Below are 57671 nucleotides of genomic sequence, written 5' to 3' on the forward strand. Positions count from 1 at the left end.
TCAAATCGACTGATAAACTTCCTGAAATCGTGTGCCTTCATTGCGCCCTCCGCGTCTTCCCTCGGAGCGCCATATTGGCCGTTTTTGGCGAAAAGAAGGCTTACCAACACGAAATGCGGACACTACTTAACGAAAACGTCACCCTGACTTCGTATGTCGCCCCTAGATCCCACCCACAAGATATAGTGGGGGTCAGGGACATGCCGCTCATTCATGTCAATGCCGGAAGATACGGCCCCGACCTGCATGATCAGCCCGGCCGGCTTGATCAGGCATTACCGGGTCTGCTGGCGGGGGATGGCCCGGTCATCCTCATGCTGCATGGCTACAAATACGCCCCCGGCCATGCCCGGGAATGCCCGCACCGGCACATTCTCTCGGCATCACCGCAACGGGACTGTTTCAAGGTGGTCAGTTGGCCGCGCGGCTTGGGTTTCGGCGATAACCGGGCAGATGAGGGGCTCGGGATCGGCTTTGGCTGGAATGCGCGCGGCACGCTGTGGCAGGCCTATGCCGAGGCGGCGCACGCAGGAGAACGGCTGGCGCAGCTGGTTGGCCTGATCCGCAGGCATGCACCCCACCGCCCGATCCACGCCATTGCACATTCTCTTGGTGCCCGCGTTCTGCTATGCGCACTGCCGCACCTGCCCGAGGGGGCGCTCAGACGGCTCATCCTGCTGGCGGGAGCAGAGTTCGCGGGCCGCGCCGCCGAGGCGCTCGTCACGCCCGCCGGGCGCAGCGCCGAGGTGATCAATGTCACCAGCCGCGAGAACGATTTCTACGACTTTCTGCTCGAATGCCTGATCCCCGCGCCCGCACGCCGCGACCGGAGCCTCGGGCTGGCCCTGCCGGGCGGGCCCAAGGTGCTCAACCTGCAAATGGATCACCCCGAGACACTGGGCGTGCTGCGCCGCGCCGGGTTTGCCATCGCCGATCCCACGACGCGCATATGCCATTGGTCGCTCTATACCCGCCCCGGCGTGTTCCCGATGTATCGCAGGCTCTTGCGCGAGGCCGACGCGCTCCCGCTCGCGCAACTGCGCGCCACCCTGCCCGAACATCCCGCGCCGCGCTGGTCGCGCCTTTTGCCGCTGCCGGAGGTCCGTCTGCCCTTGTCATCCGGGCGAAAACTGTCATCCTGAGCGGCTGAAAGACCCGGCAGGAGGACACCATGCAGGCCCCGATCGACCTATATTACTGGCCCACACCGAACGGCTGGAAAGTTTCCATCGCGCTTGAGGAGATGGGCCTGCCTTATCGGTGCCACGTGATCAATATCGGTGCCGGCGAACAGCACGCCCCCGAATTTCTGGCTGTTTCGCCCAACAACCGCATTCCGGCGATCACCGACCCCGAGGGGCCGGACGGCGAACCGGTCAACATCTTCGAATCCGGCGCAATCCTGCAATATCTCGCGCGCAAGACCGGTCGCTTTTACGGCAAGACGGAGCGCGACCGCATCGCGGTCGAGGAGTGGCTCATGTGGCAGATGGGCGGGGTCGGGCCGATGGCCGGACAGGCGCATCATTTCCTGAAATTCGCCAAGGACGACATACCCTACGCCAAGGACCGTTACCGCGCCGAAGTGGCGCGGCTTTATGGCGTGCTGGATCGGCGACTGGCCGACACCGAGTATGTGGCGGGCGATTTCTATTCCATCGCCGACATGGCGCTCTGGGGGTGGTGTTCGCTCTGGGAAGGGCAGCAGCAGACGCTCGACGACAAGCCGAATTTCGCCCGCTGGCTGGAAACCGTGGGCGCGCGCGACGGCGTGCAAGCGGGCCGCGCGCTCCACGCCGACAAGCGGCGCGATCCGACAGAGAAAAAGTGAGGTGCAGGGATTGGCCTGATGCGGTCGTCGACCTCTCGCAGCGATTCGCGCGCACAAGGCGCGGCTTACCCGAACATCCGCAACACACCATCGCCCACGCTCAGAAAAGCTCGATCTCCGCTAGAAATCCGGGAATTCGCGTCTGCACCTTGAAGAACCCCGCCGTCGCTATGCCGCAAGATCGCGCGATCCCAATCGCGTTGCCATTCCGCCCGTTTGACCCCGCGCGTCTCCAATCAAGTTTGCGCCTCAATCAGCCAGTCGCGCAGCAGACCGACCGGCACGCCACAGCCGCCCGTCAATCGCCAGCAGCCCCACCCCGATCAGCACCATGCCCAGCACATGGCGCAGCATCAGCGCCTCACCGAGAAACAGCAGGCCAAGTAAAATCGCACTGACCGGAACCAGAAAGGTCACCAGCAGCAGATTTGTCACGCCCGCTGTGGCAAGGATGCGAAAATATAGCACATAGGCCAAGGCGGTCGACAGCGCGGCCACCCCGATCAAGGCACCGATCGCCGCCGGGCTTGGCATTGGCAGGGTCCAGGGCTGATCCACAACCATCACTACCGGCAGCAACAGCACGCTCGACGCCACGGCCTGACCGGTTGCCGTGTGCATCGGGCCCAGCCCCATCGCCCGGAACCTGCGCCCGTAAATGCCGGCACAGGCGTAAGAGACAGCACCGGCGAGACACATGAGTTGCGCGGTGACATGTACCCCGAGGTCACGCAGTGCCGTCGTGCCGATCATCGTGGCAACCCCGGCAAAGCCGATCACAACGCCAAAGAGCTTGCCGCCGGTCATGCGCTCATCGCGGGTCAGGACATGCGCGAGCAGAACCGTGAAGAGCGGTGTCGCGGCGTTCAGGATCGAGGCCACGCCCGACGCGATATGCTGCTGTCCCCAAACGATCAGCGAGAAGGGAATCGCGTTGTTCAGCAGCCCCATGACAAAGAACGCCGTCCAGACTTTCGGCGCGCGCGGCATGCGCTCGCCGCGCAATTGCAGGATGGCGAGCAGTATGATCGCCGCCAGCGCAACGCGGGATACGACCACGGTGAACACCGGCACTTCGCGCACCGCGACATCGTTGAAAAAGAACGACCCGCCCCACACGGCGGCAAGACCCAGCAACATGATCCATTCCGACAGGGTCATGGATCTCTTGGCAAAAGACGGGAGCGGCATCGACAATCCTCCGGGTCGCCCCTCGGGGCTGTTCCAGGCAGAGGTTTTTCATAGTCGCGCGCGGACACGCGACCCGTTTCCTGCGCTTTCGCGCGGGTCGCGGTCGCCCGGGGCCACCCGTCCCGGGTGCGATCAGCGATCTTGCAAGTCGCGCGCTATTTCGACGACCGCCCCGAGATATGCTTGCGCAGGCTCGACGGTCCCGGCTTTTTCTTCGCCTTGTAGGGGTTCTTGGCCGACTGGCTGCGCATATAGAGACGAATGGGCGTGCCCGGCATGTCGAAATCCTCGCGCAACCCGTTGATCAGATAGCGCGTATAGCTTTCCGGCAGCTTGTCGGGATGGCTGCACATGACCACGAACCCGGGGGGCCGGGTCTTGGCCTGCGTCATGTAGCGCAGCTTGATCCGCTTGCCGCCCGGCGCGGGGGGCGGGTGTTGCTCCAGCATGCCGACCAGCCAGCGATTGAGCTGCGCCGTAGTGATCCGCCGGTTCCAGACCTCATGCACCTTTTCCACCGCCGCGCGCAGCCGGTCTAGGCCACGCCCCGTCTTGGCCGAGACCGTCACCAGCGGTGCGCCGCGAAGCTGCGGCAAGAGCCGCTCGAACGCCTCGCGCAGATCGCGCAGTTTCTGCTGCTTCTCGGGCTCCACATCCCATTTGTTGACCGCCACCACCACCGCACGCCCCTCGCGCTCGGCCAGGTCGGCGATCCGCAGATCCTGCTGCTCGAAGGGAATGGCGGCATCGAGCAGAACCACTACAACCTCGGCGAATTTCACCGCCCGCAGCCCGTCCGAGACCGACAGCTTTTCCAGCTTGTCCTGCACCCGCGCCTTCTTGCGCATGCCCGCCGTGTCGAAAATCCGCACCGGCAGGCCGTCCCAGTCGAGCGCAAGCGAGATCGCATCGCGGGTAATCCCCGCCTCGGGACCGGTCAGCAGCCGCTCTTCGCCCAGTATGGTGTTGATCAGGGTGGATTTTCCGGCATTGGGGCGGCCCACGACGGCCACCTGCAAGGGCCGCGCCTTGGTCGGCGTATGGTCGTACTGCGCGGGCGTCTCGCCCTCTTCATTCACCTCGACATCGGTGACAGGGGCTTCGGCCTCGGCGCGTTCGTCATAGGCATCGGCCAACGGCTGCAACTGCGCATAAAGATCGTTCAGCCCCTCGCCGTGTTCCGCCGAGAGCCGAATGGGCTCGCCCAGCCCCAGCCCCCAGGCCTCGATCACCCCAGCATCGGCGGCCATGCCCTCGGCCTTGTTCGCGGCAAGGATCACGTGATCTGACCGCTTGCGCAGGATCTCGGCAAAGATTTCATCCACCGGGGTCACCCCGGTGCGCGCGTCGATCACGAAGAGGCAGACATCGGCCATCCCGACCGCGCGCTCGGTCAGCCGCCGCATGCGACCTTCAAGGCTGTCATCGGTGGCGTCCTCCAGCCCCGCCGTGTCGATCACGGTAAAGCGCAGGTCACCCAGCCGTGCCGCCCCCTCGCGCAGGTCTCGGGTCACGCCGGGCTGGTCATCGACCAGCGCAAGGCGCTTGCCCACAAGGCGGTTGAAGAGCGTGGACTTGCCCACATTGGGGCGGCCCACGATGGCGAGGGTGAAAGACATGGATCAGGCTCCGCTCCGGCGTCAAGCCGGTCTGATACAGGATCGCGCGGTCAACGGAAAGCCAGCAACTGACCCTTTTTCGACACGACATAAAGTGTGCCTCCCGCGACGACCGGGTTCGAGGTGGCACCGCCGGGCAGTGCGACGCTGCGGGTCATCTGCCCCGAGGCCGGATCGAAGAACCGCAACTGCCCGTCCCCCGAGGCAAGGATCAACTGCCCGCCCGCGATGACCGGGCCGAAATGCCCGACGATCTGCGCTTGCCGCTTGGGTTTGCGCGCCTCGAAGAGCGGCAGTTCATGGCCCCAGATCCGCGTGCCGTCCTGCGCCGAGAGCCGCACCAGCTCGTTGCGGTCGGTGACCATGAAGAGCGACTCACCCGCTGGCCAAACCGGGTTGAGCGGACCCTCGTTGGCGGTCCAGATGCGGTTGCCGCTGCCAAGCCGCAGCGCAACCATACGGCCCGCATGGCTACCGGCAAAGACGCGATCGCCGACCACCACCGGATCACCGGTGATGTCCAGAACCCGGGCGTTTGCCACGCCAAGCCGCTGCCCGGCGATCTGCGCATCCCAGAGCCGCAGACCGCCCTGGCGGAACGCTCCCTGCAACTCGCCCGCGCCAAAGGCGAAGACGGCGTATTTCTCGGTCAGCGCCGGGGCCGGGCCACCAAGCACGTTGTGAATGTCGGGCGTGGCGCTCAACTGCCAGTCGATCCGTCCGGTCGCGGTATCGAGCACCCAGGCCACATCATCGCCCGCCACCACGTAGACCCGCCCGTCATAGACCGTGGGGGCCGCCGTGGTCGGTGCGTCAAGATCCTGCTGCCAGATCTGCGTGCCGGTCTCGGGATCAAGGGCGGTCAGCAGGCCAAAGGCCGAGGACACGAAGAGCTTGCCATCGCCATAGGCGAGCCCGCCGCCGCTGGCCTGGTTGGAGTTGTCAGCCGGCGGGGTGAGATCCGCGCTCCACACCACCTCGCCCGAGGTCGAGACCGCCCTGACCAGCGCCTGCGCATCGAGCGTGAAGATGCGGCCGCCCGCCACCACCGGATCGGCGGTGATCCGCCTGCGCCGACTATCGCCCGCGCCGATATTGACCGACCAGGCCAGTTCCGGCGCGCCAGAGAGCGCCGGATGCGCGACCCGCGTCGCGGGTGTGCCGATGCGCTGCGTCCAGTCCGCATTCATCGTGGCAGGCGGCAAGGCCACCGGCACGACCTGGTTTTCCGGGGTTTCCGCCACCTGCGCGCGCCGCACCTCGCTCTGCAACACGTCGCGAATGCCCTCGCGTTCACCGCTCAGGATCGCCTCTTGCTTGGAACAGGCCGTCAGGGCAAGCATCGTCGCCACCCCCAGGATAACCGTTTTCGCCGTCACTGCATCGCCCTCATTCGTCGCCTCGTGCCTTCCGCCCCGGCGGGGCACCTATTGCAGCACGTCGGCCGCGTCGGGCGCGCGCATCGGCGTGTCCGGCGGCTCTTTTCCCAAAGCCACAATCACTTGTGTAACGCGCCGACGCAAGCCCGCCGTCGCCTCGGCATCCTGCGCGATGCGCGCGAGCGTCTCGAGCGCCGCCGCCCTGTCGCCCGTCTCGAGCGCGATCAGCGCCAGTTGCTCCTCGGCCAGAAGCCGCACGGCGCCGCCCGCCGCCACCAGCCCCTCGAGCCGCGCGCGGCGGGTCTCGGGGTCGAGCCCCCCGCCCGGCAGCGTCACCGCCTTGAGCGTGGCGATCTGGCGATAGACCGGCAGGGTGGCCTCACGATCGGCGATCTCAAGCAGCCGCTGCGCTGCGGCCTCCGGCTCCTGTTCCGCACCCTCGGCGGCGGCCAGCAGGTCAACCACCGCCGCGGCCTCCGGGTCGGGGGCATCGATTCCGGCCAGCGCCGCGGCGCGCGCCGCGCGCTCCTCCGCCGAGAGCGCCGCCAGGATGCTGTCGCCGAGGGCCTGTGCGGACTCGCGCGCCTGCGCCTTGCGCCATTCGTTCCACGTGGCCCCGCCGACCAGAAGCAGGATCGCCAGAATGGCAATCCAGCCATAGCGTCGCATCAGCCGGAACAGCCGGTCGCGCCGCACCTCTTCGGTGACTTCCTCGATGAAACTGTCGGTATCGCTCACGCCCTGCCCCCTTGCGGAATGTCCGCTCCTCTTAACCCGAAGCCCGCCCCCTGCCAAGGGGCGGCGGCATGCGGCCTTGGCGAGGCTTGCGGCGGGCCGCGTAAAAGATTAATCTGAACCGGTCAGTTCAGCGTATCATGCTCGTGATGGCGTGATGCGCCATGCGGCGTGTCGACCATTGTCAGAAGTATTGAAAGCTCACTCATGCGCCTGGTTCCCATTCTGATCGCCGTGCTGGTCTCCGCGCTGATTTATGCCCTTGTCTTCGAACGCGAGCGGCTGCTGGCGCTTTTGCCGCAAACCACACCAGAAACGGCCGCGGCGGACACCCCGCTAACAACGGCGACCGAATCGGCCCAGCCGGATCAGGCCGCGATGCGCGTGGTCGTGCAACGCTCCGAGGCGCGCGAGGTCGACAGCGCCGTGATCCTGCGCGGCCGCACCGAGGCCGACCGCATCGTCGAGCTGCGCTCCGAAACCTCCGGTCTGGTGATTTCCGAACCGCTGCGCAAGGGGGCCTTCGTGGATCGCGGCGACCTGCTCTGCCGTCTCGACCCCGCCGAGCGCGAGGCCGTGCTGCAAGAGGCGCGCGCCCGCCTTGCCGAGGCAAAAACCCGCGTGCCCGAGGCCGAGGCGCGCGTCGAAGAGGCCCGTGCACAGCTCGAAGAGGCCGAAATCAACTACAACGCCGCCGAGAACCTCGTGGGCGAAGGCTTTGCCTCTCAGACCCGCGTGGCCAATACCCGCGCCGCCGTCAGCTCGGCACAGGCGGCGGTGCAATCGGCCACATCCGGGCTCGAAGCCGCCCGCGCCGGCATCGACTCGGCGCGCGCCGCCGTGGCCCGCGCCGAGCAGGATATCAGGCGGCTCACCATCGAGGCCCCGTTCTCCGGCGTGCTGGAAACCGACACCGCCGAGTTGGGCAGCCTGCTGCAACCCGGCGCGCTTTGTGCGACGGTGCTGCAACTCGACCCGATAACGTTGGTGGGTTTCGTGTCGGAAATGCAGGTCGCGCGGGTAGAGCGTGGGGCCACGGCAACCGCGCGCACCGCCTCGGGCCAAGAGGTGGAGGGCGCGGTCAGCTTTCTGTCGCGCGCCGCCGACGACACCACCCGCACCTTCCGCGTCGAAATCGAGGTGCCCAATCCCGACCTCAGCCTGCGCGACGGCGAAACCGCCGAGATCAGCATCCGTGCCGAGGGCAAGGCCGCGCATCTGCTGCCGCAATCGGCGCTCACACTCAATGACGAAGGTACGCTTGGCCTGCGTGTCGTGGACGAAGACAGCCGCGCGCGCTTCGTGCCGGTCACGCTGCTGCGCGACACGCCCACCGGCGTCTGGCTGACCGGCCTGGCCGAGCGCGCCGAGGTGATCGTGATCGGCCAGGAATACGTCAGCGACGGCGTGCCGGTGCACCCCTCCTATCAGGAGCTTGGCCAATGACCGGCATCGTCGACTGGGCAGCCGCCCGGGCCCGGATGGTGCTGGCTTTCATCCTGCTGTCGATCCTTGCCGGCACGCTCTCCTACATGGGCCTGCCCAAGGAGGGCGAGCCCGATATCGAGGTGCCCGCGCTCTTCATCACCGTCCCGTTTCCCGGCATCTCCGCCGAGGACAGCGAGAAACTGCTCGTCAAGCCGATGGAGACCGAGCTCAGCGATCTCGACGGGCTCAAGGAGATGACCGGCACAGCCGCCGAGAATTTCGGCGGCGTCGCGCTCGAATTCGAATTCGGCTGGGACAAGACCAAGACACTTGCCGATGTGCGCGACGCGATGGACACCGCCGAGGCGGAATTTCCCGACGGGTTCGAGAAATACACCATCAACGAGGTGAATTTCAGCGAATTCCCGATCATCATCGTCAATCTCTCGGGCCCGGTGCCGGAACGCACCATGTCGCGGCTGGCGCGCGATCTGCAGGACACGCTCGAAGGGCTGGAGCCGGTTCTCGAGGCCGGCATCGCGGGCAACCGCGAAGAAATGGTCGAGGTGGTGATCGACCCGCTTCGGCTCGAGGCCTACAACGTCACCGCGCTCGAACTGATCAACGTGGTCCAGAACAACAACCAACTCATCGCGGCGGGCGAGGTCGAGACCGCGCAGGGCACCTTCGCGGTCAAGATCCCCTCGTCCTTCGAGGAAACCCGCGACATCTACGAGTTGCCGATCAAGACCAATGGCGACCGGGTTGTCACCCTCGGCGATCTGGCCACGATCAACCTCACCTTCGAGGACCGGCTCGGCACCGCGCGCTTCAACGGCGAGACAACCGTGGCCTTGCAGGTGGTCAAGCGCAAGGGCTTCAACATCATCGACACCGCCGATCTGGTGCGCGAGGTGGTGGCCGAGGCCGAAAGCCGCTGGCCCGAGGAATTGCAGGTCGCGGTCAACATGGGCACATCGAACGACCAATCGCGCACCGTGGCCTCGATGGTCAGCCAGCTCGAAGGCTCTGTGCTGACCGCCATCGCACTGGTGATGATCGTCACGCTGGCGGCCTTGGGCATCCGCCCGGCGCTGCTCGTCGGCTTCGCGATCCCGACATCGTTCCTGTTATGCTTTGCCCTGCTGGCGGTGATGGGCGTGGCAATCTCGAATATCGTGATGTTCGGCCTGATCCTTGCGGTGGGGATGCTGGTCGACGGGGCCATCGTGGTGGTCGAATATGCCGACAAGCGGATATCCGAGGGCGAAGGCCCGATGCACGCCTATGTGGGGGCGGCCAAGCGGATGTTCTGGCCGGTGGTCAGCTCCACCGCAACCACGCTCTGCGCCTTTCTGCCAATGCTGTTCTGGCCCGGTATTCCAGGCGAGTTCATGGGCATGCTGCCGGTCACGCTGATTTTCGTGCTCTCGGCCTCGCTTCTGGTGGCGCTTGTGTACCTGCCGGTGCTGGGCGGCGTCACCGGGCGGCTGGAGCGCTGGTTCAATGACCGGATGGACCAGATCGCGGGCGGCTTCTGGCTCTGGCATGTGCTGCTTTTTCCGCTGGCGCTCGGGGCCGTCTTTCTCGCCGGACAGGCCGCGCCGGTACTCTTCGAAGAGGTGACGGCGCAGTTCGCAGGCATGGATAGCGGCGACATCCTCGGCTCGGTGATGCCGGCGCTGGCGACGGTCTTCGGCCTGCTTCTGGGGATGATGGCGCTGATCGGGGTCGGGGTGGCCAGCGTGCTGACCACGCTTCTGGGTCTGATGGCGATCCCGCGCCGCTGCGGCAACCTGCTGCGCCGCATCTCCCGCGCTCTGCTGCCGCGCCGTCGCGCGCGGGTGCGCGCGGGCTATCGCCGCTCCGCCTTTGGCTGGGTGATCCACGCGATCACCGGCAACCCGGTCATGCCGCTCGTCGCCTTCGGCGCAATCTTCGTGCTCGTGGGCTCGGTGCTGATGTTCTACATGAACAACAACAACGGCACGGAATTTTTCGTCGATAGCGAACCCGAACAGGCCATCGTCTATGTACGCGGGCGTGGCAATCTGTCGATCGACCAGAAGGACCAGCTTGTCAAACAGGTCGAGGACATCGTGCGCGCCCATCCGGGGATCGAGACAGCCTTTGCCTTTGCCGGGGATGGCGGGCTCAACAACAATACCGGCGGCGCGCAGCCGCCGCGCGACACCATTGGTCAGGTACAACTGGAAACCATCCCGTGGGAGGATCGCCCGCAGGCCAAGGAAACATGGTTCACCATCCCGATCCTGGATGTCGCGGTCCAGCGCGACGTGGTCGCCCCCGCCTATGACGGCGATGCGGTCATCGACGATCTTACCGCGCAGCTCGAACAGATCCCCGGCATCAAGTTCGAGATCCTCGCACAGGCACGCGGCCCCGCCTCGGCCAAGCCCGTGCATCTGCGCCTCAAGGGCGATGACTGGGAGGAGTTGCAAGCCTTCACCCGCAAGGCCCGGGCGCAATTCGAAGAGACCCGCGGCTTGCGTCAGATCGAGGACACGCTGCCCCTGCCCGGCATCGACTGGCAGATCGACGTCGACGTCGAAAAGGCCGGCCGCTTCGGTGCCGATGTGGCCACCGTCGGCGCGATGGTGCAGCTTGTCACGCGCGGCATCCTGCTCGACACCATGCGCGTCGACAGCAGCGACGAGGAAATCGAGATCCGAGTGCGCCTGCCCGAACAGGACCGCGTGCTCTCGACCCTCGACAGCCTCAAGGTGCGTACCGAGGACGGGTTGGTGCCGCTGTCAAATTTCATCACCCGCGAACCCGTGCAGCAACTGGCGCAGATCGACCGCATCGACCAGACCCGATTTTTCGACGTCAAGGCGGCGGTGGCGGATGGGCTAACCCGCACGACAACCGCCGCCGACGGGTCCGAAACCGGCGTGCCGATCACCGCGAACGAACGCATCGGGCAACTGACCGACTGGCTCGAGTCGGGCGTGCTGCCGCCGGGCATCAGCTATGAATGGACCGGCGACGCCGAGGATCAGGAGGAATCGGGCGCCTTCCTGCAAAAGGCGTTTGTCGGTGCGCTCGGCCTGATGTTCATCATCCTGCTGGCACAGTTTAACAGCGTCTATAACGCGGTGCTGGTGCTTCTGGCGGTGATCCTCTCGACCACCGGCGTGCTGATCGGCATGCTGGTGATGAACCAGCCGTTTTCGATCATCATGACCGGCACCGGCATCGTCGCGCTTGCGGGCATCGTGGTGAACAACAACATCGTGCTGATCGACACCTATCAGGACTACGCCCGCTACATGCCGCGGATTTCCGCGATCACCCGCACGGCGCAGGACCGCATCCGCCCGGTGCTTCTGACCACGATCACCACGATGGCCGGTCTTGCGCCGATGATGTTCGGCCTCAGCCTCGACTTCTTCAACGGCGGCTATGCCTTCGACAGCCCGACCGCGCTGTGGTGGAAGCAACTGGCGACGGCGGTGGTGTTCGGCCTTGGTATCGCCACGGTGCTGACGCTGATCTTCACCCCGGCGATGCTGGCACTCCGGGTCTGGGCGACAACCTATGTGCTCTGGGCCGCGCGGCTGATGGCGATGCTGTCGATGGGCCGCTCCAGCCGCGCGGCCCGCGACTGGGCGCTGCAACGCGCCGCGCGGCGCGCGACCGGCACCGAACTCGTCTGGCCGGACGAGAGCGCGCCGCAGGCGGTTTATGTCGAGGAAGAGACCACTGAAGCACCGCATCTCGACGATCTCAGGCGCGTCCTGGGCGAGCGCGACCCCAAGCCGCCGCTGCGCGCGGCAGAGTGATTCTCCGCCGTCGCATCTCACAACGGCGTGATCTCGCAGGATTGCCCACATCTCAAGCCGTAGGATGGAAACAATCTGCCCGAACGCAGCTGTGTCGTTGACAATTCACGGTCAATCGCACCCGGCTCTTGAAAAATGGCGAAAAAACGGCGATTCTCAGGCATCAAGGTGCGTGGGTATTCAAGACACATCGATTCTGGGGAGACGACACAATGTGGAACTGGTTCTTTGACAGATACGGCAGTGGCTCGGGTCACAACGATGGCGGTGCAGCCTCGTCAGTGCCTGAAATGGACGCCGCAAGCGGCACTCTGGCGATTGCCGTTGTTCTGGCCGCGCTCGTACTGGCTTGGGAAATCAAGCGCCGCCAACGCGCGCGGATGCGGGCTGAAGGCTGAGGGTTCAGACCCTCAGATCAGCGCCCAATCGCCCCTCCAAAGGGCGACGGCGGCGATCATTGCATTGGCACTCGCATGGGCGGTAATGGCATCAGCCAGCCGCCCAGTGCGCATGTAGAGCAGCGAGAACACTACGCCAGCCAGCGCCGCCTCGATCCAACGACCATGCACAAGTGCGAACAATCCAGCCGAAACCGCGATCGCGGCCACCCGGCTGAGCGGCGTGCCCCGTTCGATGCGGGCCTGCACGTAACCGCGAAAGATCATCTCCTCGATCACCGGCACCAGTGCCACCGTGCCCAGGATGCGCAGCGCAGCCCATAGCGCGAAGGCCCTCACGCCAAGCCCCGCGAACGCCTCGGGCGTCGGTCCGGTCGGCGTAGCGGTGACGATCCACACCACCCCTACGCCCAATCCGGCCACAACCGACAGCGGCGACGGCCGGACCAGATAGCGCGCCACCGTCGCCCGCGCCCACCACAACGCCGCCAGCATCAACGCCACCTGAAGCGGATAACCAAGCGCGGGCTCGGCCCAGAACGCCTGCACGAGCATCCCCGAGAGGGCAAAGACGATGAACGGCACGATCCGCCCGGCCACGTCATCCTGCGCCAGCGGCGGCAGCGCGGGCCGGGCCTCGGGCCGGGCGTCATGCTGAAGCGCATAGCGGCTGCGATTGACCACGATCAGCACCCCCACGGCCAGCCCGGTGAACATGATCCAGCCCGCGAAACTGTGAAACCCGTTGACCGCCAGTTCCGGCGAGACATGCGCGCCAATCAGGATCAGCGCGGTGATCCGGACGGTATTGAACACCCAGCTTGCCAGCAATGCCAGCGGCCAGATCACCAGCCCGAATCGACGCAGCCGCAACTCATCGCGAAACAGCATGGCGTAAAGCGCGAGAAACGCGGTGATCAGCACCAGACCCTCGATCCCCGAACAGCTATCGGCCACTTCCACGAGAAACCCGTCCGTGCCGAGAATGTAGCGATCCGGATTGACCGTGACCGCATCCGAAAAGAGCCCCAACATCAGGTAGACAGCGATGGAGGTCACATCGGTCAGCGCCCGCACCGTCCAGATCGGACCGGCCAGCACCACGACCCCCGGAATCGCCGCCGCAAACCCGCAGATCGCCAGAATCGACGCCGCGCGTCCAGTCAGCCAACCGGCCCACGCGCCGGGCCGCGCCAGCCAGAACAGCCCGCCCGCCGTCGCCATCGCAGCTCCCGCGCAGAGCACAGGAAACACCCGGTGAAAGATCTGGTTCATTTCAGCGGCTGGGGCGGCAACAAGCGGGGCAAATGTCACCAAAAGCCCGACCCCGTGCAATAGCACCCAGCCCCGGCCACCGGGGGCCGTGGCAGTGATCCGGGCAAAGCCCGCCCGCGCCTCGGGTCGCGCCCAGAGATACACCCCCAAAAGCGAGGCCACACAGACCAGCCAGAGCGTCAGCCAGCGTAGACCGCGACACGCGGTCTCGATCCCGGTCGCGCGGCATTCGATATCGCTGAACACTTGAAAGGCGGCGACCAGTGCCGCCAATTCAACCACGAAAAGCGCACCCAGCCAGAGCGCGCGATGCGTTATGCCGTTATATGCCGAACTCTGATCCATCCCCCGCGCCTAGCCCGCGCGCATGATCGCAATATGGCACTTGCGGGGCATTTTGCAGCCCCGCCCTCAGAGGCCCAGCTTGTCGCGCATGAAGGCCAGCGCCACCGACAGCCCGTCAGGCGCGATGCCATGCGCGGTGCCCTTCATGATATGGGCATAGACGTCCTTCCAGCCGGCCCCCTGCAAGGCCTCGGCCGCCTCGGGCAGCGATTGCACCGGCACCACGTCATCGGCGTCGCCATGCACCAGCAGGACCGGCGGACGGCTGCGCGTCTCGTCGGCCAGCAGATCGGGTGACAGCAGACGGCCGGAAAAGGCCACGATCCCCGCTACCGCATCCTCGCGGCGCGGGGCCACATGAAGCGCCAACATCGTGCCCTGTGAAAAGCCGAACAGCACCACCTGCTCGGGCAGCAGGTCTTCATCCACCATCAACGCGTCGAGAAACGCATCGAGATCCTGCGCCGCCGACATCAATCCGCGCTCGGCCTCTTCCTCGCTGGAATTGTCGATCCACGGGATAGGGAACCATTGCAGCCCCATCGGCATGCCCGGAATGCTCTCCGGCGCGTCTGGCGCCACGAAGAGCGTATCGGGCAGATGCTCACCCAGCGGGTCGGCCAGCCCGAGCAAATCCGCGCCATTGGCGCCGTAGCCGTGCAGAAACACCACCGCTGAGCGGGTCTCACCCGACACGGGCTCCCTGCGGCCTGCCGTCAAAACCCGTGTCATCTGATCCCTTCCCTGTCCTTGACCACCCGGTAATAGGCCCACAAGAGCCTCGCCGCAACCGACCGCCACGGCGACCACGCAAGCGACATCTCGCGAAATGCCCGGGGTTTGGGCCGCTCCGGCAGATCGTAGAGAATGCGCGCCGCCTCCTGCAACGCCAGATCGCCCGGCGCGAACACATCCGCCCGTCCGAGGCTGAACATCGCGTAAATCTCCGCCGTCCAGACACCGATGCCGGGCACTTGCGTCAGTGTGGCGATCACCTCGTCATCAGGCGCATGGCGCAACGCGCCATAGTCGAGTTCGGCCTCCGCCAAGGCCCGTGCATAGCGCGCCTTCTGACGACTGAGGCCCACGGCGCGCAGATCGTCGTCGCTGACCGCGCGAATCGTCTGCGGATCGGCATAGCCTGCCGCCTCGACCCGACCCCAGATCGCATTGGCCGAGGCAACGCTCACCTGCTGGCTGACAATCGCACTCAACAGCCGGGTAAACCCGTCCTCGCTGCGCCGCAGCGGCAAGCTGCCGGTCTCTTCATAGGCCCGCGCCATGCGCGGGCAGACGCGCCCGAGATGCGCCGCCCCCTCGGCCACGTCCTGTTCAGTTTCGATGATCCGTCCCATCATGACGGCGAGCATACCCGCTTTGTCGTGAAACCCAAGGGGCACACCCTAATATGTGCCCGCCACGTATTTCGCGATCGCGCCACCGCGCGAATTCACATCGAGTTTCTGATAGATCGCCTTGAGGTAATATTTCACCGTATTCTCCGACAGCCCCAGGCGCGCGGAAATCTGGAAATTCGTCAGCCCGTCCACCAGCAGCCCCAGAATCTCGTGCTCGCGCCGGGTCAGACTATCGCCCTGCTCACCCATCAGCCGCTTGAGGATCTCCACCGGCAACAGGCTGTGCCCCTCCACCAGATTTCCCAGAATGCGCGGCAGGCTGGTCAGCACCTGCCCCATCATGCAGACCGAATGCGCCCCCGCCTTCACCGCCGTGCGGATAAAGGCGAACTCGCTCTCCTCGGCCACCACCACCACCATCACGCGCGGATGATCGCGGCGCAGCGTCTCCAGCACCCGGCCCAGATCGGCATCCGCGAGCCGCACGCCAAGCACCACGATCATCGGGCCGCGCCGCGCGCCGAGCGCCTTGCGCAGGCTTGCCAGGTCGGTCGCGAAAGAGCCCAATCGCACCTGCGCCATCTGCGCCACCAGCGACCCCAGCCCCTGACAGACGATCAATTGCCGGTCGGCCACGATCACCTCGGGCAGGCCCTGTTCCACGTCCTGAGCGGTCGCCTCTGTCATGTCGCGCACGGTCTCCTCCTCCGTAGATAACAAGTAAGGCGAATGAACACCCTGAAATCAAACGATTTTTCGGCATGCAACCGCATGCCGCGAATACCCCACCGGGTAGGGCACCCCTACCCGCCGGGGCACGCCACCCCCCGCATGGCCGCGCATTTCCATGCGCGCGGGCGTTACCGGATGGCCCCGCAGCGGCGATAAGGGGGCAACCCGAAAGGAGGACCCCATGAACGGCAACACCCATCTATTCATCCCCGGCCCCACCAACATCCCCGAGGCGGTGCGTCGCGCAATGAACGTGCCGATGGAGGACATGCGCGCCCCGGATTTCGGCGATTTCATCCTGCCGCTGCTGGCCGATCTGAAAAAGGTGTTCCGCACCGAGACCGGCCGCGTCTTCGTCTTTCCCGGCTCCGGCACTGGCGCGTGGGAATCCGCGATCACCAATACGCTCAACACCGGCGACCGGGTTCTGATGTCGCGTTTCGGCCAGTTTTCAATGCTTTGGGTGGATATGGCCGACCGTCTCGGCCTCGATGTCGACGTCATCGATACCGACTGGGGCAAGGGCGTGCCGGTTGAGGATTACGCCGCCCGCCTCGCCGCCGACACCGGCCATGCGATCAAGGCCGTCTTCGCCACCCATAACGAGACCGCCACCGGCGTCACCTCCAACATTGCTGCCGTGCGCGCCGCGCTCGATGCCACCGGTCATCCCGCGCTCCTCTTCGTCGATGGCGTCAGCTCCATCGGCTCCATCGAGTTCGAGATGCAGGATTGGGGCGTCGACCTCGCCGTTGCGGGCTCGCAAAAGGGCCTGATGCTGCCCGCCGGTCTCGGCCTGCTCGCGGTCAGCGAAAAGGCCCTCGCCGCCCATGAGCGCGCCAATATGCCGCGCTGCTATTTCAGCTTTGCCGACATGATCCGCCTAAACGACACCGGCTATTTCCCCTACACGCCGCCCACACAACTGCTGCGGGGCCTGCGCGTCTCGCTTGACATGCTGCTCGATGCGGGGTTGGAAAGCGTGTGGGATCGGCACCGCCGCCTCGCCTCCGGCGTGCGCGCCGCCGTGGCCGAATGGCAGGGCTGCCGCCTGGTGGCCGACGCGCCTGAATGGCACTCCGACACGGTCTCCGCGATCTACGCCCCCGACGGCATCGACGCCCGTCATGTGATCGCAACCGCCTATCACAAATACCAGACCTCACTCGGCTCCGGCCTCGCGAAACTCGCCGGTCGCGCCTTCCGCATCGGCCATCTTGGATCACTCAACCCGGTGATGCTCTGCGGCGCGCTCTCGGCGGCTGAAATGGCGCTCTGCGATGCAGGCGCGGCCATCACCCCCGGTCAGGGCGTCGCCGCCGCGCAAGAGGCGTTTCGCCAGACCACCCCCCCGGTGCAGTCCCGCACCGCCACCGCACGCGCCGCGTAAGAGGACGACCCCATGAGCTACACCCTGCACCCGCTGAAAAAGTCACGCCTGCAACGCTCGGAGCTTGCCGTACCCGGCTCCAACCCCTCGATGATCGACAAGGCGGCGGACACCGATGTCGATGTCATCTTCTTCGATCTCGAAGATGCCGTCGCCCCCCCAGACAAGATCCAGGCCCGCGCCAATATCATTCAGGCGCTCAACGATATCGACTGGAAGGCCAAAGGCAAGACAACCTCGATCCGCATCAACGGGCTCGACACCCATTACATGTATCGCGACGTGGTCGAGATCGTGGAACAGTCGGGCCAGAACCTTGATACCATTCTTGTGCCCAAGGTGGGCGTGCCCGCCGATCTCTATACCGTGGAGACGATGGTGAGCCAGATCGAGGAGGCCATGGGCCTCACCCACAAAATCGGGCTTGAGGCGCTGATCGAGACCGCGCTCGGCATGGCCAATGTCGAGGCCATCGCCGCCGCCCCCGGCCGCCTTGAGGCGCTGCATTTCGGCGTCGCCGATTACGCCGCCTCGAACCGCGCGCGCACCGTGGTGATCGGCGGGCTCAACCCCGATTACCCCGGTGACCAGTGGCATTTCGCGCTCAGCCGCATGACCGTCGCCTGCCGCGCCTACGGGCTGCGCGCCATCGACGGGCCGTTCGGCGATTTCTCCGATCCCGACGGCTACACGCTCAGCGCCAAACGCGCCGCGGCCCTCGGGATCGAGGGCAAATGGGCCATCCACCCCAGCCAGATCGCGCTTGCCAACGAGGTCTTCTCGCCCCCCGAGGCCGAGGTGACCCGCGCCCGCCGCATCATCGAGGAACTCAGGACGGCGGCGGCCCAGGGTAAGGGGGCCGCCAGCCTCGACGGCAAGATGATCGACGCGGCATCAGAGCGGATGGCCAACAACGTGCTCAGCGTCGCCGACGCTATAGCCGCCAAGGGATAAAGGGAGGGAAATCAAATGGATATCCACGAATTTCAGGCCAAGGACCTGCTCAAACGCTTCGGCGTGCAGGCGCCGCGCGGTGGCATTGCCTACAGCCCCGAACAGGCGGTCTATCGCGCCTCGGAACTCTCGGGCGATAAATGGGTGGTCAAGGCACAGATCCATTCCGGCGCACGCGGCAAGGCGGGCGGCGTCAAGATCTGCAAATCCGAAAAGGAAATCAGCGAGGCCGCATCCTGGATGCTGGGCCGCACGCTGGTGACCCATCAGACCGGCCCGCAGGGCAAGATGGTCAGCCGCCTCTATATCGAAGAGGCCACGGACATCGCGCAGGAAATCTACCTCGGCTTCGTGATGGACCGCAAGGAAGAGCGCGTCGTCGTCGTGGCCTCCGGTCAGGGCGGCATGGAGATCGAGGAAATCTCGGCGCAGGAGCCCGAATCGATCATCCGCTCGGTGGTCGACCCGGCAGTGGGCATGCAGAGCTTTCAGGCCCGCGAGATCGCGTTTTCGCTGGGGCTCGACGCCGCGCTCATCCCGCAGGCGGTCAAGACCATCATCGGCTGCTACAGGATGATGGAGGAAACCGACGCCAACATGGTCGAGATCAACCCCCTCGTCGTCACCGGCGCGGGCGAGATCATGGCGCTCGACGCCAAGGTCAGCTTTGACGACAACGCGCTTTTCCGCCGCCCCGAACTGTCGGAACTGCGCGACAAGAGCCAGGAAGACCCGCGCGAAACCTTCGCCTCCGATCGCGGCCTCAACTATATCGGCCTCGAGGGCGAGATCGGCTGCATCGTCAACGGCGCAGGGCTAGCCATGGCCACGCTCGACATGATCAAGATGGCGGGCGGCGAGCCTGCCAACTTTCTCGACGTGGGCGGCGGCGCCAGCCCCGAGCGCGTGCTGATGTCGTTCCAGGCAGTGCTCAACGACCCCAATGTCGAGGCGATCCTCGTCAACATCTTCGCCGGTATCAACCGCTGCGACTGGATCGCCGAGGGCGTGATCCGCGCGGTCAAGGAACTGGAGCTGACCATGCCCCTCGTCGTGCGCCTCTCGGGCACCAATGTCGAAGAGGGCAAGCGCCTCATCGCCGACAGCGGCCTGCCGATCCTGACCTCAGACAGTCTCGCCGAGGCCGCCGATCTGGTGGTCCGCGCCTGGTCCGACACGAAACCCACCTCCGCGAAAGGAGCCGCATGATGGCCATTCTCATAGATCAGAGCAGCCGTGTCCTCGTCACCGGCCTCACCGGTCGAATCGGCAGCTTTCACACCGAGGACATGATCAAGCACGGCACCAACGTGGTGGGCGGCGTCACCCCCGGCAAGGGCGGCAGCAAGCATAACGGCCTGCCCGTCTTCAACACCGTCAAGGGGGCCGTGGCCGAAACCGGGGCCGATCTTGTGGTCTGCTTCGTGCCGCCCCCCTTCGCCGCCGACAGCATCATGGAGGCGGCGGATGCGGGCATCAGCACTTGCGTCTGCATCGCCGACGGCATCCCCGCCAGCGACATGATCAAGGTCAAACGCTACATGCGTCGCTACAAGGCGGAAAAGCGCATGCGCCTCATCGGCCCCAATTGCGCGGGCATCATCACCCCCGGCCAGGCCTTTGCCGGGCTCATGCCGCCACATATCTATGCGGCGGGCCGCGTCGGCATCGTAGGACGCTCCGGTACGCTTGGATACGAGGCGGCCTCCCAGATGAAAGAGCGCGGCATCGGTGTGTCCACTTCCGTCGGTATCGGCGGCGACCCGATCAACGGCTCGTCGTTCCGCGATATTCTGGAGCTGTTCGAGAATGACCCCGAGACCGATGCCGTGGTCATGGTCGGCGAAATCGGCGGCCCGCAAGAGGCCGAGGCCGCCGCCTATATCCGCGACCACATGACCAAGCCGGTCGCGGCCTATATCGCCGGTCTCTCGGCCCCCAAGGGACGGCGCATGGGCCATGCCGGTGCCATCGTCTCGGCCTTTGGCGAATCGGCGCAGGAAAAGGTCGAGATCCTGTCCGAGGCCGGTGTCACCATCGTGCCAACCCCCTCGTCCTTTGGTGACGTGGTCGGGCGCATGGTCGCCTAAGTCTGCAAACCGGGGCTGTCCGCATCTTGCGGGCGGCCCCGCATCGTGCCTTGCCGACACTCGCCCCCCATCCTAGGCTGCGCCGAACTCCAGCCAAAGGTGCCCGATGCGCGCAGCCCTCCTCACCCGCTACAACACCCCTACCGACATCACCGACGTCCCCGATCCCGCCTGCCCCCGCGACGGCGCGATCATCGCCGTGCGCGCCTGCGGCGTCTGCCGCTCAGACCATCACGCGTGGAAAGGGGCTGACCCCGATGTCGACCTGCCGCATGTGATGGGCCATGAATTCGCAGGTGACATCCTTGAAACCGGGCCGGACTGCCACGCTTTCGCCGTGGGCGAGCGCGTCACCGCCCCGTTCATCCTCGGCTGCGGCACCTGCCCCGATTGCCGGGGCGGAGAGCCGACGATCTGCAATCACCAGAAGGTGATCGGCTTCAGCCAATGGGGTGCCTTCGCCGAACGCGTCGCCATCCCGCGCGTCGATTTCAACCTCGTCCGCCTGCCCGAAGCGATGGATTATGCCGCCGCCGCAGGCATGGGCTGCCGTGTCACCACCTCGTTCCGTGCCGTGGTGGATCGGGCAAAAACCCAACCGGGGGAATGGCTTGCCGTGCATGGCTGCGGTGGCGTCGGCCTCTCGGCGATCATGATCGGGGCCGCCATCGGTGCGCAGGTTCTGGCCGTCGATGTCAACGACGAGGCGCTGACCCTCGCCCGCAGCCTCGGGGCCAACGCCACCCTGAACGCGAGCGACGTGCCGGATGTGGGCACGGCCGTGCGCGACATGACGCAGGGCGGCGCGCATGTCTCGCTCGATGCGCTCGGGATCACGGCGACATTCCACAACTCATTGAAAAGCCTCCGAAAGATGGGGCGTCATGTCCAGATCGGCATGCCGCTCGGGATTCATGCAACCCCCGATTTGCCTCTGCTCGATCTGGTCTACGCGCGGCAAATCACCCTGCACGGCACCCGTGGCATCGGCGCGGACCGTTTCGCCGCGCTCTTCGACATGATCGCCGCCGGGCGGCTGGATCCTGCGCGCCTCATTACCCACCGCATCGGGCTGTCTGGACTGAACACGGCGCTCGCCGCGATGGACGGCTATAGTGGCTCGGGCGTCACGGTGGTCGACGACATGACCGTCTAAGGTGCCGCGATACCGTCATGTTTTCGTCATGCCCGCGACCCGGTGCCGTGGCCTACTCATTGGATCATGCAAGGCAGGGGCCGGCCCCGCCGGTGGCCCTGCCCCATAAAGGAGCAGGCAAATGCCACAGGCAACACCCCCCAAGAGCGTTGCGAAAGGCGGTGCCAAGCCGCCCAGACCACCACGCAAGGAACCAAAGCCGATCTTCCGCGACTACGCCAGTATATGACAAACAAAAAGGCCGCAAAACCATAAGGTTGCGGCCTTTTCTTCACACAGGCATCAGGGCTTAGCCGACCAGTTCGAGCCCCGAGAAGTAATAGGCGATCTCCGCCGCCGCAGTCTCCGGCGCGTCAGAGCCGTGGACCGAGTTTTCACCGACCGATTCCGCGAACTCCGCGCGGATCGTGCCCGGTGCGGCATCGGCGGGGTTGGTCGCGCCCATCACTTCGCGGTTCTTAGCAATCGCGCCGTCGCCCTCCAGCACCTGCACCACGACCGGGCCGGATGCCATGAACTCGCACAGCTCGCCATAAAACGGCCGTTCCTTGTGCACCTCGTAGAAAACCCCCGCCTGTGCCGGGGTCAGTTGGATGCGTTTTTGCGCGATGATGCGCAGGCCAGCCTCCTCGAACTTGGCATTGATCTTGCCGGTCAGGTTGCGCTTGGTCGCGTCGGGTTTAATGATGCTCAGCGTGCGTTCAACAGCCATTTCAGCCTCTTTTCAGTTAAAATCACCGGCCCGGCCCTGTGCCTGACCCTGTTTGATCGCGGCTCCGATAGCATGAGGGGCGCAGCTTGAAAAGCCGTGATTGACGGCGACGCGCGCTTGCGGCATGCGGGGGGCATGTTGCGCATTGATGATATCACCTATTCGGTTGCAGGCCGCACCCTGATCGAGCACGCCTCGGCCACCATCCCCGAGGGCCACAAGGTCGGCATCGTTGGGCGTAACGGCACCGGCAAGACCACGCTCTTTCGCCTCATCCGGGGCGAATTGGCACTCGAAGGCGGAAGCATCACCTTGCCGCCCCGCGCCCGCATCGGCGGTGTCGCGCAAGAGGTGCCCGGCAACGAGGTTTCTCTGCTTCAAACCGTGTTGAGCTATGACACGGAACGTACTGAACTCATGGCAGAATCCGACCTCTCCAGTGATGGCGCACGGATTGCCGAGATTCAGACCCGCCTCGCCGATATCGACGCGTGGTCAGCCGAGGCGCGCGCCGCCAGCATCCTCAAGGGACTGGGCTTTGGCGACGCCGAACAGCTCATGCCCTGCTCTGCTTTCTCAGGCGGCTGGCGGATGCGCGTGGCCCTCGCCGGCGTGCTCTTCTCGCAGCCCGACCTCTTGCTGCTCGACGAACCGACCAACTATCTCGACCTCGAAGGCGCGCTCTGGTTGGAAACCTATCTCGCGCGCTATCCTCATACGGTGCTGATCGTCAGCCACGATCGTGGCCTGCTCAACCGCGCCGTGGGGTCGATCCTGCATCTCGAGGCCAAGAAACTTACGCTTTATCAAGGCGGATACGAGACATTTGCGGAAACGCGCGCCGCACGTCTCGCCGTCGCCGCCTCCGAGGCCAAGAAGCAGGATGCGCGGCGCGCCCATCTCCAGAGCTTTGTCGATCGTTTCCGCGCCAAGGCGAGCAAGGCAGTTCAGGCGCAATCGCGCCTCAAGATGATCGCCAAGCTCAAGCCGATCACGACGCCGCAAGAAGCTGCACTCAAACGCTTTACCTTCCCCACGCCCGAAGAACTTTCGCCGCCTATCCTGCGGATCGAGAGTGGTTCGGTCGGCTATGATGGCGTGCCGGTGCTACGGCGGCTCAACCTGCGGATCGACCAGGACGACCGGATCGCGCTACTGGGGCGAAACGGCGAAGGAAAATCCACACTTTCCAAGCTCTTGTCGGACAAACTTCAACTTATAGAGGGGCAGGTTTACAAGGCCTCCAAGCTGCGCGTCGGATATTTCGCGCAGCATCAGGTCGACGAGCTGCACCTCGATGAGACACCCATCGACCATATCCGCCGCCTGCGCCCCACCGAAACACCCGCCCGCCTGCGCGCGCGGCTTGGCGGCTTCGGCATCGGCGCTGAGCAGGCGGAGACAACGGTCGGTCAGCTTTCGGGCGGACAAAAGGCGCGGCTCAGCCTCATGCTCGCCACGCTCGACGCGCCCCATATGTTGATCCTCGACGAGCCCACCAACCACCTCGACATCGAGAGCCGCGAGGCGCTGGTGGAGGCGCTAACCGCTTACTCTGGTGCAATAATCCTGGTCAGCCATGACATGCATCTACTCAGCCTCGTGGCGGACCGGCTTTGGCTGGTGAACAAGGGCGAGGTGCGCCCTTATGAGGGTGACCTTGACAGCTACCGGGCCATGCTGCTCTCGGGCACGGATAGCGCAAAACCCGCTCCCAAACCCAAGATTGAGAAACCCAAACGCCCCTCGCGCGACGCTGTCCTGAGACTGCGACAAGAGGTGAAGAAATGCGAGCAACGCGTTGAAAAGCTGACAGAAATGGAAAGTAAAGTCGCCAAGAAACTGGCCGATCCCGCGATCTATGACGACGTGCACGGCGTCACCGAGTGGCAGAAGAAATATGCCGAGATCGAGGACGGTCTCGCCCTCGCCGAACGCCTCTGGATGGAGGCGCTGGAGCGGCTGGAATCGGCGGAACGCTGACCTGGCCCCGACCAATGTGCACCCCGCGATCCTGCGCGCTCTCAGTCCTTCGGCGCGCGTCCCACAGGCCAAGCGCCATGAGCACCAGCATTGCCATGGCCCAGAGACGGTCCTCCATGGAGAAAAACAGCACCTCGTTACGGCGCACGCCCGAGGCTGAGACTGCGGCGATCATGGCCCACGCCCTGCCCGAGTGAATTCGCGCTTGGCATTCGCCTCCGAACATGGTGCAAACCGCCCAAAACCGCGCTAGTCTGGCCAGCATGGATACCGCGTTCCTCATAACCGCCTTCGTCACGCTCTTCGTGATCATTGACCCCATCGGCATGACGCCGCTCTTCGTGGCGCTGACCCAGGGCATGAGCAACGCGCGCCGCCGCGCGATCGCGATCCGCGCCTGCGGGACCTCGGTGCTCTTGCTGATCGTCTTTGCCGCCTTCGGCGAGGCGGTGCTGGGCTTCATCGGCATCTCCATGCCCGCCTTTCGCATCGCGGGCGGGCTGCTGTTGTTCCTGACCGCCCTCGACATGCTGTTCGAGAGGCGCGGCCAGCGGCGCAAGGGGCAGGCCGACGCCGCCGAGGAGGATGAGGGCGACGATCCGTCGGTCTTTCCGCTGGCCATCCCGCTGATCGCCGGGCCCGGTTCCATCGCCTCGGTGATCCTGCTGGCGGGACAGAATCCAGGGATCGAGGGGCTTGCGCTAGTGATCGGCGTCATGCTGTCGGTCATCGCTTTGGTTTTCGTGATGTTCCTGATGGGCAGCCTGCTGGAACGCGCCCTTGGCCGCGTCGGCATCAATGTGGTCACGCGCCTTTTGGGCATGCTTCTGGCCGCCCTCGCGGTGCAATTCGTGCTCGACGGGTTGCAAGGCTTTGGTCTGGCGGGCTGAACGCCTATATCGGACCCATGGGCAATTTCGACTTTCTCAATCTCACCTATCTGGTCATCCTCGGCGCGGTGATCCTTTTGTGGTTCGTGGTGCAGAACCGTGCATCTCTGGGCAAACTCATGCAACAGGCGCTGATCTGGGTGCTGATCTTCGTCGGTGCCATCGCGGTCGTGGGTCTCTGGGACGATATCCGCCAGACCCTGCGCCCGATGCAGAGCGTGGTGTCGCAGGACCGGATCGAACTGCCGCGCGCGCCGGACGGGCATTATTACCTGACCGCGCAGGTGAACGGCGAGCCCATTCGCTTCGTCGTCGATACCGGGGCAAGCCAGGTGGTGCTGGGCCAGGCGGACGCGGCGCGCATCGGCATCGACACCGGGGCCCTCGCTTATCTGGGACGCGCCTACACCGCCAATGGCGAGGTGCGAACCGCCGCCGTCACGCTGAACAGTGTCGCGGTCGGTCCGGTGCGGCACGAGGATGTGCGCGCCGTGGTGAACCAGGGCGAGATGAACGGTTCGCTTATGGGGATGAGCTATCTGCAGCGGTTTTCCAGCATCGAGATCGCCGGCGGCACGCTGGTGCTGACCCGGTGACGCTCAGGACGGAAAGAGCCCGACAAGCGCGCGTTTGACCAACCCCGAGACCGAAGGCCGACGCACCCGCAAAAAGGGCAGCGGGCGGCAGACCTCCATCGTGGCGACCCCGACCCGCGCGGTCAGCGCACCGTTGACCACCCCCTCGCCAAAGCGACGCGACAGTTTCGAGAGCATGCTGCCGCCCGCAACGCTGCTGATCATGTCGTCACCCACGGCCACCGCGCCCGTGGCCACCAGATGCGCCATCACCGCCCGCGTCAGCCGCCAGCCGCCCAGCACTCCGGCACGCCCGCCATAGATCTCGGCGATGCGCCGAATCATCCGCAGATTGGCAATCAGCGCCCCCGCCACATCGGCGAGCGCCAGCGGCACCAGCGCAGTGACCGTCGCCACCTGTCGCGCCGCCAGTTCGATTTCGCGCGCGGCCTGCGCATCAAGCGGGGCCAGCAACTCGGCCTCGGCCAGACCCAAAAGCGCCTCGGCGTCGAATTGCTCCGCCTCACGCTCTTTCAGCCGGGCCTGCCCCCATTGCAGCGCATCGCGCCCGGCATAGAGCGCCGCGAGCCGCGTCACTGTGGCGCGCGCGCCGTTCAGGTCCTCTTCCGTCAGCGCAGCGTTCGCAGAATGCCTAAGGCTGTCGAGCCGCCCCAGCCGCGCAAAGGCCGCGATCTCGCGCAGGGCGATAAGCGCCACCACGATCAGCAGCGCCATCCCCATCCCCGCGACCGCATAACCCAGAAGCGGCGCGCGTGTGATGAGCCCGGTCGCAAAATCCCAGGCCGCGACCGAGATCGCCGCACCGATAAGCCCAAGCGCCAGCGCCCAGAACGCCCGCGCCAGCCGCGACGGTGGCCGCGCCGCCCGCGCCATCGCCGCCTGCATCGCCCGCCCCTCGGGGCGGGGCTCGTCGTCGGGCACCGGCGGCGCGCGGTCCGGGGCGGCCTCGCCGCCCTCCTCGATGTCGATCAGAACCGGGCCGTTGGTCATGCCGCCTGCGCCTCCCCGCGCCAGATCATCAGGATATCGGGCAGGCCTTCATCATTGCCCGCCCCCTGCCCGCGCGCCGCCTCGCGAAACCCCTGTGCCGCATAGAACGCGCGCGCGCGCCGGTTGCGTTCCAGCACCCACAGATCGAGCGCACCTGTCTCGGCCTTGGCCTCGGCCAGCAGCGCGCCGCCATGGCCCTGTCCGCGCCGGTCAGCGGCGACGTAAAGTGCATGCACCCGCGAGCCGTCGCGCACGATGAAGGCAGCGATGCCCCCCCCATCGCGCACGATCCTGACCCAGCCGCGCCGCGTCACCCAGGCCAGCGCGCGCAAATCGTCCAGCGGGCTGCGCACCTGCGGCAACCACGGGGTCGCCTTGGTAAACGCCCAGAGGATGCGCGCAAGATGCGGCAGATGCCAGAGCCGGGCGCGCGCGATGCTCATAGCCGGTCGCCGATCAGGAACTGCGCGGCGCGATCCAGCCGGATATGTGGCGGCCCCTCGCCGGGGCGCAGGCTGAGGGCCGCGGGCGCAAAGCGCATCGCCCGGTAATCGCCGTCGGGCCATGCCTCCGCCCCGCCCCGCGCTGCCGCCAGAAACCGCGCAGGGTCTTCGGGCAATTCCCCCGGATGGAATGCCGCCTGCCGCCCGGTGTCGAGCAGCCGCCCGCGCACGCAATCGAGCTCGCGGCCCTGATGGCTCATCCGCTCCTCAACCGTGGCGCGTAGCGCGGCGATGGCCATGGCGCGGGTCTCGGCCCCGGCGAAATCAGCGCGGTCCCGCGCCGTGCGCAACAGCGCCTCCATGATCGCGGTCAGGCGCGCGTGCTGCGTGTGATGCAGGTGATCGGCCTTGGTCGCGGCAAAGAGGATCTTTTCTACCCGCCGCCCCATCAAAAGCTGTGTCAGAAAGGCGTTCCGCCCGGGGCGAAAGGCCCCGAGGATATCGGCCATGGCGCCGCGCATGTCCTCGACCGCGCGCGGCCCCTTATGGATCGCATCGAGCGCATCCACCAGAACCACCTGCCGGTCGATCCGCGCGAAATGATCGCGAAAGAAGGGCCGAACCACCTCGCGCTTATACGCCTCATAACGCCGCGCCATCTCGGCGCGCAGGCTCTTGCGTGGGGCGGTGCCATCCTTGGGCAAGGGCGCGAAGGTCACCACCGGCGAGCCCGCCAGATCGCCGGGCAAGAGAAACCGCCCCGGCGTGCAGTCATAAAAGCCCGCATCGCGCGCGGCATGAAGATAGGCGGTAAAGCCCTGCGCCAGACGCTGTGCTGTCGCCTCATCCAGCGGGGCCGTGGCATCGGTGGCGCGCGCCGCCTCCAGATATTCGGCAGCCTGCGGGCGAGCGACGATGCGGTTCAAGACCTCGTCGCACCACTGATCATAGCTCTTCTCCAACAGCGCCAGATCAAGCAGCCACTCCCCCGGATAATCCACGATATCGAGATGCACCACGCGCGGGCCCGTCATGCCCGACAGAAATCCGCCCGGCCGCACCCGCAGCGACAGGCGCAGTTCCGACACGGCACGGGTGCTGTCGGGCCAATGCGGGTTGGGCCCGGTGAGGGCCGCCAGATGCGTCTCATAATCGAAACGCGGCAGGGTCACGTCGGGCTGCGGTTGCAGATAGGCTGCTAGAATGCGCCCCTCGCCCTCGGCCAAAAGGCCCGGCATGCGCGCGCGGTCCAGAAGATTCGCGATCAGCGAGGTGATGAACACGGTCTTGCCCGCGCGGGCAAGGCCAGTGACCCCCAACCGGAGCACTGGTTCGAAAAACGCGCCCGACACGCGATCGCCGAACTCCTCGAACCCGCGTGTCAGCCCATCGGCCAGCCCTGCAATCGCCAAACCTGCCCCTTTCCTCTTTGCCCCCAAGATAGAGACCCGCCAGGAGGCTTGCTAGAGGCGATTTTTCCCGGGCTTCCCACGCCGATGACACGCGGGCCGCATCTGGAGGTATGAGTATTTTCACCATAAAGAAGCCGCACGCCAGCGATGGTCAAGGCCGCGTTTCTTGGCTAAGAGGGGCGAAAATGCCAAGGAGCGCCCAGATGGACGAGATCGCGCAGCCGCAAATCTATCTCATCACCCCGCCCGAGTTCGAGCTGGACACATTTCCCGAACGTCTGATGCAGGTGCTTGACACGCATCCGGTGGCCTGTGTGCGGCTAAGCCTTGCCAGTCACGACGAGGACCGCATCGCGCGCGCCGCCGATGCCTGCCGCGAGGTGACCCATGCCCGCGACATCGCCCTGGTGATCGAAAGCCATATCCTGATGGTCGAGCGTTTGGGGCTCGACGGGGTGCATCTGCTCGACGGGCCACGCTCGGTGCGCGCCGCGCGCAAGGAACTGGGCGAAGAGGCCATCGTCGGCGCGTTCTGCGGCACATCGCGCCATGACGGGATGAGCGCGGGCGAGGCGGGTGCCGATTACGTGAGCTTCGGCCCGGTCGGTGCCACGGCGCTTGGCGATGGCCGCCGCGCGGAGCGCGAGATTTTCGAATGGTGGTCCGAGGTGATAGAGGTGCCGGTCGTGGCAGAGGGCGGGCTCGACTGCGAACAGGTAACCTCTTTCGCCCCTGTCAGCGATTTCCTGGCCTTCGGCGAAGAGATCTGGCGCGAAGACGATCCCGCCGCAGCCCTGGGCCGGTTAATCGCCGCGATTGATTGACCCGCCCTAGCCCTTGCGCTGCGGGTCTTTCGCGCCGCGCCGACCCTTGCCCATGCGTTTTCCCATGGCGTCCATGCCCGCATTCATACCCCGGCTCAGAAACCGGCGCATGACCATGCGGATCACCATGTTGATCATCTGATTGGCGTTCATGGCGCCTCTCCTCTCTCTGCCTCAGAGAGGCATATAACATGAAAACGTGCAGATTTCAGGGCAAAGCCGATAAAAATCAGCATGACGAGGAATCGGCCTCGCGCCTCAATCCTCGAACAGTTCGTTTTGCCCCGGTGCCGTCTCGCTCTCTTCGACGTCCCCACCTTCGCCCGGCTGCGGCATGGTCCCGGGCGGCGGGCGGTTCTCCAGCAACCCCGCCGCGCGCAATTCCTTCAGCCCCGGCAGATCGCGCGCGCTCTCCAGCCCGAAATGGTCAAGAAACTCCTGCGTCACCACGAACGTCACCGGGCGGCCCGGCGTCATCTTGCGCCGGCCGAAGCGAATCCATTCCATTTCAAGCAATTGATCGACCGTGCCCCGGCTGACGGACACGCCCCGGATCTCTTCGATCTCGGCCCGCGTGACCGGCTGGTGATAGGCGATGATCGCCAGCGTCTCGATCGCCGCCCGGCTCAGCTTGCGGGTCTCGACGGTCTCGCGGCTCATCAGATAGCCCAGATCGGGCGCGGTGCGCATGGCCCACGCATCGCCAACCTTTGCCACCCTGACGCCGCGCCCCTCGTAACGCTTGCGCAGATGCACCAGCGCCTCCGCCGGGTCGCAGCCATGCGGCATCCGTTCGGCCATGTCGCGGGTGCTGAGCGGCGCGGCGCTGGCAAAGAGCATCGCCTCGATCATCCGCTCCTGCTCGGCCATGGGCGGAGCCTCGAACAAGCCTTTTTCATTCTTTTCAACACCTTCCGACACGCTATTCATCCCTGCGTCGAAGCTCGATCGGGGCAAAGGTCTCGGCCTGTCGCAGTTCCACCCGACCCTCCTTGACCAGTTCCAGAGAGGCGGCGAAGGTCGAGGCAGTGGCCGAACGGCGCCGCGCGGAATCGGTCGTGAATCCGTCCGGCAGGTAGCTGGAAATATCCGTCCACGTCCCGGCGAATCCAATCAGCCCGCGCATACGCTCCAACGCCTGTTCCATGGTGAAAATCGCATCGCGGTCCATGACATAGGGCCGGAATTCGTCACGCGTCCTGATCCGCGCATAGCCCTGCATCAGGTCGAGCAGCGTGGCACTGTAATGCACCTTGCGCCGCCGCATCACGTCCTCGGGGATACCGCGCGCGAAAAAATCGCGCCCGAGCCGGTCGCGCCCCATCAGCCGCGCCGCGCAATCGCGCATCGCTTGCAGCCGCTCGAGCTGAAACGCGAGATGCGCCGCCATCTCCTCACCCGACGGCCCGTCTTCCGCCGGATCGGGCGGCAACAGCAACCGCGATTTGAGAAAGGCCAGCCAGGCCGCCATTACAAGATAATCTGCGGCCAGTTCCAGTCGCAACGCCTTGGCGCGCTCCACAAAGGCCAGATATTGCTGCGCCAGTTGCAGCACTGAAATCTTGCGCAGGTCCACTTTCTGCGTCCGGCTCAGTGTCAGCAGCAGGTCGAGCGGCCCCTCGAACCCGTCGACATCGACGATCAGCGCCTCGGCGGCCAGCCGGTCGGCCACCTTCATCACTGCCTCACCCTGATCGAAGTCGTCCTCAGCCATGCACGCGCCCACTCATCAGCGCGTCAAGCTGCGCCGAGAGGGCCAAAATGTCAACCGGATCGGGTGTCTTGCGCCATCTCAGCGCCTGCTCCGCCCGGCGCTGCGCGGCGTCAGACATCGCGCCCGCCGCCTCCGCCACCGCCTGCCGCTCGGCCAGCGTACCATTGCAATGCAGGATCACGTCACAACCCGCCGCAAGCGCCTTGCGGGACAGGTCGGGCAGCGTGCCCTGCAGTGCCTTCATCGAAATGTCGTCGGTCATGATCAGCCCGTCAAAGCCGATTTCCTCGCGGATCGCCCGCATCATCGGCACGGATAGCGTGGCGGGCAGGCCGTCGATGGCCGAATAAACCACATGCGCTGTCATCCCGAGCGGTAAATCGTTCAACAGATTAAATGGTTCGAAATCCGCGTCTTGCAGGTCACTCTTCAGAGCATCGACCACAGGCAGATCATGATGACTGTCGGCCTCGGCGCGGCCATGGCCGGGGATATGCTTGACCACCGGCAAGACCCCGCCATCCAATAACCCGTCAGCCACCGCACGGCCAATCGCGCCAACCGTCTCCGCATCCTCGCCATAGCAGCGATTGCGCAAGAACGGATGCGTGCGCGGCCCGGCCACATCGACCAGCGGCGCGCAATTGCTGTCGATCCCGAGCGCATGCAGTTCCGCCGCGATGATCCGGTAGCGCAGATACATAGCCCGGGCGGCCTCTGCCCCCGCCTGCGCCACCTGATCCAGCGGCGCGGGCCAGTCGCGCCACTGCGGCGCGCGCAGGCGCTGCACGCGCCCGCCCTCCTGATCTATGGTGATGATGGCGTCATGCCCCGCCGCCTCGCGCATCTCGGAACAGAGCGCGCGGACCTGATCAGGCGTGTCGATATTGCGCGCAAACAGGATGAACCCGAACGGGCGCATATCGCGAAAAAACGCCTTTTCCCCGGCACTCAGCCGCAGCCCCTCGGCATCCAGGATCGTCGCGCCATAGCGCGTCACCGGGTGACCACCGGAATGCAATCGGCGCGTTCCGCCACCAGCGCCGAGCAGAACCGCCGCGCCTCTCCCAGATCGGCAAAACCCATGGCGCGCAGGCGGTAAAAGGTGCGCCCCCCGCTCTCGGCCTTCTGGATCACGCGCCGCTTGTCCTCAAGGAAATCCTCGAACCGGGTCTTCAGCCGTCCCCATTCCTCGCGCGCGATCTCGGCGGATTCATACGCGCCAAGCTGCGCCAGCCGCGTACCCGCCGGGACCGTGGCAGCATCGACCTCCGCCGCCGCCGAGTCCGACCTGTCGACCGAAGCCGCCGCAACCGCGACCGCAACCGCCTGCGAGACGTCGGGCCGCAGACGCGGCCTGAGCGAGCGGCCGATGCCGCCTTTGACACGCGCCGGTTCCGGCTCTTGCGTGACGTTCTCGCCCGCTGCGGTCTCCTCCGGCTCCACAACCGGGGTCAGCGCGGCGGCGTCCGTCTCCAATGACGCCCGTTGCAGTGTCTCGGCCCCGTCATCGGGCGTGGCTTCCCCGGCTTCGGCATTCGGGCTCACCTCGGCCAGACCATTTGCCGAGGCGTTGGCGCGCGGCACGTCCTCGAGCGTGAGATCGAGCGGCGGCGGGGCCAGGATCAGGCGATCCGCAGGTGCAGCGGCGATGCCCTCGGCGGCCACGGCATTGACTGCCAGTCCCTGATGATCGGCGGCCTGCCCGCCTGGATCTTCGGGGGCGACGCGCATCGGCCCCTCGACAGCGCGCACCACCGGCACACCCGACACGTCGCGCATGATCAGCTTGTAGCCCCACACGCCCACGCCTGCGACGAGGGCCAGCGACAGGACCGCGCCGGTGATATTGGTAAGTGTTCCAAGCGCCGCCACGCGGGTCTGCGCGGCCTCGCCCCCTGCATCGTGCATATCAGCCATGCTCTGCCTCTTGCCTCACCGGCGATACATGGCCGCCGGGGATTGATTATACTGCCTCATCCCCGGCCTGATGTCGGATCGCTTAACGCATCTCTTCCGCCGGAGTTACGCCCAAGATACCAAGACCTGCGCAAATAACAACGGTTACGGCGCGCACAAGGGCGATTTTCGCCTGCGACGTGGCCGGATCACCCTCTTGCAGAAAGCGCAGCGCCGGCTCGTCATGGCCGCGATTCCACAACCCGTGCAGGTCAGAGGCCAGATCGTAGAGATAGAACGCCACCCGGTGCGGCTCGTTCGAGCGGCCCGCGATCTCGACAAGGCGCGGCCATTCGGCCACCTTCTTGGCGACCGCGATCTCGGCCTCATGGGTCAGCCCCGACAGATCCGCCGCCGCCAGCGTGGCATCGTCGACCGCGATACCCGCCTCACGCGCCTTGCGCAGCACCGAATTCACCCGCGCATTGGCGTATTGCACGTAGAAGACCGGGTTGTCCTTGGATTGCTCCAGCACCTTGTCAAAGTCGAAATCCAGGGGCGCATCGTTCTTGCGCGTCAGCATGACAAAGCGGGTCACATCCGCGCCGACCTGATCGACCACGTCGCGCAGCGTCACGAAGGTGCCCGCGCGCTTTGACATCTTGAACGGCTCACCATTCTTGTAGAGCTTGACCAGTTGACACAGCTTGATATCGACCGGCACCCGGCCCTCCGACAGCGCCGACACCGCGGCCTTCATCCGTTTGACGTAACCGCCATGATCTGCGCCGAACACGTCGATCAAGAGGTCGAACCCCCGGCTGATCTTGTCATAGTGATAGGCGATGTCGGGCGCGAAATAGGTCCAGCCACCGTCCGATTTCATGATCGGGCGATCCACATCATCGCCATGCTCGGTCGATTTGAACAGCGTCTGCTCGCGCGGCTCCCAATCCTCGGGCATCTTGCCCTTGGGCGGCTCCAGCACACCGCGATAGATCAGGTTCTTGCCCCGCAGATCCTCGATCGCCGCCTCGATCAGCCCGGTGCCATAGAGCGATTTCTCCGAAAAGAACACGTCCATCTCGACGCCGAGAGATTTGAGGTCGTCGCGGATGAGATCCATCATCGCCCCGGTCGAAAAATCGCGGATCTCCTCCAGCCAGACCTCTTCGGGCTGACCGACATAGGCATCATTCACCTTGTCCTTGAGCGCGCGACCGACATCGATCAGATAATCGCCCGGATAGGTGCCATCGGCAAAGGCCACCTCCTGCCCATGCGCCTCCAGATAGCGCAGATAGACCGAGCGTGCGAGCACATCGACCTGCGCGCCGCCATCGTTGATGTAATATTCGCGCGTGACCTCATAGCCGTTGAAATCCAGCAGGCTCGCCAGCGCATCGCCAAAGACCGCCCCCCGCGTATGGCCCACATGCAGCGGCCCGGTGGGGTTGGCCGAGACATATTCGACATTGACGCGACGGCCCTGCCCCATGTTCGAGCGCCCGAAATCCGGCCCCGTCTCCAGCACGTTCCGCAACACGCCATGCCACAGCACCGGCGCGAGCCGCAGGTTGAGAAACCCCGGCCCCGCCACCTCGGCCACGGCGACGCGGTCGTCCTCGGCCAGCAGGTCCGCCAGTGTCGCGGCGATGTCGCGCGGCTTCAGCCCGGCAGGTTTGGCCAGCACCATCGCGGCGTTCGTGGCCATATCGCCATGTGCGGGATCGCGCGGCGGCTCCACCGTGACATTCCCCATGTCGAGCCCCTCGGGCAATTGCCCCGCCGTCTGCATCCGGGCCAGAGCGTCCAGCACGAGACTGCGGATGTCGGTAAAGAGATTCATGGCACGCCCTTCCTGCTGCGATGCGCGCCGGTTTACCACCGCCAGCCCCCGCGTCAATCATTCAGGGCCCAGATGCAGGACCGATCCGCAGGGCCCGGCCCTGGTCCCCGCCGCCAGCATCTCGACCGCGGGCCAGAGCCGCATGCCGCAGGACCGTTCCGCACCTACAGGTGCCAACCGCAGCGCATTGACCATCACGCGGATGCCGAATTCCTCCTGCATGTGGCCTGCAAGCGCGCACAGCCCGGCATCATAGGCCAGATCCTCTGCACCCGCCCCCGCCCCGGGCGCGCGAAAGACCACGATCACGCGCCCCGCCCCGGCCCCCAGCCCGGGCAGAAGCGCCCGGCTCAGCGCCGGGATTGCCGCGATCGCCGCCCCCGGGCGGCGCGGCGCACGCAGGGGCTGAAGGTGCAGCAGAAGATCTAGCGGCGTCGTGCCCCAGACCGCACCGAGGCGCGCGCAGTGCTCGGGCCGCAGCGCGTCGAGGGCCAGCGTCTCGATACGGTCGGACCGCGCCCGCGCCACCGCCCGCGCCCGGTTGGCATCCCGTTCCAGAGCGACGACACGTGCCCCGGCCTGCGCACAGGCATGCGCAAGGCACCGGCCCGCATCGCAGCCCGCAGCCGCGATCATCACCGTCCTGTCCGACAGCGCCGCATCCACATGAAAACCCACCCGATCGTTACGTGCCCCGGCAAAAGGGGTATCATCACGCCGTTCGCGGGGCAACGCGGTGATGGCCCTGCGCCCCGCAGAGATTCTGCTCTAGCTCAGGGACGCGCGCCGCGGGCACGTCACCGATCTGCGGTGCAAGCGCCATCGCTCACAGGCCTTGGGGTGTCTCCGGGTTGGGATTGCCGCCGATCAGCCGTGCATGGCTTTGCAGGGCGAAACGGTCGGTCATTCCGGCGATGTAATCGCTCACCAGTCGCGCCAGCGCGGTGCGGTCGGCCGCCTGCGCCACGTCACTGCGCCATTCCTCGGGCAGATATTCGGGCGCATCGAGGTAAAACGGAAAGAGGTCGCTGACCACCTCATGCACCATGGCGCGCATCTCGTTGACTTTCGGCGCGCGATACATGCGGGTGAACAGAAATCGCCGGATCGCTTGCAGATCCTGCCACAGCGCGGGCGAAAAGCGGATCACCGGCGCATCCAGATGGCGCACCTCCTCCACGCTTTCGGGCCGCAACTCCTCCAGCGTGGCGCGCGAGCCGTTGATCACATCACCCACCATCACGCCGAAGACCCGGCGCAACGCCTCATGCCTGCGGCGTTTTCCATCCAGCCCGGGGTGCAGCCGGTCCACCTCGGAGAAGCAGTCTCCCACGATGGGAAGCACCGCGATCTCGTCATCGCTGAACAACCCCGCGCGCAGCCCGTCATGCAGATCGTGATTGTTATAGGCGATGTCATCGGCCAATGCGGCCACCTGCGCCTCGGCCCCCGAATGGGTGGCAAGCTCCAGATCGTGGCGCGCGTTGTAATCGGACAGAGCGTAGGGCAGCGCGCCGGTGACCGGGCCGTTATGTTTGGCGATGCCCTCCAGCGTCTCCCATGTCAGGTTGAGCCCGTCGAAGGCCGCGTAATGGCGTTCCAGAAAGGTCACGATGCGCAGCGCTTGCGCGTTATGATCAAACCCGCCATAGGGCGCCATCAGCGCCGCCAGCGTGTCTTCGCCCGCGTGCCCGAACGGCGTGTGGCCCAGATCATGCGCCAGCGCCACCGCCTCGGTCAGCTCTGCATTCAGGCCGAGCGCGCCCGAGATCGTCCGCGCGACCTGTGCCACCTCGATGGAATGCGTGAGCCGCGTGCGATAGTAATCCCCCTCATGGGCGACAAAGACCTGCGTTTTGTGCTTGAGTCGGCGAAAGGCACTGGAATGGATGATCCGGTCGCGGTCGCGCTGAAAGGCCGAGCGGAACGCGCTTTCCTCTTCGGGCACGCGGCGGCCCCTGCTGCGCGCGGGATCGGTGGCATAGGGGGCCGTCATGCTGCATGTCCTTGTCGCCTGTTGCCTCGGCCTCTATATTACAGATGCAATACCGACGTTAAACCGACGTTATACAGTCCACGAAAATCCCCGGAGTGCCCCGCCATGCAATTGCCCCCCAAGGTCACCCCCCGCGCCTTTGCGCGTCTGGCAGAGATCGGAGCAGGCGAACAGAATCAGGCCCTGCGCATCGCGGTCGAGGGTGGCGGCTGTTCCGGTTTTCAATACGACATCAAGCTCGACGCGCCCGCCGAGGATGACATCGTGCTCGAGGGTCAGGGACAGAAGGTGGTCGTCGACAGCGTCTCGCTGCCCTTTCTCGAGGGCGCGACAATCGACTTCAGCGAAGAGCTGATCGGCGCGCGTTTCGTGATCGACAATCCCAATGCCAGCTCGTCCTGCGGCTGCGGCACGTCCTTCTCGATGTGACACTGGTCGCGCGCCGGGGCGCTGCGCAGCAGCCCGGCCTCGTGCCCGCGCAGCAAACGCCGTGCAGCGGTCATCTGCGGCAATGCGCCTCTCAGTTCGGGAAAGAGCGCGACGAGCTCGGCGCGCAGTGCGCTGGTCTCGTGGCAGAGGTAATCGCCGATGAAAAAGCTCTCGCTTGCCACCCCTTCGGCCTCGACGATCTCGTGGGCCTCGAACATGACGTGCACATAGGTTACTCGCGCACAAGGCGCGCGGAGGATACGGTCGCCATCGACCAGCCGATGCGCCGGGCAGAGCACTTCGTCTTCGCCGAAAAAGAGCTGCGCACGCCAGTCCTGAAGCAGAATGCGGTGCTGCGGCGAGACCGAGAGCGTGCCGTGATCGCCCAGGGCACCCGCCGTGATGCACACCGGGGCGAAGGCGCCGACCCCGGGCACGCTGCGCCGACCCGTCCAGCGGATCGGGCGCGGACCATGATCGCGCGTCATCACCAGATCACCAGGCACCAGCTCCTCCACCCGCGTCAGCCCGCCGGGCACCGCGATTCGGCTGCCCGCCACGAAACAGGGCGGCCCGAAACTACTGACCGGGAACTGCGTACTCTGGTTCACGAAGGTGGCTGACCCAAGCGTGCCGCCATCGGTCAGGACCGAGCCGTCATCAGGCGTGAAATAGCGTGACCCGTCCGCAGTATAGAACGTGACCCCGGTGATCTGCGTGCCGTTGATCGTCACGGTATCACCGACCCAGACGGCATTCACATTGCTGCCATTGATCTGATCGCCGGAATTCGGACGGATAAAACCGTCGCCATTGAGGTCGTTGATCTCCATCGTCACCACCGAGATCGTCATCGGCACGGTCGGATTGCCGCCGGGATCGAAATTCCCCGCGATGGTCTGATCGGTATAAATAGCCACTGGTTACACCCACTTTCGCTTGCCGTGTCGCACAGACTGATCTGATAAGGTTGCAATCCGGTTTAAATTGGCACGCAATCAGGCGATTTCGTGAAATCGCCTCAATCCGCTTGAATCGCCCTTGGCCGCTTGCGATAGATTGCGGTCAAAAGGGGGCGTCACCATGAAAATCGCCAGTTTCAACATCAACGGCATCAAGGCGCGCCATCAGGCATTGACCGATTGGCTCGACGACGCATCGCCAGATGTGGCCCTCTTACAGGAGATCAAATCCGTCGACGAAAGTTTCCCGCGCGAAATGATCGAGGATCGCGGCTATAACGTCGAAACCCATGGCCAGAAAGGCTTCAACGGCGTGGCGATCCTGTCCAAGCGGCCGCTTGAGGATGTGACGCGCGGCCTGCCCGGCGACGACGACGATGAACAGGCCCGCTGGATCGAGGCCACGGTGATGGGCGAACACCGCACGCTGCGTCTCTGCGGCCTCTACCTGCCCAACGGCAATCCCGTGCCGGGACCGAAATATGACTACAAGCTCGCCTGGATGGAACGTCTGCGCGCCCGCGCGGCAGCACTTCTGGAAAGCGAGGAGCCGGTGCTGATGGGTGGCGATTACAACATCATCCCGCAGGACGAGGACGCCGCCCGACCCGAGGCGTGGACCAAGGACGCGCTCGCCCTGCCCGACAGCCGCGCCGCCTTTCGCCGGATCCTGAACCTTGGCTATACCGAGGCGTTCCGCGCCCGCACCCAAGGCCCCGGACATTACAGTTTCTGGGATTATCAGGCCGGGGCTTGGAACCGTAATGACGGCATCCGGATTGACCACTTCCTGCTCAGCCCGCAGGCGGCAGACCTGCTGACCGACTGCCATATCGAGAAAGAGATGCGCGGGCGCGACAAGCCCTCCGATCACGTCCCCGTCTGGGTCGAGATCGACGCGTGACGCCTAGCGCCGGTAGCGCGCCGCCAGCCGCTCCGGGTCGGCCCCGCAAAGATAGCGCAACAACGTCCAGAGGTTGCGCGCCCCGCGCCACAGCCAGCCTTCGCGCTCATAGCGTGCCGCCGAGGTGGTGACCGACACCGGCATCAGCGCGATCCCTCCCTTGAGGGCGCGCGCCATCGCCACATCCTCCATCAGCGGAATATCCCGGAACCCGCCCGCCGCCTCATAGTCGCCGCGCGAGATCAGTAGGCCCTGATCGCCATAAGGCAGGCCGAGCACCCGGCTGCGCAAGTTGGCCCATCCCGACACCAGCGCGGGCATCAGTCCGGCCCGGTCGAAGGACAGCCGGAATGCGGCAGCCCCCCCGGCCTCGATCCGCGCGCGCACCGCCTCGGGCCAGCCGCGCGGCAGCACCGTGTCGGCATGCAGGAACAACAGCCACTCGCCTCCCGCCACCTGCGCCCCACGCCTGAGTTGCCCGCCGCGCGACGGCGCGCCCTGCACGATCACCGCACCCGCCGCATCGGCCAGCCGCAGCGTGGCATCGCCCGATCCGCCATCGCTCACGATCAACTCCCGGATTACCCCCGCCTCCAGCCCCTCGATCAGCGCCGAGAGACAGCCCTGCAGCCCCTGTGCCGCGTCAAGCGTTGGAATGACCACCGAAACCGCCGCGCGCATGCCGGACCCCCCTTTCGTGCCGATGATTGCATCCTATATTGCAGGTTCAACGGCAGGGGAACGGGCATGACGCGAAAGATCATCGAAATCACCGGCAGCGAGACCGAACATTTTCTTCAGGGGCTGGTCACCAGCGACCTTTCCGGCCTCGAACACGGGCTGCTTTATACCGCGATGCTCACGCCGCAGGGCAAGTATCTCGCGGATTTCTTCCTGGTGCGGCAGGGCGAGGCGATCTGGCTCGATGTCGACGAGAGCCTCGCGCCGTCGCTGCTCAAGCGACTTTCCATGTACAAGCTGCGCGCCGATGTGACCCTCACCGAGACCGACATTCAGGTGTATCGCGGCACCGGACCGACCCCCGAGAGCGCGTTCGCGGATCCGCGCCATCCCGATCTTGGCTGGCGGCTCTACGGCAGTGAGGGCGGCGACGATGGCACCGATTTCGATCTGATCCGCGTCGCCCATTGCATCCCCGAGAGCGGCATCGAACTCACCCCCGACACGTTCATCCTCGAAGCCGGGTTCGACCGGCTGGGCGGCGTCGATTTTCGGAAGGGCTGCTATGTCGGGCAGGAAGTGACGGCGCGCATGAGGCACAAGACGGAACTGCGCAAGGGGCTGACCCTGGTGGCGGTGCATGGCACGGCCCCGGTCGGCACGCCGATCACCACCGCCGAAGGCAAACCGGCGGGCACGCTCTTCACCCAGGCGGGCGGGCGCGGCATTGCCTATCTGCGGTTCGACCGCGCGGCCCCCAGCATGCAAGCGGGCGATGCCCGAGTCGATCCGTTGCAGGTGGACGAGCGGGTGGAGTGACGCAGGCGGAGGCGCGCGCTACGCCGCGCCACCCAACGCCCGCCGCAATCCGGTCAGCAGCGTTTCCGCCCCCAGTTCCGAGCGGAAATGCGCCTCGACATGGGCGCGCCCCGCCTTTGACAGCCGCGCGCATAGGTCTTGGTCGGCGGCCAACGCAGCAATGGCATCGGCCAAGGCCTCGGGCGATTGCGGCGGCACCAGCATCCCCGTTTCGCCATGGGTGATCAATTCGCGCACCCCGCCCGCATCGGTGCCGATGGTGGGCACCTCGCAGGCCATCGCCTCCATGTAGGCCACGCCCAGCGGCTCGTGCCAGCTGGCCAGCACGAAGACATCTGCCGCCAGCAGGTGCCGCCGCACCTCTGCCGCGCTGACCGCCCCCAAGAGACGCGCGTGCCCTTCAAGCCCCAGCGCCTCCAAATGGTGCTGCAACTCGAGGTGATAGCCGCCGCCACCGGCATCGTCCTCTCCAGCTATATCGAGCTGCACCTCGACACCCCGGTCGAGCAGCAGCCGCAGTGCCGACAACAGATCCTGATGCCCCTTGACCACGTTGAGCCGCCCGCAGGCAAAAAGCCGCAGCGGCGCACCGGGCGCAGGCACTTCATAGGGCGTCTCGCGCCGGAAATCCTCGGTATCGACACCCATCGGGCGCACCACCACATCGCCGGGCATGTCCGCGCCCAGCACCGCCTCAGCCTCGGTCAGAAGCTTGCGGGTGATGATCGTGGCAAAGCGCGCGTGCCGCCACTTGAAGCGCTGGCCGGGGCCGTAATCCGACAACGGCCCGTGCAGCGTCAGGCTGTAGCTTGGGCCCCCCATGCGCCGCGCCAGCGCGCAAATGAGCGCCGCGCGCCCGCAGCTATGGGCATGCACATGGGCGATGCCCCGCGCGCGGCAATTCGCAATCAGCGCTCGCGCAGCAGGCAGGCAGATCACCACATCACGCAGAAAGGCACGGCCCCCAGCTTCGCGCAGGATCTCGCCCCAGGGTGCGCGCAGCGCCGCGACTGCCGCCGCTGCGACATCTGCCTTGCCCAGATAGGTGGTCCGCGCCATCGCCGCCTCAGACCACTCATGCGAGATCAGACCTTCGGGCGGCGGCCGCGTGCTCAGAATATGTGGGGCAACGCCCAACCTCTCCAATTCCGCCAGTTCGCGCCAGAAGAAGATATGCGTCTGCCCCGGAAACTGCGGCACGAGATAGCCTAACGGCAAGGTCTGGGGCATGTCTTCGGGCATTTCGGGTTCCGCACGGGCCGGGTTTGCGGCTATGGCTTAGCACAAAGCCCCGCCCGACGCATAGGGCGGCCCTCACTTGAACTGGAAACCCTGTGTTGACCGACGCGCAAAAACCGACGCTCAGCGTGATCGTCCCCGCCCATAACGAGGCGGGGCTGATCGGTGCCTGCCTGCGCGCGCTTTTTGCGTCGCAGCCCGTGCCCGGTGGAGCAGAGGTGATCGTGGTGGCCAATGGCTGCACCGATGGAACCGCCGCCGAGGCACACGCCTGCACAGAGGCGGCCATGGCGCGCGGCTGGCACCTCCTCGTGCTGGAGCGCGCGCAAGGCGGTAAGCCGGGTGCGCTCAACACGGGCGAGGCGATGGCACGCGGACGGGTGCTGGCCTATCTCGACGCCGACGTGATCGTCTCGCCCGCGCTCTGCGTTGAACTGGTGCAGGTGCTTGACCGCGACGCCGCCGCCTATGCCAGCGGGCGCGTGGTAATCCCGACACCCGCGAGCGCATTCAGCCGCGCCTATGCGCGATTCTACTGTCAGGTGCCGTTCTTTCACCACGGCGTACCGGGCTGCGGGCTGTTCGCGATGAACCGCGCGGCGCGTGCGCGGTGGGGCGAGTGGCCCGCGATCATCTCGGACGACACCTTCGCCCGGCTGCATTTTGTAACCGCCGAGCGCATCGTCGTGCCCGCCCCCTATGACTGGCCCATCGTGGAAGGCTTCGGCGCGCTGGTGCGTGTCCGCCGCAGACAGGATGCGGGAGTGTCCGAGATTCGGCGACTCTACCCGGCGCTCCCGGCCAATGACGACCCGCGCCCCTCAGGGCCCGGATGGGTGATACGCGCTGGCCTGCGTGCGCCTCTCGGCTTTGTCGCCTATGTCGTCGTCGCCCTTGCCACGCGCCTGCGTCGGGGCAAGGGCTGGGCGCGCGGTCGCTGACCCCCACGCCATCCCCAGGCTCGGCCCGAGGATCCGCCACCCCTAAAAACCACACGATTTCAATGGAATTGCCGTGAAATCGCCGCCATTATACGGCAAGCACCCAAAAACCGCGAAAGAGGACCGATGCGCGCCGCAACACGAGTATTTTCCGGCGAAGGGCTGCTCGCCCGGGCGCTGCGCTCATCGGCGCTGACCGTGGCCGGATTCGGTGTCTCGCAGATCCTGCGGCTGGCCTCGAACCTGATCCTCACCCGGCTGCTCTTCCCCGAGGCTTTCGGCATAATGGCCATCGTCAACGTGGTCATCCAGGGGCTGATGCAATTCTCCGACGTGGGCATCAGCCCCGCCATCATGCAAAGCAAACGCGGCGACGATCCGGCCTTTCTGAACACCGCCTGGACCATCCAGCTTCTGCGCGGGGTGGCGCTGTTCTTCATCGCATGCGCGTTGGCCTGGCCGCTGGCGTGGTTTTATGACGAGCCGCTGCTCCTGCAAATGCTGCCGGTCGCGGGCCTCGGCCTGCTGCTGGCAGGTTTCTACCCCACCGCGCTCGATACCGCCAAGCGGCACCTGCGGTGGGGGCGAGTCACGGCGGTCGATTTCGGTGCGCAGATTACCGGCATCGTGATCGGCATCGCGCTCGCGTGGTGGCTGCAATCGGTCTGGGCGCTGGTCATTTCCAATGTAATCGCGACGGGCGTGACACTTTTGTTTTACTGGCTCACCCTGCCCGGCGCGCGCAACCGCCTAGGCTGGGAACGCCCGGCCCTACGCGAGATGGTAACGTTCGGGCAGTGGATATTTCTCAGCACGATCTGCGGCTTTCTGTTTAACCAGGCCGACAAGCTGATCTTGGGCAAGTATCTCAGCTTCGAGGTGTTCGGCGTCTACAATATCGGCTTCTTTCTCGGCTCCTTTCCGATGCTTCTGGGCAACCTCTTTACTTGGCGGCTGCTGATCCCGATCTACCGCGAACTGCCCCCCGGCGACAGTCCGCAGAACTTCGCCAAGTTGCAGCGCATGCGCTTTGCCGTCACGTCGGGACTGACCGCGCTCACCGCCGGGTTCGCGTGTCTTGGCGTCTGGCTCATCGGTATTATGTATGATGATCGTTACGCGATGGCGGGGGCCGTCGTGGTGGTGATGGCCGCGATGCAAATCCCGCAGATCATCGTGATGACCTATGATCAGGCCTCGCTCGCGGCGGGCGATTCGAAACGCTTTTTCGTGCTGACGCTGGCCAAGGCGGTGGCGATGATCGCGGCTCTCCTGCTCGGCCTTGAGTGGGGCGGGCTCCTGGGGGCGCTGCTCAGCTACGGGGCGGCGATGGTCGTGGCCTATCCGGTCGTTGTCTGGCTAGCGCGGCGCATGAATGCCTGGGATCCACTGCATGACGCGGTAATGGCCGGGCTGGGCCTCGGCGTGGCCGTGCTGGCCTTCTGGCTTAATGGGTCCGCGATTGCCGATCTCGCGGCGCTTTCAGGCTGGTGATCCGGTCACCGCATGACACCGGAATTGCCAAGCCGATGCCGCAAAACCGTCGCATTGTGGAGAGATACGGGAACTCTTATGATTTCATCAATGTTCATTATTGGCCGGTGACATGAGCATGTCCGATCCGAGCGGCACCGAAATCGCCATCGTCGGCATGGCCGCGCATCTGCCCGGTGCGCGGACCGTGGCCGAGTATTGGCGGAACCTGCGCGCCGGACACCGCGCCATCCGTCGGCTGAGCGAGGCCGAGTTGCTGGCCGCCGGTGAGGCCCCGCAGACCCTGCGACGCCCTGATTACGTGCCTTTTGCCGCGCCGCTCGACGGGTTCGAGATGTTCGATGCCGAGTTCTTCGGCTTCGGACCCAAGGAGGCCGCGATCCTCGACCCACAACACCGCCGCTTTCTGGAGGTCGCGTGGGAGGCGCTGGAGGATGCGGGCCACATGCCCGAGACCTTTCCCGGCCCCATTGGCGTCTTCGCGGGCTGCGGCATGGGGAGTTATTTCTATTTCAACCTCTGTTCCAACCGCGATCTGGTCGACGATGTCGGGTTGTTCCTGTTGCGCCATACCGGCAATGACAAGGATTTCCTGACCACCCGACTCAGCCATATCCTCGATCTCAAGGGGCCATCGCTCGGCTTGCAGACCGCTTGCTCCACCTCGCTCGTTGCGGTGCATTATGCCGCACAATCGCTCTTGAATGGCGAATGCGACATGGCGCTGGCGGGCGGCGTGACAATCGAGCTGCCGCAGAACCGTGGCTATATTCACAAGCAGGGCGAGATCCTGTCGCCCGACGGCGAATGCCACGCCTTTGATCACCGCGCGCAGGGCACGGTCTTTGGTTCCGGCGCGGGCATGGTGGCGCTGCGTCGGCTAGAGGATGCACTGGCCGACGGCGATCACATCTGGGGCGTGATCAAGGGCTCTGCGGTCAATAATGACGGCGCGGCCAAGGCGGGCTATCTCGCGCCTTCGGTCGACGGTCAGGCAGCGGCGGTGGCCGAGGCGCAGGCGGTAGCGGGCGTCACGGCGGACACCGTGGATTATGTCGAATGTCACGGCACCGGCACTTATCTCGGCGACCCGATCGAGGTGGCGGCGCTGACACAAGCGTTCCGCGAGACGACCGAGGCAAGCGATTTCTGCCGCATCGGCAGCGTAAAGACCAATATCGGCCATCTCGACACCGCAGCGGGCGTCGCCAGCCTGATCAAGGCCACACTTGCGCTCTATCACGGCGAAATGCCGCCCTCTCTGGGATACGAGGCCCCAAACCCCGCCATCGCCTTTGAGGGCAGTCCGTTCTCGGTCAATGACTGCCTTAGCCCTTGGCCCAAACGCGACCATCCCCGCCGCGCCGGGGTGAATTCCCTGGGCGTCGGCGGCACCAACGCCCATGTCGTGCTGGAAGAACCGCCCGCCCGTGCCGCCCCCGAAGACAGCGACTGGCCGTTTCAGCCTATCGTGCTCTCCGCGCGCTCGAAATCCGCGCTGGACGATGCCACCACCCGTCTGGCCGCCCATCTGCGCGAAAACCCCGAACAGCCGCTGGCCGATGTAGCCTGGACCCTCAAGCAGGGCCGCCGCGCGTTCGAGCGTCGCCGCATTACCGTCGCCCGCACCCATGCCGAGGCCGCCGACCGGCTCGACAAGGGCGACGCCCGCCGCGTCTTCACCCATCAGGCGCTCGACAACCCCGATGTGGTCTTCATGTTCCCCGGCGGCGGCGCGCAATATGCCAGGATGGCGCGCGACCTCTACGAGACCGAGCCGGTCTTTGCCGACTGGATGGATCGCGGCCTCGATATCCTCGCGCCCAGGCTTGATTACGACATCCGCGCGCTCTGGCTGCCTGACCCCGATCAGGTGGCGGCGGCGGACGCGCGCCTCAAACGCCCCTCGGTGCAATTGCCGCTGATCATGATCACCGAATATGCGCTGGCCCAACTCTGGCAGAGCTGGGGGGTGACCCCTGCGGCCCTGATCGGCCATTCCATGGGCGAGAACACCGCCGCCTGCCTCGCCGGTGTCCTGAGCCTTGAGGATTGCATCGGCCTGGTGCATCTGCGCGGGCAACTCTTCGACACTGTTGACAAGGGCGGCATGCTCAGCGTGCCGCTGTCCGCTGACGCCCTGAAATGCTATCTCGGCGCACATCTCGACATTGCCGCGCTCAACGCCCCCGACCTTACCGCCGTCTCGGGGCCGCAGGCCGCGCTCGACGATCTCGACACCCGCCTGCGCGCCGAGGGGATCGAGCCGCAGCGCATCGCCATCGACATCGCCGCCCATTCCCGCATGCTCGAGCCCATCCTTGAACGCTTCGGGGACTACCTGCGCTCGATCCAGTTGAGCCCGCCGCAAATTCCAATCCTGTCAAACCGTTCGGGCGATTACCTCACGGCAGAAGAAGCCACCGATCCCGCCTATTGGGTCGATCATCTGCGCCATACCGTGCGCTTCGCCGACGGCCTCACCCGGCTGAGCGAGACGTCGGCCCGCGTCTTCCTCGAGGTCGGCCCCGGCAAGGCGCTCTCGTCGCTGGCACAGGCGCATGGCGCGATCAGCGCCAATCAGGTCATTGGCACCCTGCGCCACCCTGAGGACAGCATCGCCGACGACGAATATTTCATCGCCATGCTGGCCCGTCTCTGGGCCGTGGGGGTCGAGATCGACTGGCCGCAGATCTGGGGCGAGGCAACGCGCAACCGTGTGCCGCTACCCTCCTATGCCTTTCAGCACAAACCCTATTTCATCGCCCCCGGCGTGCCCCGCGCGACGGCAGAGGACGATTGGCCCACTCATCGCGACACCCTCACCGACTGGGGCTACACGCCCCATTGGCAGCCCCGGCTGGCGGAGGTCGAAATCACGTCTGACGCCGACCTTGCGCAACTGCCCAAGCAGACATGGCTGGTCTTCGAGGACGACACCGGCCTTGCCCGCGCCGTGGCCGGGCGCCTCAGCGCCGCGGGCCATACCGTCACCACCGTTACACCCGGCGACAGCTTCGCGCGATTGGAGGAAGGGCGCTACACCCTCTCACCAGAACGCGGGCGCGAGGGCTATGACCAGCTGATACGCGCGCTTGTCGCAGACAACCGCGCGCCTACACGCATCGCGCATTTCTGGCTGGTCACCCGCAACGAGCGTCACCGCCCCGGCTCCAGCTTCTTCCACCGGGTGCAGGAACAGGGCTTCTACAGCCTGCTCTTTCTGGCGCAGGCCGTGGGCGACGAGGGGCTGGACACGCCCTTGCATATCACCGCCTTCACCACCGGTGCCGCCCAAACCCGTGACGAGGCGCTGCCCTACCCGGCCAAATCCACGCTCGCAGGCCCCTTGCGCGTGATCCCGCGTGAGATGCCGCATGTGACCACCGCCAGCCTCGACCTGACCCTGCCCGCGCGCGGCGCGCCCGATGCGGGGCTTGTGACCCGCGTGCTCGAGGATCTTCTGCAAGCCCCCCACACGCATGAGGCCGCCCTGCGCGGCGCCCGCCGCTACGAGATGGCATGGCGCGCCACGGACCTCGCGACCGGCAGCGCCCCGATTGCCCAGGGCGACTCCGTGCTGATCACCGGCGGTTTCGGCGGCATCGGTCTGACGCTGGCCGAGGATCTGATCACGAAAAACCGCGCCAATATCGTGCTGATGGCCCGCCACGCCCTGCCGCCCCGCGCCGACTGGCCCCGGATCACCGCGACGCGCGGTGCCGCCGACCCGCTCGCCCGCCGCATCGCCGCCGTGAGCCGCCTCGAGGCGCTTGGCGGCGAGGTCATGGTGGTGGCAGGCGATGTCAGCAATATCGAGGACATGCAGGCCGCACGCTCCGAGATCGAGACGCGCTTTGGCCGCCTGAACGGCATCATCCATGCCGCCGGTGTCATCGCCGACGCACCCCTGTTGGCCAAGGGGCCGGACACGATCGAGGATGTGTTCACACCCAAGATCCACGGCACCCAGGTGCTGGAGCAGGTCTTTCCAGATGGCACGCTCGACTGGCTGGTGCTGTTTTCGTCCTCCTCGACGGCCACCGCGCCTGCCGGACAGGTCGATTACGTCGCCGCCAACGAATATCTCAACGCCTATGCCCGGTCCCGAGCGGGCGGGCGCACCCGCGTGCTGGCGCTCGACTGGGGCATCTGGGCCGAGGTCGGCATGGCCGCCGAGGCCGTGGCACAGCAGACCGGCACCATTCCCGCCGCCCCGCGCCTGCCGGTCGATCACCCGCTGATCGACGCGGTCAGCTTCGACGCCGAAGGCAACCGCGTCTTTCACGCAAGCTACAGCGCCGCCACCCATTGGGTGTTCGATCAGCACCGTACGCGCGACGGTCAGGCGCTCATGCCTGGCACCGGCTATCTCGACCTGCTGGCACAGGCGCTGTGCGCGCAGGGCGAGGACAGCCCGTTCGAGATCCGCGATCTGATTTTCCTGCGCCCCTTCGACCTCGCTAAAGGGGCCACGCGCGAGATGCGCCTTACCTTGACCCGCAGCGATCAGGGTTACGCCGCCCGGATCGAGGCCAACCACCTTCAGGCGGGCCGCACAGGTTGGATCACTCTGGCCGAGGCCGATCTGCGCCTACTGCCGCTCACACCGCCTGCGCCGCTCGACATCACCACCATGCGCTCACGTATGGAGAGTTGGGACGAGGCCACCACCGATCCCCTGCCCTCCCCGCAAGAGGCGCATCTCGATTTCGGCCCCCGCTGGCGCGTGCTCATGGCGCGCGGGCTTGGCCCGGGCGAGGGTCTCGCCCATCTGCGCCTGCCCGCCGAGGCGCAGGGCGATCTGGCGGCAGGCCATCTTCTGCACCCCGCCCTGATGGATATCGCCACCGGCTGGGCGATGGGGCTGATCGAGGGCTATGACGGCAGCGATCTCTGGGTGCCGATGTCCTATGGCGCGCTGCGGGTGCATGCGCCGCTAGGGCAGGATATTTACAGCATCGCACGGCTGACCACCGGTCAGGCCCAGGAGACCGGCATCGCCCGCTTTGACATCACGCTCACCGATTCCGCCGGTCAGGTACTGGTCGAAATCACCGATTTCGCCATTCGCAAACAGGCGGGCGGGTTGGCGATCACCCCGCCCCGCGCGGGCGAAATCCGCTTTGACGCAAGCGTCGACACCACCCCCGACAGCCCCGCCGAAGAACGCCTGCGCCACAACCTGCGCGAAGGCATCCGGCCCAGTGAGGGTGCCGAGGCGTTCCGCCGTGCGCTCGCCCTCGGTCAGCCGCAGGTGCTGGTCTCCTCGCTCGATCTGCCCGCGCTGATCCGTCAGGCCGAGGCGGGCCCGCAAGGAGCCGACGAGGGCGGCCAGCGGTTCGAGCGGCCCGATCTCGACGGCGATTACATGGCACCAAAGGGCGAGATCGAGGCCCGGCTCGCGGGCTTCTGGTCCGATCTTCTCGGCCTCGACCCGGTCGGCGTCGAAGACAGCTTCTTCGATCTTGGCGGCCATTCACTGATCGCCGTGCGGCTCTTCGGCATGATCCGCAAGGCCTACCGCGTCGATTTCCCGATCTCGATCCTGTTCGAGGCCCCGACCATCCGCGCCTGTGCGCGCCTGATCGAGGCCCGCATCGGCCCGCAACAGGCGGGCGACAGCGCGCCCGCGACATCCGCACCGGCCCGCCGCTTCACCCATCTGGTGCCGATGCATCGCGGCGAGGGGGGGCCGAAAACGCCCTTCTTCCTTGTCGCGGGCATGTTCGGCAACGTCCTCAACCTGCGGCATCTGGCGCATCTTCTGGGCGATGACCGGCCGTTCTTCGGGCTTCAGGCGCGCGGGCTCTACGGCGACGACGCGCCGCATGACGACCTGACCGAAGCCGCGCGCGACATGATCGCCGAGATCCGTCAGGTGCAGCCGCATGGCCCCTATCTGCTTGGCGGCTTCTCGGGTGGCGGCATCACCGCCTACGAGATGGCACAGCAGCTTGAGGCAGCGGGCGAAACGGTGGCGGTGGTGATCCTGCTCGACACGCCGCTGCCGCAACGCCGCCCGCTGTCGCGCCGTGACAGGACGCTCATACAATGGCAGGAATTGAAATCCTCCGGCCCGCTCTACCCGCTCAAATGGGCGACGCGGCGCCTTAAATGGGAGATCGCCAGGCGCCGCTCGCAGGACCACACGGAAACCTCCGAACACCAGTTTCACGATCATGAGATCGAGGCCGCCTTCTACCGCGCCATAGCCAAATACCAGGTCCGCCCGTGGACCGGCAGGCTGCACCTCTTCCGCCCGCCGCAATCGGGCAAGTGGCAGGTCTCGAACGGTCAATGGGTGAGTTCCGAGCGCGCCTATGTGCTGCCCGACAATGACTGGTCCGGCTTGGCCCCGAACCTGTCGGTGACCGAGGTGCCGGGCGATCACGATTCCATGGTGCTGGAGCCTAATGTCCGCGTCCTCGCCGCGCGCATGCGCCGCGTGATCGAGGTGGCAGAGGACACGCAAAGCGCACCCCCGGACCACAGGGAGGCCGCTGAATGACCGGCCCCCGCGTCCTGACCATCGTGCTCAACTGGCGCACGCCCGAGATGACACTGAAGGCCGCACGTGCCGCGCAGCGCGCCATGGTCGATATCGCGGGCGAGATCGTCATTATCGACAATGATTCCGGCGATGGCTCTTTCGAGAAAATGCAATCGGAAACAAGGGATTGGAACCGGGTGCGCGTGATACAATCCGGCCATAACGGCGGCTTTGGTGCGGGCAATAACGCAGGCATACGCGCAGGGTTCTCGGACGGCACGCGTCCCGATTACACCTATATCCTGAACTCCGATGCCTTTCCGGCCGAAGATGCCATCGCCAAGCTGCTGGCGCATCTTGAGGCGACACCCAGTGCCGGGCTGGCGGGAAGCCATATCCACGGGCCCGAGGGCAAAAGCCATGTCACCTGCTTTCGCTTCCCGTCGATCCTGGGCGAGTTCGAGGGTGCCGCGCGCATCGGCACATTCAGCCACCTGTTGCGCCGTCACATCGTACCCCTTCCGGTACCCGAGACCACGCAGCCCGTCGACTGGCTGGCAGGCGCAAGCCTGATGATCCGGCAGGACGCGCTCGACGAGATCGGCGGTTTCGACGAAACCTTTTTTCTCTATTTCGAGGAAACCGACCTCTGCCTCCGTGCCGCGCGAGCGGGCTGGCAGACGCATTACGTGGCCGGATCCCACGTCGAGCATATCGGCTCGGTCTCCACCGGCATGAAGAGCTGGGGCCGGGTGCCGGACTACTGGTTCGCGTCGCGCCGATATTATTTCATCAAGAACCACGGGCGCGGCTATCTCGCGCTCGTCACGCTGGCACATCTGACGGGTGCGGGCCTCGGCAGCCTGTGGCGGCTGATCCGGCGCAAGGGCGCACCGCGCCCGCCGCATTTCCTGCGCGATCTGGTGCTGGGTGACCTGGGCCTTACGCTGCGGGGCACGAATGAACGAAAGGCGGACGCATGATGAAGGCGCTTCTGATCGGCAACGAATCCCTCGCCCTGCAATGCGGCGAGGCGTGGCTGGCGCGCGGCCATGGGATCGCGGCGGTGGTCACGCGCCACGCCGATGTCACAAGCTGGGCAGAGGACAAGGGCCTGCGCGTCGAGACCCCCGGTGCGGGGCTGACCGAACGCTTGGGCGATCTGAGCTGTGACTGGCTCCTATCCATTGCCAATCTCGATCTGCTGCCGCAGGACGTGCTGGCGCGCGCCACGCGCGGCGCGGTGAATTTCCACGACGGGCCCCTGCCCCGCCACGCCGGGCTGAACGCCCCGGTCTGGGCCATACTGCAGGATGAGGACCGGCACGGCATCACTTGGCACCTGATCGAGGGTGGCATCGACGAGGGCCGCATCGTGGCGCAGCGCCTGTTTGACATCGCGCCGGACGAGACCGCATTCACCCTCAACGCCAAATGCTACGCGGCGGCGCTCGACAGCTTCGGCCAGGTGATCGACGCGCTGGAACACGGCTTGCAGTCGCTGACGACACAGGACGCCGACGCACGCTGCTATCACGCACGATGCGACCGGCCCGCCGCCGCATGGCTCGATTTCGCCCATCCCGCCGCTGATCTGGCGCGGGTCGTGCGCGCGCTCGATCATGGTGGTTATTTCAATCCGCTCTGCATGGCGCGCCTTCGTGTCGGAGATCACCTGTTGCTCGCCGGGCAGGCCGCGCCGGTGCAGGGCGACGCTGCGCCGGGCACGGTGCTGGAGAATGACGGCACCCAACTGACAGTGGCCTGTGGCGAAGGCGCGCTGCGCCTGAGCAAGCTCACCGGTCCCGAGGGTGGCGCGGTCGATCTCGCCGCCTGCGCACCGTTGGGCCACGTGATCTCGCCTGCCTCTCAGGAGGACCGACAGGCGCTTGGAGACCTTGCCGCGCAGGACGGCTATTGGCGCAGGAAGCTGTCGGCGATGCGCCCGGTCACCCTGCCCCTTGCCACCACCAAGAGTGCCCCGGCAGAGCGCCGCGCGCTTGGCCTTGCGCCCGAGACCGCACTTGCCGCCACCGCCACATGGGCCATGCGACTTGGCGGCGAGGCGGGCGCGCATCTGGCCTATTGCGGTCGCGCACAGGCCGGGGCCGCGGATCTCGCCTGCCCCTGGGTTCCGGTGGCGGCGGATCGCTTGGTCGACGATATCGAAGAGGCCGATGCGCGCGGCCCCTTCGCACTCGATCTCTTTGCCCGCGATCCCGCGCTCGACGCCGCACATCGCCCGCATCTGGGGTTGCGCCGTGCGGGCGATGGGCTCATTCCCGGCACTGTGGTGACCGTCGATCTGTCCGATGCCCCGGCGCTCCTTTACGATCCCGCCCGCCTGTCGCCCGCGATGGCCGACCTGCTAGCCAAGCGGCTGGAGGCACTCGGGCGTGGCGAGACCGCCACCATGCCCGAGGTCGAACGCCGACTGCTCATCGAGGCGTGGAACCGCACCGATACCGCCTATGACGCCCGCCCCATCCACCGCCTGATCGAGGCGCAAGCCCACAAGACCCCAGAGGCGCGCGCACTGATCTTCGAGGCCGAGACCCTGACCCATGCCGCGCTCGACGCGCACGCCAACCGCCTCGCCCATGTGCTGCGCCAGATGGGTGTCGGCCCCGGTGTTCTGGTCGGGCTGTGCCTGCCGCGCTCCGCCGATATGGTCGCGGCCGCGCTGGCGATCTGGAAGGCGGGCGGCGCCTATGTGCCGATGGACCCAGGCTATCCCGCCGACCGGCTGGCGCAATACCTTAGCGATAGCGGCGCGCGGGTGGTGATCACCCGCTCGGACGTGGCCAACACCTTGCCGCAGGGCGCCGCCCAAAGAGTGCTCATCGACAGTGACCCGCGCCTTACTACCGCGCCCGACACGGCACCCGACGGCGGCGCGGGGCCCGACGATCTGGCCTATGTGATCTACACCTCCGGCTCCACTGGCCGCCCCAAGGGCGTGATGGTCACGCATCGCAACGTCGCCAATTTCTTTGCCGGGATGGATGACCGTATCCCCGCCGAGCCGAACGCGGTCTGGCTCGCCGTCACCAGCCTCAGTTTCGACATCTCGGTGCTGGAACTCTTCTACAGCCTCGCACGCGGTTACATCCTCGTGCTCAGCGGCGAGGAAAGCCGCGCGCTCGTCTCCTCGGGGCAGATCGCCACGTCGGAGCGCGGCATGGAATTCAGCCTCTACTATTGGGGCAACGATGACGGCACCGGGCGCGACAAGTACAAATCTCTGCTCGAAGGCGCGCGGTTCGCCGACACTCACGGGTTTTGCGCGGTCTGGACGCCTGAGCGGCATTTCCACGCCTTCGGCGGGCCCTACCCCAACCCTTCGGTCACCGGTGCGGCCGTCGCCGCCGTCACGCAAAACCTCGCCGTGCGCGCCGGTAGCTGCGTGGCACCGCTGCATCACACCGCCCGCATCGCCGAGGAATGGGCAGTGATCGACAATCTAACCAACGGGCGCGCGGGCATGGCCATCGCATCGGGCTGGCAGCCCGACGATTTCGTCCTGCGCCCCGAAAACGCGCCGCCCAACAACAAGCCCGCCATGTTTGACGCGATCCGCGATCTGCGCAAGCTGTGGAAGGGTGAGGCCGTCGGCTTCCCCCGGGCCGATGGCACTCTGCACGAGGTGGTCACACAACCGCGCCCGGTCTCCACCGACCTGCCCGTCTGGGTGACGACCGCCGGCAACCCCGAGACATGGCGCGAGGCGGGGGCCAACGGGGCCAATGTGCTGACCCATCTGCTGGGCCAGTCGGTGCAGGAGGTCGGCGACAAGATCGCGCTTTACCATGCCGCCCTGCGCGAGGCAGGCCATGATCCGGCCGAGTTCACCGTGACGCTGATGCTGCACACCTACGTGGCTGACAGCCGCGACGAGGCCGCCCGTGTCGCGCGCGAACCGATGAAGGATTACCTGCGCTCCGCCGCCGGGCTCATCAAGCAATATGCCTGGGCCTTCCCGGCCTTCAAGAAACCGCAAGGCGTGGATAACGCGTTTCAACTCGATCTCGGATCATTGGAGGACGAGGAACTCGAGGGCATCCTCGATTTCGCCTTCGAGCGGTATTTCAACGACTCCGGCCTCTTCGGCACGGTCGAGGATTGCGTCGCGCGGGTCGAAGAGCTCAAGCGCATCGGCGTGGATGAAGTGGCCTGCCTGATCGACTACGGCATCCCGGTGCGGCAGGTTCTGGATGGGCTGCGGCCCTTGGCGCGGGTGCTGGAAGGCTCAAACCGTGTGGGCGGAATCGCGCAGGATGATTTCTCCATCGCGGCACAAATCCTGCGCCACAAGGTCACGCATCTGCAATGCACCCCCTCGATGGCGCGGATGATCGCCATGAACGAAGAGGCGCGGCATGCGCTCGGACAGATCAGCCACCTGATGCTGGGCGGCGAGGCGCTGCCTGGCAGCCTGGTGCAGGAGTTGCGCGGGATCACCGACGCACAGATCACCAACATGTACGGGCCCACAGAGACGACGATCTGGTCCACCACCGGCCCCGCCGAGGACAGCCCCGGCCCCTGCCCCATCGGCACGCCGATCGCCAATACGCAAACGTATGTTCTGGACCCCGAGATGCAGCCCGTGCCGGTCGGGCAGCCGGGCGAATTGTGGATCGGCGGCGATGGCGTGGCGCGGGGTTATCTGGGCCGCGAGGATCTCACCGCCGACCGTTTCCGCGCCGATCCGTTCCGCGAGGGCGGGCGCATCTACGGCACTGGCGACCTCGTGCGCTGGCGCGCCGATGGGCGGCTCGATTTCATCGGGCGGGCCGATACACAGGTCAAGCTGCGCGGCTATCGGATCGAGCTGGGCGAGATCGAGGCGGCATTGGAGACCTGCTCCGGCGTCGATGAGGCCGTGGTGCTCCTGCGCGAGGATGCCGCCAATAATCCGCGCCTCGTCGCCTATCTGCGCGGCACCGCGCCTGACACCGCGATCAAGGCCCATCTGGCGCAGCACCTGCCCGCCCACATGATCCCCGCCCATATCATCACGCTCGACGCGTTCCCGCTCACCCCCAACCGCAAGATCGACCGCAAGGCGCTGCCCGCGCCCGCGCAGGTCACAGCGCCGCGCCCGGCCAAGGCGACGGCCCCCGTCACCCCCGCCAACAATATCGAGCGCGAGATCGCGGCAATCTGGGCGCGCATCCTCGGCGTGTCCGGAATCAGCGCGCAGGACAGCTTCTTCGACCTTGGCGGGCATTCCCTGCTGGCGGTGCAGGCGCATCGCGAGATCCGCAGCGAACTGGCCGTCGAGCGGCTCGGCATCACCGATATCTTCCGCTGTCCGAAACTGGCCACGCTGGCAGCGCGGGTGGCGGAATTGCGCGGCGACGCGCCGCAACCGGCCAACGATCCCGGACCGGACCCGGTCACTGACAAGCGCGCCACCGCCCGAACCGAGGCGATGGCCAAGCGCCGCGCCATGCGCGCCGCGCGGCGGGGATGAGCCTGACCGACGCATTGCGCGCCATGCTGCCACCCGGCACAGCACTCGGGCAGGCCGATCCGACCGCCCCCCCGATCGACCTCATGCCCGAGGAACAGGCGACGATGATCCGCGCCATTCCCGCCCGGATGCGTGAATTCGCCGCCGGACGCCGCGCCGCGCGCGCGGCCATGACCTCGCTTGACCTACCTTCCGCACCGATCCCGCAAGGCCCCGACCGCGCCCCGATCTGGCCGGAAGACCTAACCGGCACGATCAGCCACGGCGCGGGTGTATGTTTTGCCGTCGTCGCGCGCAGGAGCGATCTTGCCGGGGTCGGCCTCGATCTCGAACCGGCCTCACCCTTACCCGCGGATCTGATAGATACGGTCTGCACCCCGCAAGAGCACGCGCGCCATACCTCGCCCCTCGCCGCGCGACTGATTTTCTGCGCCAAGGAGGCCACCTACAAGGCGCAATATGCCCGGAGCGGTGCTCTGCTCGAATTTCAAGATCTGACGATCACGCTCACGGCCGACGCGACCGGGTTCACCGCCATGCTGACACGCCATTGCCCGCCATTCCCCCGACGCACCGCATTTTCCGGGCATCTCGTGATCGCGGACGGGATCGTTGCCGCGCTTGTGACCCTGCCCAACCAAATCAACACAGTGTTTCCGGATCGCGGTCATTAAACTGTGGCGCAAATGTGGCCGGAACGTTAGATTGGGGCGAAATCAAGACGTAATTCTGTCAGGACCGTTTGGGGGCATTCGGTCGGCGGGGCGTGCGGGAATACCCGCCGGATCTGTCGGCATGGTTTGGCCCCTGATCGGCATTTCGTCGACGTGATGCAACGCGACGCTGATAGGTAGATCATGAGTTCAATCAAATCCCTGCCCGATGTGATGCGGATGCTGCGGCGCAGGCTGTGGCTGATCATCCTGGTCGCGCTGATCGGCTCGGTTGTTTCGGTGATCGTCGCGCTCAACCAGCCCAAGGCCTACGAGGCAACGGCGGTCATCCAGATCGAGACCCCGCAGGTCGACCGTGACGGCCGCAGTCAGATCATCGGCAGCGATGCGCGCCACCGCGTGCAACTGATCGAGCAGCGGCTGATGTCGCGCGATCACCTGATCAAGATCATCGACCGTCACGAGCTGTTTGCCGATGCCACTGCGATGCCGATGGGCGAGAAGATATACCAGTTGCGGATCTCGGCCCGGATCACACCGATCACCGTCAGCGTGCCTGCC

General features: G+C 65.9%; 46 protein-coding genes and 1 pseudogene (1 of these 47 running past the window's edge). 24 read left to right on the forward strand and 23 right to left on the reverse strand.

From position 1 onward, the window contains the following. Positions 1 to 200: 200 nt before the first annotated feature. Both BHD06_RS15695 and BHD06_RS15700 read left to right on the forward strand, forming a co-directional pair. Entirely contained in the window at positions 201 to 1142 is a 942-nt protein-coding gene (locus tag BHD06_RS15695; RefSeq protein ID WP_080457928.1) for an alpha/beta hydrolase, read from the forward strand. Positions 1143 to 1171: 29 nt separating this feature from the next. Continuing rightward, positions 1172 to 1831 carry a glutathione S-transferase N-terminal domain-containing protein gene (locus BHD06_RS15700; protein ID WP_080457929.1) on the forward strand — a complete coding sequence of 220 codons (660 nt, stop codon included), beginning with the start codon at positions 1172 to 1174 and terminating at the stop codon, positions 1829 to 1831. A 249-nt stretch (positions 1832 to 2080) separates the two neighbouring features. Here BHD06_RS15700 and BHD06_RS15705 read toward each other — a convergent pair whose 3' ends face one another. The 4 genes from BHD06_RS15705 to BHD06_RS15720 all read right to left on the reverse strand — a co-directional run bounded on the left by BHD06_RS15705 (position 2081) and on the right by BHD06_RS15720 (position 6758). Then, positions 2081 to 3022 carry a DMT family transporter gene (locus BHD06_RS15705; RefSeq protein WP_080457930.1) on the reverse strand — a complete coding sequence of 314 codons (942 nt, stop codon included), beginning with the start codon at positions 3020 to 3022 and terminating at the stop codon, positions 2081 to 2083. 155 nt (positions 3023 to 3177) lie between these two features. Then, on the reverse strand, positions 3178 to 4641 hold the full coding sequence (gene der / locus BHD06_RS15710) for a ribosome biogenesis GTPase Der (protein ID WP_080457931.1): 1464 nt from the start codon (positions 4639 to 4641) through the stop codon (positions 3178 to 3180). A gap of 50 nt (positions 4642 to 4691) precedes the next feature. Then, positions 4692 to 6020 (reverse strand): PQQ-like beta-propeller repeat protein, encoded by a 1329-nt coding sequence (locus tag BHD06_RS15715; protein WP_254892444.1) that lies wholly within the window; start codon positions 6018 to 6020, stop codon positions 4692 to 4694. Positions 6021 to 6068: 48 nt separating this feature from the next. After that, the gene (locus tag BHD06_RS15720; protein WP_080457932.1) at positions 6069 to 6758 is read right to left on the reverse strand and encodes a tetratricopeptide repeat protein; all 690 of its coding nucleotides are present in this window, start codon (positions 6756 to 6758) and stop codon (positions 6069 to 6071) included. A gap of 204 nt (positions 6759 to 6962) precedes the next feature. On the opposite strand from BHD06_RS15720, the gene BHD06_RS15725 reads away from it, so the two are divergent. The 3 genes from BHD06_RS15725 to BHD06_RS15735 all read left to right on the forward strand — a co-directional run bounded on the left by BHD06_RS15725 (position 6963) and on the right by BHD06_RS15735 (position 12387). Then, entirely contained in the window at positions 6963 to 8201 is a 1239-nt protein-coding gene (locus BHD06_RS15725) for an efflux RND transporter periplasmic adaptor subunit (protein WP_080457933.1), read from the forward strand. Continuing rightward, entirely contained in the window at positions 8198 to 11989 is a 3792-nt protein-coding gene (locus BHD06_RS15730; protein WP_080457934.1) for an efflux RND transporter permease subunit, read from the forward strand. The genes BHD06_RS15725 and BHD06_RS15730 overlap by 4 nt, the downstream gene beginning before the upstream one ends. A 212-nt stretch (positions 11990 to 12201) precedes the next feature. Next, the gene (locus BHD06_RS15735) at positions 12202 to 12387 is read left to right on the forward strand and encodes a VPEID-CTERM sorting domain-containing protein (protein WP_080457935.1); all 186 of its coding nucleotides are present in this window, start codon (positions 12202 to 12204) and stop codon (positions 12385 to 12387) included. Positions 12388 to 12399: 12 nt separating this feature from the next. Here BHD06_RS15735 and xrtE read toward each other — a convergent pair whose 3' ends face one another. The 4 genes from xrtE to BHD06_RS15755 form a co-directional block, all read right to left on the reverse strand. Further along, positions 12400 to 14007, reverse strand: coding sequence for an exosortase E/protease, VPEID-CTERM system (xrtE, locus tag BHD06_RS15740; RefSeq protein WP_080457936.1), 1608 nt, complete (start codon positions 14005 to 14007; stop codon positions 12400 to 12402). Positions 14008 to 14073: 66 nt separating this feature from the next. Next, positions 14074 to 14739: an alpha/beta hydrolase gene (locus tag BHD06_RS15745; RefSeq protein WP_080457937.1), complete on the reverse strand. Its 666-nt coding sequence runs from the start codon at positions 14737 to 14739 to the stop codon at positions 14074 to 14076. Beyond that, on the reverse strand, positions 14736 to 15365 hold the full coding sequence (locus BHD06_RS15750) for a DNA-3-methyladenine glycosylase (RefSeq protein ID WP_080458007.1): 630 nt from the start codon (positions 15363 to 15365) through the stop codon (positions 14736 to 14738). The genes BHD06_RS15745 and BHD06_RS15750 overlap by 4 nt, the downstream gene beginning before the upstream one ends. A gap of 45 nt (positions 15366 to 15410) precedes the next feature. After that, the gene (locus BHD06_RS15755; RefSeq protein WP_080457938.1) at positions 15411 to 16052 is read right to left on the reverse strand and encodes a response regulator transcription factor; all 642 of its coding nucleotides are present in this window, start codon (positions 16050 to 16052) and stop codon (positions 15411 to 15413) included. Positions 16053 to 16278: 226 nt separating this feature from the next. Here BHD06_RS15755 and BHD06_RS15760 point away from each other — a divergent pair, with 226 nt between their 5' ends. From BHD06_RS15760 to BHD06_RS15780, 5 genes are all read left to right on the forward strand, one after another. Next, a complete protein-coding gene (locus BHD06_RS15760) occupies positions 16279 to 17487 on the forward strand; it encodes an aminotransferase class V-fold PLP-dependent enzyme (protein WP_080457939.1) in 1209 nt (402 codons plus the stop codon). A gap of 12 nt (positions 17488 to 17499) precedes the next feature. Beyond that, entirely contained in the window at positions 17500 to 18441 is a 942-nt protein-coding gene (locus BHD06_RS15765; RefSeq protein WP_080457940.1) for a CoA ester lyase, read from the forward strand. Positions 18442 to 18456: 15 nt separating this feature from the next. Further along, positions 18457 to 19650 carry a malate--CoA ligase subunit beta gene (locus BHD06_RS15770; protein WP_080457941.1) on the forward strand — a complete coding sequence of 398 codons (1194 nt, stop codon included), beginning with the start codon at positions 18457 to 18459 and terminating at the stop codon, positions 19648 to 19650. Continuing rightward, positions 19650 to 20531, forward strand: coding sequence for a succinate--CoA ligase subunit alpha (gene sucD, locus BHD06_RS15775; protein ID WP_139784763.1), 882 nt, complete (start codon positions 19650 to 19652; stop codon positions 20529 to 20531). The genes BHD06_RS15770 and sucD overlap by 1 nt, the downstream gene beginning before the upstream one ends. Positions 20532 to 20637: 106 nt before the next feature. Continuing rightward, a complete protein-coding gene (locus BHD06_RS15780; RefSeq protein ID WP_080457943.1) occupies positions 20638 to 21687 on the forward strand; it encodes a zinc-dependent alcohol dehydrogenase family protein in 1050 nt (349 codons plus the stop codon). Positions 21688 to 21976: 289 nt separating this feature from the next. Here BHD06_RS15780 and ndk read toward each other — a convergent pair whose 3' ends face one another. Beyond that, entirely contained in the window at positions 21977 to 22399 is a 423-nt protein-coding gene (gene ndk / locus BHD06_RS15785) for a nucleoside-diphosphate kinase (RefSeq protein ID WP_080457944.1), read from the reverse strand. 135 nt (positions 22400 to 22534) lie between these two features. Here ndk and BHD06_RS15790 point away from each other — a divergent pair, with 135 nt between their 5' ends. From BHD06_RS15790 to BHD06_RS15800, 3 genes are all read left to right on the forward strand, one after another. Next, entirely contained in the window at positions 22535 to 24382 is a 1848-nt protein-coding gene (locus BHD06_RS15790) for an ABC-F family ATP-binding cassette domain-containing protein (RefSeq protein ID WP_080458008.1), read from the forward strand. 263 nt (positions 24383 to 24645) lie between these two features. After that, entirely contained in the window at positions 24646 to 25272 is a 627-nt protein-coding gene (locus BHD06_RS15795; RefSeq protein ID WP_080457945.1) for a MarC family protein, read from the forward strand. 17 nt (positions 25273 to 25289) lie between these two features. After that, positions 25290 to 25868, forward strand: coding sequence for a TIGR02281 family clan AA aspartic protease (locus BHD06_RS15800; RefSeq protein ID WP_080457946.1), 579 nt, complete (start codon positions 25290 to 25292; stop codon positions 25866 to 25868). A 3-nt stretch (positions 25869 to 25871) separates the two neighbouring features. Here BHD06_RS15800 and BHD06_RS15805 read toward each other — a convergent pair whose 3' ends face one another. The 3 genes from BHD06_RS15805 to BHD06_RS15815 are packed head-to-tail and all read right to left on the reverse strand — an operon-like array spanning position 25872 to position 28713. Continuing rightward, positions 25872 to 26858, reverse strand: a complete 987-nt coding sequence (locus tag BHD06_RS15805; RefSeq protein ID WP_080457947.1) for a YcjF family protein — start codon at positions 26856 to 26858, stop codon at positions 25872 to 25874. Beyond that, the gene (locus BHD06_RS15810; RefSeq protein WP_080457948.1) at positions 26855 to 27301 is read right to left on the reverse strand and encodes a GNAT family N-acetyltransferase; all 447 of its coding nucleotides are present in this window, start codon (positions 27299 to 27301) and stop codon (positions 26855 to 26857) included. The genes BHD06_RS15805 and BHD06_RS15810 overlap by 4 nt, the downstream gene beginning before the upstream one ends. Further along, positions 27298 to 28713: a YcjX family protein gene (locus BHD06_RS15815; RefSeq protein WP_080457949.1), complete on the reverse strand. Its 1416-nt coding sequence runs from the start codon at positions 28711 to 28713 to the stop codon at positions 27298 to 27300. Before BHD06_RS15815 ends, BHD06_RS15810 begins: the two co-directional genes overlap by 4 nt. A gap of 203 nt (positions 28714 to 28916) precedes the next feature. Between BHD06_RS15815 and BHD06_RS15820 the strand changes: the two genes are divergently transcribed. Next, positions 28917 to 29537 (forward strand): thiamine phosphate synthase, encoded by a 621-nt coding sequence (locus tag BHD06_RS15820; protein WP_080457950.1) that lies wholly within the window; start codon positions 28917 to 28919, stop codon positions 29535 to 29537. Between the two features lie 6 nt (positions 29538 to 29543). Here BHD06_RS15820 and BHD06_RS23805 read toward each other — a convergent pair whose 3' ends face one another. From BHD06_RS23805 to BHD06_RS15855, 8 genes are all read right to left on the reverse strand, one after another. Continuing rightward, positions 29544 to 29690, reverse strand: a complete 147-nt coding sequence (locus BHD06_RS23805) for a hypothetical protein (protein ID WP_176214376.1) — start codon at positions 29688 to 29690, stop codon at positions 29544 to 29546. Positions 29691 to 29795: 105 nt separating this feature from the next. Beyond that, positions 29796 to 30467 (reverse strand): SMC-Scp complex subunit ScpB, encoded by a 672-nt coding sequence (gene scpB / locus BHD06_RS15825; protein ID WP_080457951.1) that lies wholly within the window; start codon positions 30465 to 30467, stop codon positions 29796 to 29798. Next, the gene (locus BHD06_RS15830; RefSeq protein ID WP_080457952.1) at positions 30460 to 31251 is read right to left on the reverse strand and encodes a ScpA family protein; all 792 of its coding nucleotides are present in this window, start codon (positions 31249 to 31251) and stop codon (positions 30460 to 30462) included. Before BHD06_RS15830 ends, scpB begins: the two co-directional genes overlap by 8 nt. After that, the gene (gene nagZ, locus BHD06_RS15835) at positions 31244 to 32251 is read right to left on the reverse strand and encodes a beta-N-acetylhexosaminidase (RefSeq protein ID WP_080457953.1); all 1008 of its coding nucleotides are present in this window, start codon (positions 32249 to 32251) and stop codon (positions 31244 to 31246) included. The genes BHD06_RS15830 and nagZ overlap by 8 nt, the downstream gene beginning before the upstream one ends. Then, positions 32248 to 33171 carry an SPOR domain-containing protein gene (locus BHD06_RS15840; RefSeq protein ID WP_080457954.1) on the reverse strand — a complete coding sequence of 308 codons (924 nt, stop codon included), beginning with the start codon at positions 33169 to 33171 and terminating at the stop codon, positions 32248 to 32250. The genes nagZ and BHD06_RS15840 overlap by 4 nt, the downstream gene beginning before the upstream one ends. 82 nt (positions 33172 to 33253) lie before the next feature. Further along, the gene (gene argS / locus BHD06_RS15845; RefSeq protein ID WP_080457955.1) at positions 33254 to 34999 is read right to left on the reverse strand and encodes an arginine--tRNA ligase; all 1746 of its coding nucleotides are present in this window, start codon (positions 34997 to 34999) and stop codon (positions 33254 to 33256) included. A 57-nt stretch (positions 35000 to 35056) separates the two neighbouring features. After that, positions 35057 to 35677 carry a hypothetical protein gene (locus BHD06_RS15850; RefSeq protein ID WP_080457956.1) on the reverse strand — a complete coding sequence of 207 codons (621 nt, stop codon included), beginning with the start codon at positions 35675 to 35677 and terminating at the stop codon, positions 35057 to 35059. Between the two features lie 148 nt (positions 35678 to 35825). Then, on the reverse strand, positions 35826 to 36995 hold the full coding sequence (locus BHD06_RS15855) for a deoxyguanosinetriphosphate triphosphohydrolase (RefSeq protein WP_080457957.1): 1170 nt from the start codon (positions 36993 to 36995) through the stop codon (positions 35826 to 35828). 105 nt (positions 36996 to 37100) lie between these two features. Between BHD06_RS15855 and BHD06_RS15860 the strand changes: the two genes are divergently transcribed. Then, positions 37101 to 37424 carry an iron-sulfur cluster assembly accessory protein gene (locus BHD06_RS15860; RefSeq protein WP_080457958.1) on the forward strand — a complete coding sequence of 108 codons (324 nt, stop codon included), beginning with the start codon at positions 37101 to 37103 and terminating at the stop codon, positions 37422 to 37424. A 167-nt stretch (positions 37425 to 37591) separates the two neighbouring features. Here BHD06_RS15860 and BHD06_RS24395 read toward each other — a convergent pair. Beyond that, positions 37592 to 38278: pseudogene (locus tag BHD06_RS24395) on the reverse strand (Hint domain-containing protein); the annotation flags it as partial. Positions 38279 to 38507: 229 nt separating this feature from the next. On the opposite strand from BHD06_RS24395, the gene xth reads away from it, so the two are divergent. Next, positions 38508 to 39290 carry an exodeoxyribonuclease III gene (gene xth / locus BHD06_RS15870; protein WP_080457960.1) on the forward strand — a complete coding sequence of 261 codons (783 nt, stop codon included), beginning with the start codon at positions 38508 to 38510 and terminating at the stop codon, positions 39288 to 39290. Positions 39291 to 39293: 3 nt separating this feature from the next. Here xth and BHD06_RS15875 read toward each other — a convergent pair whose 3' ends face one another. Further along, on the reverse strand, positions 39294 to 39971 hold the full coding sequence (locus tag BHD06_RS15875; RefSeq protein ID WP_080457961.1) for a TIGR04283 family arsenosugar biosynthesis glycosyltransferase: 678 nt from the start codon (positions 39969 to 39971) through the stop codon (positions 39294 to 39296). A gap of 66 nt (positions 39972 to 40037) precedes the next feature. Between BHD06_RS15875 and BHD06_RS15880 the strand changes: the two genes are divergently transcribed. Continuing rightward, the gene (locus tag BHD06_RS15880) at positions 40038 to 40790 is read left to right on the forward strand and encodes a folate-binding protein YgfZ (protein WP_080457962.1); all 753 of its coding nucleotides are present in this window, start codon (positions 40038 to 40040) and stop codon (positions 40788 to 40790) included. An 18-nt stretch (positions 40791 to 40808) separates the two neighbouring features. Here the strand turns inward: BHD06_RS15880 and epsE are convergent, their stop codons facing one another. Further along, a complete protein-coding gene (epsE, locus tag BHD06_RS15885) occupies positions 40809 to 42020 on the reverse strand; it encodes an exopolysaccharide biosynthesis GT4 family glycosyltransferase EpsE (RefSeq protein ID WP_080458009.1) in 1212 nt (403 codons plus the stop codon). Positions 42021 to 42124: 104 nt separating this feature from the next. Between epsE and BHD06_RS15890 the strand changes: the two genes are divergently transcribed. The 7 genes from BHD06_RS15890 to BHD06_RS15920 all read left to right on the forward strand — a co-directional run. Beyond that, on the forward strand, positions 42125 to 42970 hold the full coding sequence (locus BHD06_RS15890; RefSeq protein ID WP_080457963.1) for a glycosyltransferase: 846 nt from the start codon (positions 42125 to 42127) through the stop codon (positions 42968 to 42970). 126 nt (positions 42971 to 43096) lie between these two features. Next, entirely contained in the window at positions 43097 to 44464 is a 1368-nt protein-coding gene (locus tag BHD06_RS15895; protein WP_080457964.1) for an oligosaccharide flippase family protein, read from the forward strand. 118 nt (positions 44465 to 44582) lie between these two features. Then, positions 44583 to 50975 carry a type I polyketide synthase gene (locus tag BHD06_RS15900; RefSeq protein ID WP_176214377.1) on the forward strand — a complete coding sequence of 2131 codons (6393 nt, stop codon included), beginning with the start codon at positions 44583 to 44585 and terminating at the stop codon, positions 50973 to 50975. Then, entirely contained in the window at positions 50972 to 51940 is a 969-nt protein-coding gene (locus tag BHD06_RS15905; RefSeq protein ID WP_080457966.1) for a glycosyltransferase, read from the forward strand. The genes BHD06_RS15900 and BHD06_RS15905 overlap by 4 nt, the downstream gene beginning before the upstream one ends. Continuing rightward, the gene (locus BHD06_RS15910; protein ID WP_080457967.1) at positions 51937 to 56436 is read left to right on the forward strand and encodes a MupA/Atu3671 family FMN-dependent luciferase-like monooxygenase; all 4500 of its coding nucleotides are present in this window, start codon (positions 51937 to 51939) and stop codon (positions 56434 to 56436) included. Before BHD06_RS15905 ends, BHD06_RS15910 begins: the two co-directional genes overlap by 4 nt. Next, on the forward strand, positions 56433 to 57110 hold the full coding sequence (locus BHD06_RS15915) for a 4'-phosphopantetheinyl transferase (protein ID WP_080457968.1): 678 nt from the start codon (positions 56433 to 56435) through the stop codon (positions 57108 to 57110). The genes BHD06_RS15910 and BHD06_RS15915 overlap by 4 nt, the downstream gene beginning before the upstream one ends. 183 nt (positions 57111 to 57293) lie before the next feature. Then, positions 57294 to 57671, forward strand: the start of a protein-coding gene (locus BHD06_RS15920) for a Wzz/FepE/Etk N-terminal domain-containing protein (RefSeq protein WP_080457969.1). The gene runs 924 nt beyond the window's last position; 378 of the gene's 1302 nt are visible here — the first part of the coding sequence; the start codon lies at positions 57294 to 57296; its stop codon lies off the right edge, out of view.

Source organism: Roseovarius sp. A-2 (genome assembly GCF_002072155.1).
Classification (GTDB): Bacteria; Pseudomonadota; Alphaproteobacteria; order Rhodobacterales; family Rhodobacteraceae; genus Roseovarius.

Bases quoted from the DNA above. Each gene is read 5' to 3' on its own strand.
- BHD06_RS15855 (WP_080457957.1), bottom strand. From the start codon at position 36,995: ATGACGGCCCCCTATGCCACCGATCCCGCGCGCAGCAGGGGCCGCCGC.
- BHD06_RS15805 (WP_080457947.1), bottom strand. From the start codon at position 26,858: ATGACCAACGGCCCGGTTCTGATCGACATCGAGGAGGGCGGCGAGGCC.
- BHD06_RS15725 (WP_080457933.1), top strand. From the start codon at position 6,963: ATGCGCCTGGTTCCCATTCTGATCGCCGTGCTGGTCTCCGCGCTGATT.
- xrtE (WP_080457936.1), bottom strand. From the start codon at position 14,007: ATGGATCAGAGTTCGGCATATAACGGCATAACGCATCGCGCGCTCTGG.
- BHD06_RS15840 (WP_080457954.1), bottom strand. From the start codon at position 33,171: ATGGCTGATATGCACGATGCAGGGGGCGAGGCCGCGCAGACCCGCGTG.
- BHD06_RS15770 (WP_080457941.1), top strand. From the start codon at position 18,457: ATGGATATCCACGAATTTCAGGCCAAGGACCTGCTCAAACGCTTCGGC.
- BHD06_RS15750 (WP_080458007.1), bottom strand. From the start codon at position 15,365: ATGATGGGACGGATCATCGAAACTGAACAGGACGTGGCCGAGGGGGCG.
- BHD06_RS15705 (WP_080457930.1), bottom strand. From the start codon at position 3,022: ATGCCGCTCCCGTCTTTTGCCAAGAGATCCATGACCCTGTCGGAATGG.
- BHD06_RS15795 (WP_080457945.1), top strand. From the start codon at position 24,646: ATGGATACCGCGTTCCTCATAACCGCCTTCGTCACGCTCTTCGTGATC.
- BHD06_RS15895 (WP_080457964.1), top strand. From the start codon at position 43,097: ATGCGCGCCGCAACACGAGTATTTTCCGGCGAAGGGCTGCTCGCCCGG.
- BHD06_RS15905 (WP_080457966.1), top strand. From the start codon at position 50,972: ATGACCGGCCCCCGCGTCCTGACCATCGTGCTCAACTGGCGCACGCCC.
- BHD06_RS15730 (WP_080457934.1), top strand. From the start codon at position 8,198: ATGACCGGCATCGTCGACTGGGCAGCCGCCCGGGCCCGGATGGTGCTG.
- BHD06_RS15760 (WP_080457939.1), top strand. From the start codon at position 16,279: ATGAACGGCAACACCCATCTATTCATCCCCGGCCCCACCAACATCCCC.
- xth (WP_080457960.1), top strand. From the start codon at position 38,508: ATGAAAATCGCCAGTTTCAACATCAACGGCATCAAGGCGCGCCATCAG.
- BHD06_RS15880 (WP_080457962.1), top strand. From the start codon at position 40,038: ATGACGCGAAAGATCATCGAAATCACCGGCAGCGAGACCGAACATTTT.
- BHD06_RS15780 (WP_080457943.1), top strand. From the start codon at position 20,638: ATGCGCGCAGCCCTCCTCACCCGCTACAACACCCCTACCGACATCACC.
- BHD06_RS15755 (WP_080457938.1), bottom strand. From the start codon at position 16,052: ATGACAGAGGCGACCGCTCAGGACGTGGAACAGGGCCTGCCCGAGGTG.
- BHD06_RS15875 (WP_080457961.1), bottom strand. From the start codon at position 39,971: ATGCGCGCGGCGGTTTCGGTGGTCATTCCAACGCTTGACGCGGCACAG.
- BHD06_RS15810 (WP_080457948.1), bottom strand. From the start codon at position 27,301: ATGAGCATCGCGCGCGCCCGGCTCTGGCATCTGCCGCATCTTGCGCGC.
- BHD06_RS15695 (WP_080457928.1), top strand. From the start codon at position 201: ATGCCGCTCATTCATGTCAATGCCGGAAGATACGGCCCCGACCTGCAT.
- BHD06_RS15745 (WP_080457937.1), bottom strand. From the start codon at position 14,739: ATGACACGGGTTTTGACGGCAGGCCGCAGGGAGCCCGTGTCGGGTGAG.
- sucD (WP_139784763.1), top strand. From the start codon at position 19,650: ATGGCCATTCTCATAGATCAGAGCAGCCGTGTCCTCGTCACCGGCCTC.
- BHD06_RS15735 (WP_080457935.1), top strand. From the start codon at position 12,202: ATGTGGAACTGGTTCTTTGACAGATACGGCAGTGGCTCGGGTCACAAC.
- BHD06_RS15700 (WP_080457929.1), top strand. From the start codon at position 1,172: ATGCAGGCCCCGATCGACCTATATTACTGGCCCACACCGAACGGCTGG.
- BHD06_RS15915 (WP_080457968.1), top strand. From the start codon at position 56,433: ATGAGCCTGACCGACGCATTGCGCGCCATGCTGCCACCCGGCACAGCA.
- BHD06_RS15830 (WP_080457952.1), bottom strand. From the start codon at position 31,251: ATGGCTGAGGACGACTTCGATCAGGGTGAGGCAGTGATGAAGGTGGCC.
- BHD06_RS15860 (WP_080457958.1), top strand. From the start codon at position 37,101: ATGCAATTGCCCCCCAAGGTCACCCCCCGCGCCTTTGCGCGTCTGGCA.
- epsE (WP_080458009.1), bottom strand. From the start codon at position 42,020: ATGCCCCAGACCTTGCCGTTAGGCTATCTCGTGCCGCAGTTTCCGGGG.
- BHD06_RS15820 (WP_080457950.1), top strand. From the start codon at position 28,917: ATGGACGAGATCGCGCAGCCGCAAATCTATCTCATCACCCCGCCCGAG.
- BHD06_RS15910 (WP_080457967.1), top strand. From the start codon at position 51,937: ATGATGAAGGCGCTTCTGATCGGCAACGAATCCCTCGCCCTGCAATGC.
- scpB (WP_080457951.1), bottom strand. From the start codon at position 30,467: ATGAATAGCGTGTCGGAAGGTGTTGAAAAGAATGAAAAAGGCTTGTTC.
- BHD06_RS15800 (WP_080457946.1), top strand. From the start codon at position 25,290: ATGGGCAATTTCGACTTTCTCAATCTCACCTATCTGGTCATCCTCGGC.
- der (WP_080457931.1), bottom strand. From the start codon at position 4,641: ATGTCTTTCACCCTCGCCATCGTGGGCCGCCCCAATGTGGGCAAGTCC.
- BHD06_RS15765 (WP_080457940.1), top strand. From the start codon at position 17,500: ATGAGCTACACCCTGCACCCGCTGAAAAAGTCACGCCTGCAACGCTCG.
- BHD06_RS23805 (WP_176214376.1), bottom strand. From the start codon at position 29,690: ATGAACGCCAATCAGATGATCAACATGGTGATCCGCATGGTCATGCGC.
- ndk (WP_080457944.1), bottom strand. From the start codon at position 22,399: ATGGCTGTTGAACGCACGCTGAGCATCATTAAACCCGACGCGACCAAG.
- BHD06_RS15900 (WP_176214377.1), top strand. From the start codon at position 44,583: ATGTCCGATCCGAGCGGCACCGAAATCGCCATCGTCGGCATGGCCGCG.
- BHD06_RS15790 (WP_080458008.1), top strand. From the start codon at position 22,535: ATGTTGCGCATTGATGATATCACCTATTCGGTTGCAGGCCGCACCCTG.
- argS (WP_080457955.1), bottom strand. From the start codon at position 34,999: ATGAATCTCTTTACCGACATCCGCAGTCTCGTGCTGGACGCTCTGGCC.